The sequence below is a fragment of the Paenibacillus sp. ATY16 genome (assembly GCF_003399985.2).
Taxonomy (GTDB): Bacteria; Bacillota; Bacilli; order Paenibacillales; family Paenibacillaceae; genus Pristimantibacillus; species Pristimantibacillus glycanilyticus.
In genome coordinates this window covers 1-56000 of sequence record NZ_NMOK02000054.1, presented here as the reverse complement: position 1 = coordinate 56000, position 56000 = coordinate 1, and the positions used below count along the sequence as shown (strand labels likewise).

Below are 56000 nucleotides of genomic sequence, written 5' to 3'. Positions count from 1 at the left end.
TATTAAACAACGTTTCACGTTTTTACAGTTAGTTGAATCGGGTGTTGCATGCCAAGTTTGTGTCAGTCTTAGTCGGGGCTGTGGGATAGCCACTAAGAAAGCACAAGTTATATTCTACTATAAATAATGGCCTAAATCAAGAAGTTATTAATTGTTAATTCGCTTTTATTCCGGGTATTCAACCTTCATCAGCATCAGACCGTGAGGCATCGCTGTAGGGCCGGCAAGAGATCGCTTGCGGCCTTCCAATATGCGCGCCATATCTTCCGGATTCAGCTTGCCGTGGCCGACTTGAAGCAGCGTGCCCATCACGATTCTGATCATGTTATAGAGAAATCCGTTACCTGTCATATACATATGGAGCATTTGCCCTTCACGCTCAAGATAAGCCTCGTAGATAGTCCGAACATGATGCGGCTTAGTCGAGTGTATGGACGTAAATGAAGTAAAGTCATGTTCCCCCACAAGGAAGCTAAGTCCCTTCTGCATGGCTTCAACATTAAGCGGTGTAGGATGATGAAACGCATAACGGCGATAGAACACATCCGGAAACTTCCCCATGTCAATCGTGTAGCGATACGTCTTCCGCTTCGCGGAACGCCGGGAGTGAAAAGCTTCCGGCACTTCATGCGCTTCGAGAATGACGATATCCTTCGGCAGGCGCGTATTCAGGGCAATAGCCCAACGCTCCGCCGGAATCGTGGATTCCGTCAGAAAGTTGAACACTTGTCCCGTGGCATGCACGCCTGCGTCCGTTCTGCCCGATCCGAGAATAATAATATCCTCGCCGGTCAGCTTCTTGATTGCCAGTTCGATTTCCTGCTGGATGGTCCGACCGTACGGCTGAGACTGAAACCCGTTAAAGTCCGTCCCGTCGTAACTTACCGTCGCTGCTATATTCCTCATCCTTCATCACTTCCCCATCTGTTAACAACACACGTAATTAACATTCAATCCCCTTAATTCAAAAGGGTGGACCCTTTTCGACCTCATTTTTTATTGCCTAGCACGAAGTATGTGCTTCGCTGGCGGCGTGCGCGGAATAAAAGGTTTTGACCGAAGAAGCGGTAGCGTTCGCCTTTGTTCCCGGATTTCAACCGCTTAAGCGAGTTGTTAGAAGAAATCCGGGAACAACAGCGATCGAGGCAAAACCTTTTATGCAGCGCAGTCATTCGCCAGTGTAGCCTGCCTTCGATGCAGGCAATAAAAAAAGGTGGCCTCAAGGGTCCACCCTTTCTCACCGCGAAACGTAGCTCAACCGCTTAGAGCGGCGAGCTGATTACGCTTGTGTTACGCACGGTCAACCAGTTCCAGGTACACCATAGGCGCAGCGTCGCCACGGCGAGGTCCCAGTTTCAAAATCCGTGTGTATCCGCCCGCACGTTCCGAGTAACGGGTGGCCAGCTCGGAGAACAGCTTTTGGATTGCATCTTGCTCTCCATCAACAGTTTCACGACGAACGTATGCAGCTACTTGACGACGAGCGTGCAAGTCACCTTTTTTCGCTTTCGTGATCAGCTTTTCAGCGATAGAACGAACCTCTTTCGCTTTAGCTTCTGTTGTTTGAATGCGCTCATACAGGAACAGGTCAGTAACGAGGTCACGGAACAATGCTTTCCGCGCGCTAGCGTCACGGCCCAATTTTTGATATGCCATTTTGTTTTCCCCTCCCTTGCCTATAGTCTGTTCTAGATGTTCAAGCTTCTACTCTTCCATGCGCAGGCCAAGACCCAGCTCTTCCAGCTTCTCTTGAACTTCCTCGAGGGATTTACGGCCCAGGTTACGAACCTTCATCATGTCCTCTTCGGATTTCGTAATCAGCTCTTGAACAGTGTTAATGCCTGCACGTTTCAAGCAGTTGTAGGAACGAACAGACAGATCCAGTTCTTCGATTGTCATCTCCAGAACTTTTTCTTTCTTGTCCTCTTCCTTCTCGACCATGATTTCCGCGTCTTTGGCTTCATCGGTCAATCCGACGAACAGGTCCAAATGCTCTGTCAAAATTTTAGCGCCAAGGCTTACAGCCTCTTCCGGTCTAATACTGCCGTCAGTCCATACTTCAAGCGTAAGCTTGTCGTAGTTGGTTACTTGACCAACGCGGGTATTTTCAACGCTGTAATTGACACGGGTAATTGGCGTGTAAATCGAATCAACGGGAATAACCCCAATCGGTTGATCGTCCCGTTTGTTACGGTCCGCTTGGACGTAACCACGTCCGCGATTGGCAAAAATTCGCAAATGGAGCCGCGCGCCGGAGGCCAAGGTTGCGATGTGAAGATCAGGGTTCAAAATCTCGACATCGCTGTCAGCTCGAATGTCCCCTGCCGTAACGATTCCTTCGCCTTCAGCGTCGATTTCCAACACCTTTTCTTCATCGGAGTGGATTTTCAACGAGAGGCCTTTCAAGTTCAGAATGATCTCAGTTACGTCCTCGATCACCCCAGGAACCGTAGAGAACTCGTGAAGCACTCCGTCGATCTGAACAGATGTTACTGCCGCACCTGGCAGCGATGACAACAAAATTCGGCGAAGCGAATTTCCAAGCGTCGTGCCATATCCACGCTCGAGCGGTTCTACTACGAAACGCCCGTATGTTCCATCCTCATTCAAATCTACGGTCTCGATTTTCGGCTTTTCGATCTCAATCACTAATAGTACCCTCCTTCAAACGTCGCTCCGTTACCATTCGTATTGTTTAGTCAAACCTCGTAGTATGCCAAACCTTCACAACCATTATTCACAAGTTGTTGTTATTTGATACCACAGCGGATCCAACTATACGCGACGACGTTTCGGCGGACGGCATCCGTTGTGAGGAACTGGCGTTACGTCTTTAATCAGGTTAACTTCCAGACCAGCTGCTTGAAGCGAACGAATCGCTGCTTCGCGGCCTGCGCCAGGACCTTTAACCATAACCTCAACAGCTTTCATGCCATGCTCCATCGCTGCTTTAGCTGCTGCTTCAGCTGCCATTTGCGCTGCGAAAGGCGTGGATTTACGCGAACCCTTGAAGCCCAGGTTACCGGAGCTTGCCCAAGAGATTGCGTTGCCATGAGGGTCAGTGATCGTTACGATCGTGTTATTGAATGTCGAACGGATGTGTGCTACGCCCGACTCAATATTTTTCCGGTCACGACGTTTTGTACGAACGACTTTTTTAGGTTTAGCCATTGCCCTATTTCACCCCTTTATTATTTCTTCTTGTTAGCTACAGTCCGACGAGGACCTTTACGCGTACGCGCATTTGTTTTCGTACGTTGACCGCGAACAGGCAAGCCACGACGATGACGAACGCCACGGTAGCAGCCGATCTCAATCAGACGTTTAATGTTAAGCGAAATCTCACGACGAAGGTCGCCTTCCACTTTAACGGATTTGTCAATTGCTTCGCGCAATTTAGCAAGTTCGTCTTCTGTCAGATCGCGAACGCGAGTATCAGGGTTCACGCCAGTAGAAGCCAGAATCTTTTGCGAAGTTGTTTTGCCAATACCGAAAATGTACGTCAGGGCGATTTCAACGCGTTTATCACGCGGAATATCTACACCAGCAATACGTGCCATAAGCCATTGTCCCTCCTTTTATCCTTGTTTTTGTTTGTGTTTCGGATTTTCACAAATTACCATAACGTTGCCTTTACGACGAATGACTTTGCATTTTTCGCAAATCGGCTTTACCGAAGGTCTAACCTTCATTGTGAATTACCTCCCGAATCCTTCGAGAGCAAACCGCGAGGCGGCCTACTTCCGATAGGTGATGCGCCCTCTTGATAAATCATAAGGCGATAACTGTATAACCACTTTGTCCCCAGTCAGAATACGGATGAAGTGCATTCTGAGTTTACCGGAAACATGTGCGAGAATTTGATGACCGTTCTCCAGCTCCACCTTGAACATGGCATTCGGCAGCGGTTCGATTACCGTACCTTCGACCTCAATGACGTCTTCCTTAGCCACCGTCATTCTCCTTTCGCATGTGCGTACTTCTGAATCACATAACGTAACTTGGCATTGGTCACCCTGCCCGTTTCAAGCAAGCTGCTTGTAACTTCGCTGCTTATAGCGGGTTGTAACTCGAGATGCAGAACGTTCTTTTTCTTCGGTTGATCAAACCTGCGCTTATCGCCATCGACGATCAGCACGAAGCGTTCGTCAACAATTTCAATAATAACAGCATAGCTGTTCTCATCTTTGCCCCGAAGCACCTTAACGATTTGACCGATTTGCGGTTGCTTATCCATAACAGATTACACCGACTTCGGTAGTTTCGTCAAAATTTCGAATCCGTCCTCCGTTACGGCAACCGTGTGCTCGAAGTGAGCGCACCAAGAGCCGTCTTCCGTTACGACCGTCCAATTGTCTTCAAGCGTGCGAACGTAACGTTCGCCGATGTTGACCATAGGTTCGATGCAAAGCACCATTCCTGGCTTAAGACGCGGCCCGCGATCCGGAATGCCGTAATTCGGAATTTGCGGTTCCTCATGGAGGTCCTTGCCAATACCGTGTCCGACAAATTCCCGTACAATCGAAAAGCCCGCCGCTTCGGCAACCTGTTGAACCGCATGCGATATTGTAAATAAACGAACATCTGGGCGGACCAGATTAATCCCTGCGTACAGAGACTCTTCCGTCACCTCAAGCAACCGCTTGACTTCATCCGATACGTTGCCGACCGGATAAGTCCAGGCCGAGTCGCCGTGATAGCCTTTGTATTGCGCTCCAATGTCGATGCTTATAATATCGCCTTCGTTCAACTTACGAGGTCCGGGAAAACCGTGTACCAGCTCGTCATTTACAGAAGCGCAAATGCTGGCAGGAAAACCATTGTAACCTTTGAAGGATGGCTCAGCGCCTTGGCTGCGGATGTACGCCTCGGCCAGCTGATCGAGCTCCTGGGTCGTAACCCCGGGCTTTACCGCTTCAGCCATAATCCGGTGCGTTTCCGCTACAATGCGGCCGGCTTCCCTCATATATCGCAGCTCCGAATCGGATTTGCAAATGATCATTACAATGAACCTCGCAAGCAGGAAACAATCTCGGCCGTAACCGTATCGATTTCCTTCTCGCCGTCGACTTCGCGAAGTAGACCTTTACCGTTGTAGTAGTCAAGAAGCGGCGCGGTTTTCGAGATATACTCGTCAAGACGCGTTCCGACTTTCTCTTCCGTGTCATCCGACCGTTGGTACAATTCGCCGCCGCATTTGTCGCAGACGCCTTCTTGTTTCGGTGGGTTGAACATTACATGGTATGTCGAGCCGCAGGCTTTACAAATGCGTCTGCCAGTCAGACGGGCAAGCAGCAAGCCGCGGTCAACTTTCAAATTAACAACATGGTCAATGCTGAGGTTCAATTCGGCAAGCATAACATCAAGCGCTTCGGCTTGCTGCAGCGTACGCGGAAAACCGTCAAGCAAGAAACCTTTATTGCAATCGTCTTGAGCAAGACGTTCTTTGACAATACCGTTCGTGATCTCATCGGGAACGAGTTTGCCTTGATCGACATACTCTTTCGCTTTAAGACCGAGCGGAGTCCCCTGTTTCATCGCAAGACGGAATGCATCGCCTGTCGAGATGTGCGGAATACCGAACTCTCCAACGATACGTTCTGCCTGCGTACCTTTACCGGCCCCCGGAGGACCCATGAATAAAATGTTCATTCATTCTTCCTCGCTTTAAGCACAATAGGCTCGTGCGGGTTCCGTCCATCGCGCCTGCGACGTTACGGAATCCCGGTCGGAACCTATTGTTATTTATTGATAAACCCTTTGTAATGGCGTTTTATCAACTGGCTCTCGATTTGCTTCATCGTATCAAGCGCAACACCGATAACGATAAGAAGCGAGGTACCGCCAAGTCTTACCGAAGCAGGCAATCCGGCGATTTCGCCGAATACCACTGGCAACAAGGAGATAACGGCCAGGAAAATCGCACCCGTCAGCGTAATCCGCGACAATACGCGAGTCAAATAAGAGGATGTTGGTTTACCAGGACGAATGCCCGGGATGTAACCGCCATTCTTCTTCATCTGATCCGCCATTTGAACCGGATTGATCTGTACGAATGTATAGAAGAACGTGAACCCGATAATCAACAGAACATACAGTACCATGCCAAGCGGCTGCGTGTATGTCAGGTTATGCATGATCCAATCTGCCCAAGCGGCACCAGACCAGAACTGAGCGATTGTTGCCGGGAACATCAATAACGAGATTGCGAAAATGACCGGAATAACACCTGCGCCGTTCACTTTCATTGGTATGTGAGTCGATTGACCGCCATACATCTTCCGACCAACTACGCGTTTAGCGTATTGAACCGGAATCTTACGGATACCTTGTTGTACGAAGATTACCCCTACAATAATCAGTACAATCGCCACTGCGATCAGTACAACTTTGCCAATGCTCCAGAACAGATTGCCATCTTGCGATGCAAATTCTGTCGAGTAAATCGTACGAATATGTTGCGGAATGCTTGCTGCGATGGCGGCAAAAATCAGAATCGAGATACCGTTACCGATACCGCGCTCCGTAATTTGTTCGCCAAGCCACATCAGGAATGATACGCCCGCTGTCAGAACGAGAGCGATGAGCAAGTAGTCGACAAATGTCGCATTTGGAACCATCTTATAGCTGTATTGACGATTGAAGCCGATTGCTGTTGCAAAACCTTGCAATAAACCAAGGATTACCGTGCCGTAACGTGTAATCTGCGCGAGCTTTTTCTTCCCGTTCTCGCCTTCCTTTGCCCATTCCGCGAATTTAGGGATAACGTCCATCGATAACAGCTGTACGATGATCGAAGCCGTAATGTATGGCGCGATACCAATCGCGAAAATGGAGAAGTGGTACAACGCACCGCCGGAGAACGTGTTAAGCAAACCGAACAGATTTACACCGGATTGGTCAACCTGTTTGAATACATCTTTGTCAACGCCTGGCGCCGGAATAAAAGCTCCGATGCGATAAACAAGCAGTATGAAAAGGGTGAAAAGGATCCGCTTGCGCAAATCCGCCACTTTCCAAATGTTGGACACGGTGTTAAACAATTAGATCACCTCGGTTTTACCGCCGGCAGCCTGGATTTTCTCTACCGCAGATTGAGAGAACTTGTTTGCCTTTACAGTCAATTGAACCTTAACTTCGCCATTACCCAAGATCTTAATGCCCGCCAAAGGATTTTTGATGATCCCTTGCTCAAGAAGAACTTCTGGAGTAACTTCGGAACCTGCTGCAAATTTGTTCAGCTCTTCAATGTTAACGATAGCGTACTCAGTGCGGAAACGGTTATTGAAACCGCGTTTCGGCAAACGACGGTACAATGGGTTTTGGCCACCCTCGAAACCAGGGCGTACACCGCCGCCGGAACGAGCGTTTTGACCTTTATGACCCTTACCAGAAGTTTTACCGTTACCGGAGCCAATACCGCGACCTTTGCGCTTAGCCACTTGCGTGGAGCCTGGTGCTGGTGCGAGTTCATGCAATTTCATCGTTCTTGCACCTCCTTATTTATTTCTTATAGCAAGCAAGTTGCTTAAACTTCTTCTACTTTGATCAAGTGGCTTACAGCATTAATCATGCCGCGAACAGCCGGGCTGTCGTTCAAAACAACGGATTGGTGAATTTTCTTCAGACCGAAGGATTCAACAGTCGCGCGTTGTTTTTCGTTACGGCCGATCACACTGCGAACGAGGGTGATTTGCAATTTTGCCATCCTATTCCCCTCCTTAACCTAACAGCTCTTCGACAGTTTTTCCACGAAGCTTCGCAACATCTTCCGCGCGCTTCAGGCGGGAAAGACCTTCAAGCGTTGCGTTAACCATGTTCATGGAGTTCGAAGAACCAAGCGATTTCGTCAGGATATCGCCTACACCAGCCAGTTCGAGTACTGCACGAACAGGACCGCCGGCGATAACACCTGTACCTTTGGATGCCGGTTTCAGGAGAACTTCACCTGCACCGAAATGTCCAACTACAAGATGGGGAATTGTTGTTCCTACGAGTGGAACGTGGATCAGGTTTTTCTTAGCGTCTTCGATACCTTTGCGAATCGCATCAGGTACTTCGCCCGCTTTACCGATCCCTGCGCCTACGTAGCCTTTGCCGTCGCCGACAACTACGAGCGCACTAAAGCTGAAACGACGTCCGCCTTTAACAACTTTAGCAACGCGGTTGATGTGGACAACTTTTTCAGTCAGTTCTAACGTATTTGGATCTACACGCAAGTCGATTAACCTCCTTATAAGTAAATTCGACTAGAATTCCAGACCAGCTTCGCGTGCTGCTTCAGCAAGCGCCTGAATTCTGCCATGATACAAGTAACCACCACGGTCAAATACGATTTGGGATACCCCTTTCGCTTGAGCGCGTTTTGCGATCAATTCGCCAACTTTGCGAGCTGCTTCAACGCTGCCGCCATTGCCGATTGCTTCTGCCAGTTCTTTATCCACTGTGGATGCGGATGCAAGCGTTACGCCTTGTACGTCATCGATCAATTGAGCATAGATATGCTTCGCCGAACGGAATACCGAGAGACGTGGACGAGCTACCGTTCCGTTGATTTTTTTACGAACACGCAAGTGTCTTTTCAGACGAGCCTTGTTTTTATCGCCTTTCGTAATCATTCAAGGTTCACTCCTTTCCTTCTGCCTTATACCGCTATTTTAAGCAGCCCAATCAGACTGCTTATTTCTTCTTACCAGCTTTACCTTCTTTGCGGATGATGCGTTCGCCTTCGTACTTGATACCTTTACCTTTGTAAGGCTCTGGTTCGCGCACGGAACGGATTTGAGCAGCAACAGCGCCTACGCGCTCTTTGTCGATACCGCGAACAGTGATCTTCGTGTTCGCTGGAACTTCGAACTCAATACCGGCTTCAGGTGCAATCTCCACTGGGTGGGAATAACCAACGTTAAGAACGATCTTATCGCCAGTTTTGTTCGCACGGTAACCTACGCCTACCAGCTCCAAGTTTTTCGAGAAGCCTTCAGTAACGCCGCTCACCATGTTAGCGATGACGCTGCGAGTAGTTCCGTGCAAAGAACGATGCAATTTATTGTCGGAAGGACGTTCGATTACGATCTCGTTCTCCGCAACGTTCACTTTCATATCCTTGTGAATTTCACGGGAAAGGGATCCTTTCGGTCCTTTTACAGTAATAACCGAGTTGTCCAGGCTGATGCTTACGCCAGCTGGTACTGTGATCGGTTTGCGACCAATACGGGACATTGTTACACCTCCAATCTTGTGACTAGTTAATTACCAAACGTAGCAAACGACTTCGCCGCCTGCTTTGCCTTGGCGTGCTTCTTTATCGGTCATAACCCCTTTGGATGTGGAAATGATAGCAATTCCCAGACCACCCAAAACGCGTGGGATTTCAGTCGATTTAGTGTAAACGCGCAGACCTGGTTTAGAAATACGTTTCAGACCAGTGATAACGCGCTCTTGGTTAGGGCCGTATTTCAAGAAAATACGGATAATCCCTTGTTTGTTGTCTTCGATATATTCAGCATCGCGGATGAAGCCCTCGCGTTTCAGAATTTCTGCGATTTGCTTCTTAACTTTCGAAGCGGGCAATTCCACGGTTTCGTGACGAACAACATTCGCATTACGAATGCGTGTCAGCATATCTGCAATCGGATCAGACATAACCATTTGTGTTAACCTCCTTCCCGAACTAGGCTGATTACCAGCTTGCTTTTTTAACGCCAGGAATCTGGCCTTTGTATGCTAATTCGCGGAAACAAATCCGGCAAATTTTAAACTTTTGCAAAACAGAGTGCGGACGGCCGCAACGTTCACAGCGCGTATAGGCACGCACTTGAAATTTCGGTGTACGTTGTTGCTTCACTTTCATCGAAGTTTTTGCCACTTGGTATTACACCTCCTAGAAGTGGATTACTTCGCGAACGGCATGCCCATTTGGGTAAGCAGTTCACGAGATTCTTCGTCCGTTTTAGCCGTCGTGACGATGACGATGTCCATACCACGAACTTTATCAACTTTATCATACTCGATCTCTGGGAAGATGAGTTGCTCTTTCAAGCCAAGCGTATAGTTACCGCGACCGTCGAATGCTTTCGTCGATACACCGCGGAAGTCACGTACGCGTGGAAGCGAGATGTTGAACAGCTTGTCAAGGAAGTAGTACATGCGCTCGCCGCGCAGTGTTACTTTAACCCCGATTGGCATGTTCTCGCGAAGTTTAAAGCCCGCGATGGACTTCTTCGCACGAGTTACAACCGGCTTTTGACCGGAGATTTGACGAAGCTCGTCGACAGCGACATCAAGCACTTTGGAGTTAGCAACCGCTTCGCCAACACCCATGTTGATGACAACCTTCTCGATCTTCGGCACTTGCATTACAGTCGTATAGTTAAACTTCTGCATCAATGCAGGCGTAATTTCGTTAAGAAATTTATCTTTCAATCTTGCTGCCATTATTTATGGACCTCCTTTCCTACAGTAACGATTAGTCGATCACTTCGCCGGAACGTTTTGCGTACCGGACTTTTTTGCCGTTGTCCAGCACTTTGTATCCGATACGAGTAACTTTACCGCTCTTCGGATCAATGTGCATCACGTTGGAAACGTGAACTGGAGCTTCTTGCTCGATAATTCCGCCTTGTGGGTTCACTTGGGACGGACGAGTGTGCTTTTTAACAAAGTTCACGCCTTCTACGAGCACGCGGTTTTCACGCGGATACGCAGCGATTACACGGCCTTTTTTGCCTTTGTCCTTACCGGAAATGACGATAACCGTGTCGTCTTTTTTAACGTGAAGCTTGTTGTTGTGCGATTCAAGAATCTTTTTCAGTCTTGGCATTGATTACACCTCCTGCTCACTAAGCTTTCAGGCTATATCGCGATCCCTGTTATGCACAGGGCATTGGTCTTAGATAACCTCTGGTGCAAGCGATACGATTTTCATGAAATCTTTATCGCGAAGCTCACGGGCAACAGGTCCAAAAATACGAGTACCGCGCGGGCTCTTATCTTCTTTAACGATTACAGCTGCGTTCTCATCGAATGCGATGTAAGAACCGTCTTTACGACGAACTGCACGCTTCGTACGAACGATAACAGCTTTAACAACGTCACCTTTTTTGACAACGCCGCCTGGTGTTGCTTGTTTTACAGAGCACACGATCAGGTCACCGATAGCGCCTACGCGACGGCCAGTACCGCCAAGAACACGAATACACATCAGTTCTTTAGCTCCGGAGTTGTCAGCAACACGCAAACGAGTAAATGGTTGAATCATCTCAACGTCCTCCTTCCGGGAAAATGCTCATTCACTGATTATAACATCTTAAAGGACAACTGCCACTTCAACAACTTCTACCAATCTGAAGCGTTTGTCTTTCGAAAGTGGACGAGTCTCCATGATTTTCACGATATCGCCAATCTTCGCTTGATTGTTCTCATCATGCGCTTTGAACTTTTTCGTGTATTTGATGCGTTTATGGTACAAATCGTGTTTTTTGTATGTTTCAACAGCAACAACGATTGTTTTGTCCATTTTATCGCTAACGACTTTACCGATTTGAACTTTGCGGGCATTACGTTCGCTCATGTTCTTCCTCCTTCCTTAAACCGTGGTAACCCTAAGTCAAGGACAGCTATATTAGCTGCTGATACCGAGTTGTCTTTCATGCAAAATGGTTTTAGCGCGAGCGATATTCTTACGCACGTCACGAATACGTGTCGGGCTTTCCAGTTGGCCAGTAGCCAGTTGGAAACGAAGGTTGAAAAGCTCTTCTTTAAAACCAGCGATTTTTTGTTCAATCTCAGCAGAGGTTAGGTTGCGAAATTCACTAGCTTTCATTTGCTTCACCACCTACTTCTTCGCGTTTCACGAACTTCGTTTTGATCGGCAGTTTGTGGGACGCGAGGCGCATCGCTTCACGAGCGACTTCTTCGGAAACACCAGCGAGTTCGAACATGATCTTGCCTGGTTTCACGACTGCAACCCATTTTTCAACGTTACCTTTACCGCTACCCATCCGAACTTCGAGAGGCTTTTGAGTGATCGGTTTATGTGGGAAAATTTTAATCCACACTTTACCGCCACGTTTGATATAACGAGTCATTGCGATACGAGCCGCTTCGATTTGACGGTTCGTGATCCAAGTTGGTTCAAGAGCTTGCAAGCCGTATTCGCCGAAAGCTACTTCAGTGCCGCCTTTAGCGCGACCTCTCATATTTCCGCGTTGTTGCTTACGGTGTTTGACACGTTTAGGTACCAACATGATTAGTTGCCTCCTTCCTGGGGAGCTTTCTTCTTAGCTGGAAGGACTTCGCCGCGATAGATCCATACTTTTACGCCGATACGGCCGTAAGTAGTATGTGCTTCAGCTGTGCCGTAGTCGATGTCTGCGCGCAGTGTATGAAGCGGTACTGTACCTTCGCTGTAGCCTTCCGAACGAGCAATTTCAGCACCGCCGAGACGACCGCTGACAGCAGTCTTAATCCCTTTAGCGCCTGCACGCATCGAACGTTGGATCGCTTGTTTCAAAGCACGACGGAAAGAAACACGACGCTCCAGTTGTTGCGCGATGCTTTCAGCTACAAGAATAGCGTCCAGATCTGCTTGTTTGATTTCGGAAATGTTAATGTGAACTTTTTTGCCTTTAGTGATTTTGCCAAGCTCCGTACGAAGGCTTTCTACTTCAGAACCGCCTTTGCCGATAACCATGCCTGGCTTAGCAGTGTTAATCGTTACGTTAACGCGGTTAGCCGCGCGCTCGATCTCGATGTGGGATACTGCTGCATCCTTCAGTTTGTTCTTCAGGTATTCACGAATTTTCACGTCTTCCAACAGAAGATCGCCGAAGTCTTTGCCAGCGTACCATTTGGATTCCCAATCACGGATAATCCCGATACGAAGACCGACCGGATTTACCTTTTGACCCACACGTTATCCCTCCTTATTTTTCAGATACAACCAATGTGATGTGGCTGGTTCTTTTGTTGATCCGGCTTGCGCGTCCCATTGCACGAGGGCGGAAACGTTTCATTGTCGGACCTTGGTTCACGAATGCTTGCGTGATAACCAGTTTGTTCACGTCCAATTGGTAGTTATGCTCAGCGTTAGCAATAGCAGAGTTCAGCAACTTCTCCAGGATTGGGGAAGCAGATTTCGGTGTATGACGCAAAATTGCGATCGCTTCACCTACTTGCTTGCCACGGATCAAGTCCGCAACCAGCTGTGCTTTACGAGGAGCAATGCGTACGAAATTAGCGTGCGCTTTAGCTTCTGGCATGGATGAACCTCCTCTCATACATTAAAAAATAATTCAGGCAGATTATCTCTTACCTGTTTTCTTGTCATCGTCATGGCCTTTGTAGGTACGAGTCGGTGCAAACTCACCGAACTTGTGTCCAACCATATCTTCCGTTACATAAACCGGTACATGCTTGCGGCCATCATAGACTGCAATGGTGTGACCGATGAATTGTGGGAAAATTGTCGAGCGACGGGACCAAGTCTTGATAACGACTTTCTTGTTCGTTTCGTTCAATTCCTCGACCTTTTTGAGCAGGTGGCCGTCAATAAACGGACCTTTTTTCAAACTGCGACCCATTTGGAGTCCTCCCTTCGCGGAAACGTAGCGCAACCATCAGTCACGCTGCTTGCAAACAAGCGATTATTACTTCGTACGACGACGAATAATATATTGGCTCGATGCTTTTTTCTTCTTGCGTGTTTTGTAACCAAGAGTCGGTTTGCCCCAAGGAGACATAGGGGATTTACGACCGATTGGAGCACGGCCTTCACCACCACCGTGTGGGTGATCGTTCGGGTTCATTACTACGCCGCGAACTTCAGGACGTTTGCCCATCCAACGGGAACGGCCGGCTTTACCGATTTTCACGAGTTCGTGATCTTCGTTGCCAACGGAACCGATTGTTGCACGGCAAGTGCTCAGGATACGACGAACTTCGCCGGAGGACAGACGGATCGATACATAGTCGCCTTCTTTACCAAGAAGTTGAGCTTCTGTACCAGCCGCGCGAACCAATTGTCCGCCTTTGCCTGGTTTCAGTTCGATGTTGTGGATAACTGTACCCACTGGAATGTTGATAAGTGGCAAAGCGTTACCGATTTTGATGTCAGCATCAGGACCGGAAACAACTTGATCGCCGACTTTCAGACCTTTAGGTGCGATGATGTATGCTTTCTCACCATCAACGTAGTTGATCAGAGCAATGTTGGAAGTACGGTTCGGATCGTATTCGATCGAAGCAACTTTACCTACAACACCATCTTTTGTACGTTTAAAGTCGATGATACGGTATTTACGTTTATGTCCGCCGCCATGGTGACGAACTGTAATTTTACCTTGGTTATTACGACCAGCTTTTTTGAAAAGCGGAGCAAGCAAGGATTTCTCCGGTGTGCTTGTTGTGATCTCTTCAAAAGTCGAAACGGACATGTTACGACGAGCCGGGGACGTCGGTTTATACTTTTTGATTGGCACTGTGTTTCCCTCCTTTTCTATACAGACGTTTCAAAGAATTCAAGCTCTTTGCTGTCAGCGCTCAGCTGAACGAATGCTTTTTTCCAATCAGGACGGTAGCCGTTGTACTTGCCGTAACGCTTCGGCTTACCTGCAACACGCATTGTATTAACGCTCGTTACTTTTACTTTAAAGATTTGCTCGATAGCATCTTTAATTTCGGTTTTGTTCGCACGAAGGTCAACTTCGAACACGTAGCGTTTAACCGCCATGAAGTCGCTAGTGCGCTCCGTAATAACAGGGCGTTTGATAATATCGCGAGGATTTTTCATTATGCAAACACCTCCTGTACTTTCTCTACCGCTTCTTTCGTGATGATGAGCTTGTCATGCACCAATACGTCCAGAACATTAATGCCGTCAGCAGCGACGAATTTCACGCCTGGGATATTGCGAGCGGACAATGCTACATTGTCATCATAAGCCGGCAAAACAACAAGTGCTTTGCGATCAGCTTTCAGGTTGTTCAAGATTGCTGCGAATTCCTTCGTTTTAGGAGCCGCGAATGTCAATTGATCAAGAACGACGATCTCGTTAGCGATCACTTTCGAAGACAATGCGGATTTAATCGCCAGACGGCGAACCTTCTTAGGAAGTTTAAAGCCATAAGAGCGCGGAGTCGGTCCAAATACTGTACCGCCGCCAACCCATTGTGGCGAACGAATGCTACCTTGACGAGCACGGCCAGTACCTTTTTGTTTCCAAGGCTTACGACCGCCGCCGCGTACTTCGGAGCGTCCTTTTGTTTTGTGCGTACCTGCACGCTCAGCAGCTTGCTGAAGCAATACAGCGCTATGCAGTACATGAGAGTTAGGCTCGATACCGAATACGCTGTCCGCCAATTCGATTTCACCAACTTCAGAGCCACTCACGTTAAATACTGTAACTTTAGGCATTTCTTGTTCCTCCTTTCTTGTAAGCAATTAGTTCTTAACTGTTTGTTTTACTTTAACGAAACCGTTTTTAGGACCTGGAATGGAGCCTTTAACAAGGATCACATTACGCTCAGCGTCTACACGGATAATTTCGAGTTTTTGGATCGTAACTGTCTCATGACCCATGTGACCAGGAAGGTGTTTGCCTTTTGGTACGCGGTTCGCTTGAATCGAACCCATGGAACCAGGACCACGATGGTAACGGGAACCGTGAGCCATTGGGCCCGTGCTTTGTCCCCAACGTTTGATAACGCCGGCAAAGCCTTTACCTTTCGAAATACCTGTTACGTCAACAAACTCGCCCTCTGCGAACAAATCAGCCTTAACTTCTTGGCCAACTTCATATTCGCCCAAGTTGATACCGCGAATTTCACGAACGTAGCGCTTAGGAGCTGTGTTAGCTTTCTTTGCGTGGCCGATTTCCGGCTTGATCGCTCTAGCTTCTTTCTTATCGGAGAAACCGAATTGTACGGCTTCATAACCATCGTTCTCTTGATCTTTCTTCTGGAGAACTACACAAGGACCAGCTTCGATAACCGTTACAGGAACGACATTACCTTCAGCGGTAAACACTTGCGTCATACCAAGTTTTTTCCCTAAGATACCTTTCATGTTGACACCTCTTTTCCTTTCAATGATCAGCTATGCTTATTACAGTTTGATTTCGATATCTACACCGGATGGTAAATCCAGGCGCATCAACGCATCAACCGTTTGCGGCGTTGGGTTAACAATATCGATCAAGCGTTTATGTGTACGCATTTCGAATTGCTCCCGGGAATCCTTGTACTTGTGCACCGCACGGAGAATAGTGATGATTTGCTTTTCCGTAGGAAGCGGAATCGGCCCGGATACGCCTGCACCGGAACGTTTTGCTGTTTCCACGATTTTCTCAGCGGATTGATCAAGAATTCTGTGATCGTATGCTTTCAAGCGAATACGAATCTTTTGCTTTGCCATATAAGTCCCTCCTTCTATCGCCCAATTTCTTATCGGACATACTCCGTGAGAAAACCCGGCACATGCCCCATGGCAAAGGGGCCGGGTGTGTCGGCAACCTCTCACATCATCGCAACGTCACAGACCAACAGTCAATATTATACCGAAACAGCTGGGCAAATGCAAGGGAAAAGTTATGTCTTTTCCTATCTTTACTCAGCTTGGCGCAACAACGATTTATGTTCGACTTTCCCGCGTCCGCCGCCTGGACGAACCGTGTTTTCCACTTCGCCTATAATACACGATTATGTACAAACTCTCAAATCCATTTTTGACCTGAAAATATCTTCTATATAATAGAAGAAACGCAACAGCGAATTTCGCTATTGCGTTTCCTATTAGTGCGATTAGCCAAGAACGACACGGTCGTCGGCCATCTTTTTGCCGCTGATCTGTTCGAATTCGCCTAGCAGGCGTTCTACGGTCAGATCTTTCTTCCGGTCTTCATTGACTTCAAGAATGATTCTGCCTTTATCCATCATGATGAGCCGATTGCCGAGACGAATCGCCTGTTCCATGTTGTGAGTAACCATCAAGGTTGTCAGGTTCATTTCGCGCACAAGCGTCTCGGTCAGCGTTGTGATAAGCTCCGCGCGAGCCGGGTCAAGAGCTGCCGTATGCTCATCGAGCAGAAGAATCTGCGGTTTCGTAAAAGTAGCCATCAGAAGGCTCAGCGCCTGGCGTTCGCCGCCGGACAGAAGGCCAACCTTGGCACTTAAGCGATTCTCGAGTCCAATACCCAGACGGGAAAGCTGTTCCCGGAAAATAGCGCGGCGACCACGGTTGATACTAAGCGAGAAACCACGCTGCTTTCCGCGCGTATAGGCCATGGCCAGATTCTCTTCAATAGACATCCGCGGGGCAGTGCCTGCCATCGGATCCTGGAATACGCGGCCAATCCATTTGCTTCTGCGGAACTCCGGCAGATTGCTAATATTTTTGCCCTCGATCCGTACCTCGCCGGTATCCGGCTTCATGACTCCGGAGATGATGTTCATCAACGTCGACTTGCCGGCGCCGTTACTACCGATAACCGTAATAAAGTCTCCGGGCTTCATCGCCAGGTTCGTATTCACAAGGGCCGTCTTTTCATCTAATGTCCCCGGGTTAAAAAGCTTTGATACTTTGGATATTTCCAGCATCAGCGTCCGCCCCCTTTTTGTTCAACGCTATTCAAAAGAGCCGCTGTGCGTTTTTGGGCCATTCTCTTCTGTTTCCACGATTTCTGCAAAGACGGGAAGACAAGCGCGATAATAACGATAACGGCCGTAATCAATTTAAGATCGGATGCCTCGAAGAAATCGCTTTGATATGCAAGACCGATAATAATGCGATAGACGATTGAGCCCAGCACAACGGCGAGTGTCGCACGGAATACGGTTTTCGCGCCAAACAGCGCTTCGCCGATAATAACCGATGCGAGGCCGATAACGATCATACCGACACCCATCGTAATATCCGCAAATCCGCTTTGTTGAGCGACAAAAGAACCCGACAAAGCAACAAGACCGTTCGATAATGCAATACCCATAATCTTAGTTGTATCCGTATTAGTGCCAAAGCTGCGGATCATACGCTCGTTGTCACCCGTTGCGCGAAGACTCAAACCAAGATCCGTCTTGAAGAACAAATCGAGCAGAAGCTTAATAATAACGACGACAATCGGCATAAGCACAAGAACCTTAACTCCCGAGAACACAGTCGAGATGTCCGACCCCATAAGTCCGATGTTCGGCTTGCCCATAATCCGCATATTAACGGAATAGAGAGCGATCATCATTAAAATACCTGATAACAATCCATTGATTTTGCCTTTCGTGTGCAGCAAGCCCGTAATTGCACCTGCGGCAGCTCCGGCGCCAAATGCCGCAAGGCATGCGAGCCATGGCGAAGTGCCGTTCGTAATCAGAACTGCTGCTACCCCTGCTCCGGTTGTGAAGCTTGCGTCAACCGTGAGATCGGGAAAATCAAGGATGCGAAATGTAATATAGACGCCTAGAGCCATTAAGGAATAAAGCAAACCTAGCTCAAAAGCACCATTTAACCATACTGGCACCGGGGCACCTCCTCCACATAATAAGAGAACGGGATGAACGCGAAGGAGCGTTTACCCCGTTCTCAATTTGTTATTGAATGATGTTGTTATCCGGATCTTTTACTCCGGCTTTCATTGCATCAGTAACGGTAATGCCTTCATCAGCGGCTGCCTTCAGGTTAAGAATCAGGTCGAGCTTGTCCGGTTTCGTTACTTTCATCTCGCCCGGATTTTTACCCTTCAGAATCTCAGCGGCCATTTGGCCTACTTGGTAGCCATGGTCATAGTATTTGAAGCCTACAGTAGCAAAAGCGCCTTTCTCAACCGTATCACGGTCACTGGAGAAGAACGGAATATGGTTTTGTTTTGCCAATTGCAGAAGCGCGTCTACACCGGATACAACAACGTTATCAAGCGTGATGTACATAGCGTCTACTTTACCGATAAGCGACTCACCGGCTTGTTTTACTTCGGAAGTGTTTGTAACCGGTGCTTCGATCAGTTCGATGTTGTGCTTAGCAAGTGCTTCTTTAGCAGTAGCAGCCATAACAACCGCATTGCTCTCGCCTTTGTTAATGACCAATCCAACCTTCTTCACGTTAGGGAAGTTAGCCGCAATGAAATCCATCAGTTGTACGGCTGCATCCGGATTCGTATCGGAAGCGCCTGTTACGTTGCCTCCCGGAGCATCCAGATCCGATACAAGATCAGCGGACAGCGGATCCGTTACGGCTGCGAACAATACCGGGCCTTTGTTGCCGGCATTCGAATACGCTTGTACAAGCGCCTGCGCCGAAGGAGTTGCGATACCAAGAGCCAGATCGGCCTTAGCGCCTGCAATCTTTTGCGCAATCGACAAGTTATTCGTTTGATCGCCTTGTGCTGTATTAAAATCTATCGTTAAGTTTTCCCCTTCGACAAAACCTGCATCCTTCAAAGCTGCAAGAAAACCTTCTTTTGTTGCGTCAAGCGATGGATGCTCAACGATCTGAGAGATTGAGATCTTGTACGATTTCTTTGCGTCCGAGTCACCTGCGTTTGCAGCGTTGCCGGAGCTGCTGTTCTCGTTGTTTTTACCACTGTTCCCACATGCTGCTGTAACGAGCAAAAGTACTAAAGCAAGCGGTACCAACCATTTCTTTTTCATTTCTAGTTTGCCCCTCCCAGTTGGATATTTGTCTGAATACTTCGAATAGCGTCGATAGACGCTTATCCATTAATTCTAATGGCATGTAAAGTTATACGTCAATGGTGGGTTTTATCTGGAAATTAAAAAACCCTCTGCCGGAGGCAGAGGGCTTCATAAGAGCGGCTAATGCCGCACCTTATTATTTTTGGATAGTTGCAACAGCGCCAGCGCCTACAGTACGGCCGCCTTCACGGATGGAGAAACGAGTGCCTTCTTCAACCGCGATTGGAGCGATCAGTTCTACAGTAACTGTAATGTTGTCGCCAGGCATAACCATTTCAGTACCTTCTGGCAGGTTGATGATACCTGTTACGTCAGTTGTACGGAAATAGAATTGTGGACGGTAACCAGTGAAGAAAGGCTTATGACGGCCACCCTCTTCTTTAGTCAGAACGTAGATTTGAGCTGTGAAGTTAGTGTGTGGTTTAACCGAAGCCGGTTTAGCCAGTACTTGACCACGCTCGATGTCTTTACGGTCTACACCACGAAGCAGTGCGCCGATGTTGTCGCCCGCTTGAGCGGAATCCATCAGTTTACGGAACATTTCTACGCCCGTAACAACGGATTTGCGAGTTTCTTCAGCCAGACCAACGATTTCAACCTCGTCGCCGACTTTAACCACACCACGGTCGATACGGCCAGTAGCAACTGTACCGCGGCCAGTGATTGTGAATACGTCCTCGACAGGCATCAGGAAAGGCTTAGCTGTGTCGCGCTCAGGAGTTGGGATGTAAGTGTCAACTTGTTCGAACAGTTCAACGATTTTGTCAGCCCAAGGACCATCTGGGTTTTGCAGAGCTTCACGAGCTGCACCACGGATGATTGGAGTGTCGTCGCCTGGGAACTCATACTCGTTAAGAAGGTCGCGAACTTCCATCTCAACCAGTTCAAGAAGCTCTTCGTCTTCAACCATGTCGCATTTGTTCAGGAATACAACGATGTAAGGTACGCCTACTTGGCGGGACAGAAGGATGTGCTCGCGAGTTTGCGGCATAGGGCCGTCAGCTGCGGATACAACCAGGATAGCGCCGTCCATTTGAGCAGCACCAGTGATCATGTTTTTAACGTAGTCGGCGTGACCTGGGCAGTCAACGTGAGCATAGTGACGGTTAGGAGTCTCATACTCAACGTGAGCTGTCGAGATCGTGATACCGCGCTCGCGCTCTTCTGGAGCTTTGTCGATTTGGTCGAAAGCGATTGCCGCGCCACCGTATTTTTTGGAAAGTACAGTAGTGATAGCAGCTGTCAAAGTAGTTTTACCATGGTCGACGTGACCGATAGTACCGATATTTACGTGCGGTTTATTACGTTCAAATTTAGCCTTTGCCATTGAACTTAATCCTCCTTAATATAACTGAAGTTTTATGTGTGGGCCAAACACAAACGCCCTAAGGTATTTGTGCCCGACCTTGCATACCAATGGTATGAATTTAAGGGCTTAATAATTAAGCGCCTTTGTTTTTAGCGATGATCTCTTCGGAGATCGAACGTGGTACTTCTTCATAGTGCGAGAGCTCCATGGAGAATACGCCACGGCCTTGCGTACCGGAACGAAGAGTTGTGGAGTAACCGAACATCTCTGCAAGAGGTACCTTAGCACGGATGATTTGTGCGCCTGCACGAGTATCCATACCTTCGATACGACCGCGACGGGAGTTCAGCATACCCATAACGTCGCCCATGTACTCTTCTGGTACTGTAACTTCAACCTTCATGATTGGCTCAAGAAGAACTGGGTTACATTTTTCCTTAGCAGCTTTAAGCGCCATGGAACCAGCGATTTTGAACGCCATCTCCGAGGAGTCAACGTCATGGTACGAACCGTCGAATACAGTTGCTTTAACATCAACGAGCGGGAAGCCAGCGAGAACGCCGTTCTTCATCGACTCTTCGATACCTGCTTGGATAGGAGCGATAAATTCACGAGGAATCGATCCACCAACAACTTTATTCTCGAATACGAAGCCTTGACCTGGCTCTTGCGGAGTGAATTCAACCCAACAATGGCCATATTGACCTTTACCGCCGGACTGACGAACGAATTTACCTTCAACCTTAGCCGCGGTACGGAATGTTTCGCGGTAAGCTACTTGAGGTTTACCAACGTTAGTCTCAACTTTGAATTCGCGAAGCATACGGTCAACCAGGATTTCAAGGTGAAGCTCACCCATACCCGAGATGATCGTTTGGTTCGTTTCTTCGTCTGTATGAGCACGGAACGTTGGATCTTCTTCAGCCAGTTTGGAGATTGCGATACCAAGCTTGTCTTGGTCAGCTTTCGTTTTTGGTTCGATAGCTACCGAGATAACCGGCTCAGGGAAGTTCATCGATTCAAGGATGATCGGGTTCTTCTCGTCGCACAGCGTGTCGCCTGTGATGGTATCTTTCAGACCTACTGCGGCAGCGATATCGCCGGAGTAAACTTCCGAAATCTCTTGACGGCTGTTCGCATGCATCTGCAGGATACGACCGATCCGCTCACGTTTGTTCTTAGTTGCGTTAAGAACGTACGAACCGGATTTCAGGATACCCGAGTATACACGGAAGAATGTCAATTTACCAACGTAAGGGTCAGTCATGATTTTGAACGCGAGTGCCGCGAACGGCTCTTCGTCAGAAGAATGACGTACCGACTCTTCGCCGTCTTCGAGTGTACCTTTGATAGCCGGTACGTCGAGCGGGGATGGCAGGTAGTCAACTACTGCGTCCAACATCATTTGAACACCTTTGTTACGGTACGAGGAACCTGCGATAACCGGGAAGATTTTAACTTCACAAACGCCCTTGCGGAGCGCTGCTTTAATCTCTGGAATCGTAATTTCTTCGCCTTCCAGATATTTCATAGTCAATTCTTCATCCAGCTCAGCTACCTTTTCGATCAGCTCCGTGCGAAGCTCTTCTACTTGGTCAGCCAACTCAGCAGGAATCTCAACTTGCTCAGGATCTCTACCGAGATCGTCTTTATACTTGTAAGCTACGCGCTCGATAATGTCGACAACGCCGAGGAAATCACTCTCAGCGCCAATCGGCAATTGGATCGCAACAGCATTCGCTTGCAGACGCTCGCGCATGTCTTTAACAACATTCAGGAAGTCTGCACCGATGATGTCCATCTTGTTGATGTAGGCGATCCGTGGAACGCCATAACGGTCAGCTTGACGCCATACCGTTTCAGACTGTGGCTCAACGCCTTCTTTGGCACTGAATACGCCAACGGCCCCATCCAATACGCGCAGGGAACGTTCAACTTCTACTGTGAAGTCAACGTGCCCCGGGGTGTCGATAATATTGATGCGGTTGCCTTTCCATTGAGCAGTAGTCGCGGCAGACGTAATTGTAATACCGCGCTCTTGCTCTTGCTCCATCCAGTCCATCGTTGCAGCGCCTTCATGCACTTCACCGATTTTATGAGTACGGCCTGTATAGAACAAGATACGCTCAGTGGTAGTTGTTTTACCAGCATCGATATGCGCCATGATCCCGATGTTACGCGTATTATTCAAGGAGAACTCTCTAGACATGAATTTGTCTCCTCTCGTGTTTTGAGTTAAACTCAAACATTTTGGTTAGAATCCTACCAACGGTAGTGAGCAAACGCTTTGTTCGCTTCTGCCATTTTGTGTGTATCTTCGCGCTTCTTCACGGATGCACCAGTGTTGTTCGATGCGTCCATGATTTCAGCTGCCAGACGTTCTTCCATCGTTTTTTCACCGCGGTTACGCGAATAGTTCACGAGCCAACGGAGACCAAGCGATGTACGACGCTCTGGTTTAACTTCAATCGGTACTTGGTAGTTAGAACCGCCGACACGGCGAGCTTTAACCTCGAGTACAGGCATGATGTTTTTCAACGCTTCTTCGAACACTTCCATTGGATCTTTACCCGTGCGTTCTTGGATCAGCGTGAAAGCATCATACAACAGCGTTTGAGCAACGCCGCGTTTACCGTCGATCATGATGCGGTTGATAAGGCGGGTTACCAGTTTGCTATTGTAAACCGGATCCGGCAATACGTCGCGTTTTGTAACAGGACCTTTGCGTGGCATGAGAAAGTCCCCCTTTCTTAGTTAGTCGCAATATCCGAATATTTATCCGAACAAATTGCTAATATTATTTTTTAACTTTAGGACGTTTTGTACCGTATTTCGAACGGGATTGGTTACGGTTGTTTACACCCGCAGTATCCAATGCGCCGCGAACGATATGGTAACGTACACCTGGAAGGTCTTTTACCCGTCCACCACGGATCAATACAACGCTGTGCTCTTGCAGGTTATGACCGATACCAGGGATGTACGCTGTTACTTCTACGCGGTTAGTCAAACGTACACGCGCGTATTTACGAAGTGCGGAGTTTGGTTTTTTCGGAGTCATAGTACCTACACGAGTGCACACACCGCGTTTTTGCGGAGCGCTGATGTTCGTTGCTTCACGTTTCAAGGCGTTGAAACCTCTTTGCAAAGCAGGCGATTTCGATTTTACGACTTTAGCTTGGCGGCCTTTGCGGACCAGCTGGTTAATTGTTGGCATGTTGCCACCCCCTTCCCATGATTATGTCTTATTAATGGCAAGACATTTTACCCAATTAATTAAGCCCACAGATCCAGGCGGTTCATAAAAGAACAAATAAAAATTTCTGTCAGTCCATCATCTTTCAATTCTGCACTAACAAAAATGGAGTCTACTTTATTCTTCATCAAGTATGAGCGCTGCCATAGCGGCTCCGACATCAATCCCGCAGGTTTCCCCGAGTTCTTGCATCGTATCTATCCACTTGACCGGAACACTCAACCGCTCGCACAGATGAACAACCTTCTCTCTCATCCGCGGATCTGCATCACGAGCCACATAGACTTCGATAGCTTTACTCTGTTCGAGCATCTTAGTCGTCTGTTTCGCGCCAACCTTAAACTGCATGATATCACCTTTCCTTTTGCGGTAGAGCGATCACACAATTAGGCACACTTCGATATATTAACACCTACATCTAGAAGTGTCAAGCTGTATTACACCCTGTCCAATTGCAAAGTTTTGGTTATCTCATTTACACGGTTAAAGGTAAGGCCCCTCAACTATTATACATGTAAAAGAGCGGGCATCAACAGGGAAGACCAACCATCCCTGCCGAATGCCGCGCTCTCCTCATCTATTACAACAATATGCGAGTCCTATTCGATCGTTACAGCTTCGGATTCCAATTCGCCTTCTGCAGTTGCTTCCGGCTCATCTTCTAGGCCTACCAGCTTGATGCTGCGGTAACGGTTCATACCTGTACCAGCCGGGATCAGCTTACCGATAATAACGTTCTCTTTCAGACCAAGCAATTGGTCGACTTTACCTTTGATAGCAGCGTCGGTCAGGACGCGGGTCGTTTCTTGGAACGATGCCGCGGACAAGAACGAATCTGTCTCAAGGGACGCCTTCGTAATACCAAGCAATACCGGCTTCGCAACGGCAGGCTCAAGACCTGCAAAGATTGCTTCGCGGTTAGCTGCTTCGTATTCGTGGATGTCAACAAATGCGCCTGGAAGAAGCGTAGTGTCGCCTGCGTCAACGATACGGATTTTGCGAAGCATTTGCTTAACCATAACCTCAACGTGCTTGTCGTTGATTTCTACGCCTTGGTTACGGTATACGCGCTGTACTTCTTGCAAAATGTAGTTTTGAACGCCACGGATACCTTTAATACGCAGCATATCTTTAGGGTCGATCGAACCGTCTGTAAGCTCGTCGCCTGCTTCGATTTGCTGGCCTTCGGTTACGCGGATACGCGAGCCATACGTAATTGCATAGACTTTCGTTTCTGCTTCGCCTTGGACTTCGATTTCGCGGCGGTCTTTCGCCTCGCGAATTTCTTTCACGACACCATCGAGCTCTGTAATGATCGCTTGACCTTTCGGATTACGCGCCTCGAAAAGCTCTTGGATACGCGGCAAACCTTGCGTAATATCGTCGCCGGCAACGCCGCCGGTATGGAATGTACGCATCGTCAGCTGTGTTCCCGGTTCACCGATGGATTGCGCCGCGATAATGCCTACCGCTTCGCCAATCTCAACGTGCTTGCCAGTCGCCAAGTTACGGCCATAGCATACTTTACATACGCCATGACGTGCACGACAGCTAAGAACGGAACGGATTTGAAGTTTCTCGATACCTGCGTCGATAATCGCATCGGCTTTGCCGGAGTCGATCAGCTCGCTCTTCTTAACAATAACCTCACCCGTTTTTGGATGACGGATTGTTTCGAACGAGTAACGGCCTTCGATACGGTCGTACAGATCCTCGATAACCTCTTTGCCGTCTTGAATCTTGCTAACGGTAAAGCCTTTATCCGTACCGCAATCGTCTTCGCGGACGATTACGTCCTGCGCAACGTCTACGAGACGACGGGTCAAGTAACCCGAGTCCGCTGTACGAAGCGCCGTATCGGCCAGACCTTTACGGGCACCGTGCGTCGAGATGAAGTACTCGAGGACGGTAAGGCCTTCACGGAAGTTCGATTTGATTGGCAACTCGATGATCCGGCCGGATGGGTTGGCCATCAGACCACGCATACCGCCGAGCTGTGCGATCTGCGATTTGTTACCCCGTGCTTTGGAGTCCACCATGAGCATGATGGAATTGTAACGGTCCATCGATTTCATGAGGATATCGGTAATTTGGTCTTTCGATTTGCTCCAAATTTCGATAACACGGTCATAACGTTCTTCATTCGTAATCAGACCGCGACGGTACTGATTCATAACGACTGCTACTTTAGCATCCGATTCTTTCAGAATCTCGACTTTCTCCTCCGGAACGACAACGTCCGCTACCGCAACAGTAATACCTGCGCGCGTGGAGTACGTAAAGCCAAGCTGCTTGATCCGGTCAAGAATAATCGATGTCAAAGTTGTATGGTAGATACGGAAGCATTCGCCGATGATGTTGCCGAGATACTCTTTGCCGACGCCGCCGGCAATTGGCAACTCATTCATGATTTTGTTCAAGTCGCTGCCTTTTTCATAAACGAAATACTTATCCGGCGTACCTTGCAGCAAGTTCGCTTTGGTAGCTTCGTTGATGTAAGGGAAATCTTCCGGGAAGATTTCGTTGAAAATAACTTTACCGACAGTTGTACTAATCAGCGAGTTCTGCTGCTGCTCCGTAAAGATCGTTTTCTTCAACACTCTCGCAGGCACGAATACGCGCGCATGAAGCGATACAATACCACGTTGGTACGCGGAGATGGCTTCATTAACGGTAGCGAACACCGATCCGGAGCCTTTTGCTTCTTTGTTATCCATCGTCAAGTAGTACGATCCGAGAACCATATCCTGCGATGGCGTAACAACAGGCTTGCCGTCTTTCGGGTTCAAAATGTTACCCGATGCGAGCATCAGAAGACGTGCTTCAGCTTGCGCTTCTGCCGACAGCGGTACGTGAACGGCCATTTGGTCACCGTCGAAGTCCGCGTTATAAGCGGTACATACGAGCGGATGAAGCTTGATGGCGCGGCCTTCAACCAGAATCGGTTCGAACGCCTGGATACCGAGACGGTGAAGCGTAGGGGCACGGTTAAGAAGAACCGGATGCTCCTTGATAACTTCTTCAAGAACGTCCCAGACTTCCGGGCTTACGCGTTCAACTTTGCGTTTTGCGCTCTTTATATTGTGTGCCAGACCTTTGTTTACAAGTTCTTTCATTACGAAAGGCTTGAACAGCTCCAGCGCCATCTCTTTAGGAAGACCGCATTGGAACATTTTCAGGTTTGGACCTACGACGATAACGGAACGACCAGAGTAGTCAACCCGTTTACCGAGCAAGTTCTGACGGAAACGGCCTTGTTTACCTTTCAGCATGTGGCTGAGGGATTTCAAAGGACGGTTGCCCGGGCCTGTAACCGGACGGCCGCGGCGGCCGTTATCGATCAGAGCGTCAACGGCTTCTTGCAGCATGCGCTTCTCGTTCTGAACGATAATGTCCGGAGCGCCCAGGTCAAGCAGGCGTTTCAGACGGTTGTTACGGTTAATAACGCGGCGGTACAGGTCGTTCAGGTCAGACGTTGCAAAACGTCCGCCGTCCAGCTGTACCATCGGACGAAGCTCTGGCGGAATAACCGGAAGCACATCGAGAATCATCCATTCCGGCTCATTGCCGGAGTTGCGGAAGGCTTCGATGACTTCAAGACGCTTAATCGCACGATTGCGGCGTTGGCCTTGAGCCGTACGCAATTCTTCTTTAAGTGTCTCCAGTTCTTTCTCAACATCGATGTCTTGCAGCAATTTCTTAACTGCTTCGGCACCCATGCTCGCTTGGAAGCCATAACCGTATTTTTCACGGTAGCTGCGGTATTCTTTCTCCGACAGCAGTTGTTTTTTCTCAAGCGGCGTATCACCTGGATCGGTTACTACATAGGATGCAAAATAAATGATCTCCTCGAGGGAACGAGGCGACATGTCAAGCGCAAGGCCCATACGGCTTGGAATGCCCTTAAAGTACCAGATATGCGATACTGGAGCAGCAAGCTCGATATGGCCCATACGCTCGCGGCGTACTTTCGCGCGTGTAACTTCAACGCCACAGCGGTCGCAGACAACGCCTTTATAACGAACGCGTTTGTATTTACCGCAATGACATTCCCAGTCTTTTGTAGGCCCGAAGATCTTTTCGCAGAAAAGACCCTCTTTCTCCGGTTTTAACGTCCTATAGTTGATCGTCTCCGGTTTTTTGACTTCTCCGCGGGACCAAGAGCGAATTTTATCAGGCGATGCAAGCCCGATTTTCATATACTCGAAGTTGTTCACGTCCAACAAGGAGCAACCCTCCTTCGTCATGTATGGCTATGTCGTACAAATTGGCGGCTGCACGCCCTTCGATTAAGAAGGACGAGCAGCCTTTTATTCAAAGCTTATTCAGCGCCGGCTTCGGCGCCTTCTAAGTTGAGGTTAAGCTTATCGCTTGTTCCGTCATCTTCGTCATCGATTTCTTTCATTTCGATCTCTTCTTCATTCTCGGTGAGGATCTTAACGTCCATACCAAGGGACTGAAGCTCTTTGATCAATACCTTGAACGATTCTGGAACGCCTGGCTCCGGAACGTTCTCGCCTTTCACGATCGATTCGTAAGTCTTCACGCGGCCGACCACGTCGTCGGATTTGACCGTAAGAATCTCTTGAAGCGTGTAGGCTGCGCCGTAGGCCTCGAGTGCCCAAACCTCCATCTCACCGAAGCGCTGGCCGCCGAATTGAGCTTTACCGCCCAGTGGCTGCTGCGTAACGAGAGAGTAAGGACCCGTCGAGCGGGCATGGATTTTATCGTCGACCATGTGCGCCAGTTTGATCATGTACATGACGCCAACCGTAACTTCGCGTTCAAACGACTCGCCTGTACGTCCATCGTACAGTATCGTTTTACCGTTACGCTGCATGCCGGCTTCTTCCATCGTATCGAATACGTCATACTCGCGCGCGCCGTCGAATACCGGCGTTGCGGCATGAAGACCAAGACGCTTACAAGCCATACCCAGATGGACTTCGAGCACCTGACCGATGTTCATCCGCGATGGTACGCCCAGTGGGTTCAACACGACTTCAACTGGTGTGCCGTCTGGCAAGAACGGCATATCTTCCTCCGGCATAATGCGAGCGATAACCCCTTTATTACCGTGGCGTCCTGCCATTTTGTCGCCTTCGGAGATTTTACGTTTTTGAGCAATATATACACGAACCAGCTGATTCACGCCTGGTGGCAGCTCATCGCCGTTCTCGCGGGTAAATACTTTAACGTCTACGACGATACCGTCGGTACCATGCGGTACGCGAAGCGACGTATCGCGCACTTCACGAGCTTTCTCGCCAAAGATCGCGTGAAGAAGGCGCTCTTCCGCCGTCAGCTCCGTAACGCCTTTAGGAGTTACTTTACCAACGAGGATATCGCCGGCGCCGATCTCGGCACCAACGCGGATAATGCCGCGTTCGTCGAGGTTTTTCAGCGCTTCTTCGCCGACATTCGGAATGTCGCGCGTAATTTCTTCCGGCCCAAGCTTCGTATCGCGTGCCTCGGATTCGTATTCTTCAATGTGAATGGACGTGTAAACATCCTCTTTCACAAGCTTCTCGCTAAGAAGAATCGCATCCTCGTAGTTGTAACCTTCCCAAGTCATGAACGCAACGACAACGTTGCGGCCCAGCGCCAATTCGCCTTGCTCCGTGGAAGGACCGTCGGCGAGAATATCGCCTTTCTTGATCACTTCGCCTTTGCGCACAAGCGGACGTTGGTTAATACATGTTCCTTGGTTGGAACGCATAAACTTATGCAGTTTATGTTTCACGAGATCGCCAACCACTTGCTTGCCGTCCAGCATCTCTGTGCGGCGCAGCCAAATTTCGTTTGCCGAAACTCGTTCAATAACACCGTCATACTTGGATACAATACATACACCGGAGTCTTTAGCCGATTTGTGCTCCATACCCGTACCAACAAGTGGTGCTTTAGGAATAAGGAGTGGCACGGCCTGCCGCTGCATGTTGGATCCCATGAGCGCACGGTTGGAGTCGTCATTTTCCAAGAATGGAATGAGCGCTGTCGCAACCGACACAACCTGCTTAGGCGATACGTCCATGTAGTCAACGCGTTCGCTTGGCATGGTCAAGATGTTATCTGCTTGCTTATTGTAACGTACGATGACACTGTCATCGACAAATTTGCCTTCTTCGGTCAACTTCGCGTTCGCTTGCGCGACAACGTAGTTATCTTCTTCGTCAGCCGTCAAATACGAGATTTGCTCGGTAACGATGCCTGTCTTCGGATCTACCCAACGGTAAGGGGCTTCAATGAAGCCGTACTCGTTAATGCGGGCAAACGTCGACAAGGAGTTGATCAGACCGATGTTCGGACCCTCCGGCGTTTCGATTGGACACATACGCCCGTAGTGGGAGTGATGGACGTCCCGTACTTCGAAGCCTGCGCGCTCACGCGTCAAACCGCCCGGACCGAGAGCAGACAAACGACGTTTGTGCGTCAATTCTGCCAGCGGGTTCGTTTGGTCCATGAACTGCGACAGCTGCGAGGAACCGAAGAACTCTTTAATCGATGCGATTACAGGGCGAATGTTAATCAAGGCTTGCGGCGTAATTGCGTTAGCATCTTGAATCGACATTCTTTCGCGAACAACGCGTTCCATACGGGATAGACCGATACGGAATTGGTTCTGAAGCAATTCGCCTACGGAACGCAGACGACGGTTACCGAGATGGTCGATATCGTCCGTATTGCCTACTCCGTGAAGGAGGTTGATGAAATAGTTGATGGACGAAATGATGTCCGCCGGCGTAATATGCTTAACGGATTTATCAATGACGCCATTAGAGATGACTTTGATAACCTTCGCGTCATCAAGCGGCGAATACACGCTGATCGCTTGAAGCGGAATGCTATCCGCATCCAGCACACCATTAGCAACATGGTATGTTTTGAAGCCGACGTTTTTCTCCAGCTTGTCGAGGATCTCATCCAGCAGACGACGGTCAATCATTTGACCTGCTTCCGCAATGATCTCGCCCGTACCCGGATCAACCAGCGTCTCAGCAAGACGTTGATTAAACAGACGGTTCTTAATGTGAAGCTTTTTGTTTATTTTGTAACGGCCGACGTTAGCCAGGTCGTAACGTTTTGGATCAAAGAAACGAGCAACCAGCAAGCTCTTCGCATTGTCCAAAGTAGGCGGTTCGCCTGGACGAAGGCGTTCATAGATTTCAATCAGCGCTTTCTCCGTCGAATCTGTGTTGTCTTTATCCAGCGTGTTGCGAATATACTCGTCATGGCCGAGCAATTCTAAGATCTCAGCGTCGGTTCCGAAGCCAAGAGCGCGCAAAAGCACCGTCACCGGTATTTTCCGGGTCCGGTCAATACGAACGTAAATGATGTCCTTAGCATCCGTCTCAAGCTCGAGCCAAGCTCCGCGATTCGGAATTACCGTTGCCGTGTATGTTTTCTTCCCGTTCTTATCAACCTTCGTGCTGAAGTACACACTTGGGGATCGAACCAACTGGCTGACAATTACACGTTCCGCCCCGTTAATAATGAACGTACCGGTCTCTGTCATCAGCGGGAAGTCGCCCATGAACACTTCTTGTTCCTTCACTTCGCCGGTTTCTTTGTTGAAGAGCCGTACCTTAACGCGCAGTGGAGCAGCGTACGTCACATCGCGTTCCTTTGATTCATCGACCGAATATTTCGGTTCGCCCAAGCTATAGTCGATAAACTCAAGCGATAGATTGCCCGTAAAGTCCTGAATCGGCGAAATATCCTGGAACAACTCAAGCAAGTCGTTATCCAAGAATTTTTCGTACGATTTTTGTTGGATTTCAATCAGGTTCGGGACTTCCAGCACCTCGTTGATCCGGGCGTAACTTCTCCGCGTGCGCCGACCATACTGAACAAGTTGTCCTGCCAACTTAACCTCACCCCTCATGTCTGTCTCACAGCATCGATATCTACTGCGTCACTACTTTAAATAAAGAAAAGCCCTTATCGAATAGTTCGAAAAAAGAGCGTGTTCCGGCAGCCAACCAAACGCAGCGCGGCGCGATGGTTCCATATCAAGTAATTTTGCCCAAAATGTAAACATTATACGTCAAATGTGCAATAAATATGCATTCCGCGCCAAAATTCGCACTTGACATTTTAGTTAGCTAAAGAGATTGAGCCCAATTTAATGCTGACATTTTATAATACTACCATATCTGAAAAGTCAAGTCAAGAAAATCAAGTCATAGATTTTGTTGCTAAAAATATCCGGTAGCCTTTGTCCTTCGTGACCTCTTCCACATCGCCAAACAACGCTTCCAGCTTGGCCTCCGCAGATGGCGCGCCTTGCTTCTTCTGAATGACCACCCACATCTTGCCGCCGGGATTTAATAGATTGTACCCTTCTTCAAAAATACGATGGACAACCTGTTTCCCCGCCCTGATCGGAGGGTTGGTCAAAATCACGTCATAACGATTATCCTTCACCGATTCATAGATATCGCTTTGGATAACCGTAACATTTGAAATGCCATTTAGCTTTGCGTTCTCTTTAGACAGCTCAACCGCGCGTTCATTAATGTCGATCATGGTTACATGCCCCTCCGGCGCCAGCTTCGCCGCTGTTAATCCGATGGGCCCGTAACCGCACCCGACATCAAGCACTCTAGCAGTTGGCGAAAGAACGAGCGCATCCAGCAGCACGCGGCTGCCATAATCGACTCCGGATTTCGAGAATACGCCAGCATCCGTCACAAACCGCAGAGCGAATCCCCGAAGCTTTGTTTCATGTACTTGTCTATCATGCTTCACTCCCGGCGTTTGGGAGTAATAGTGGTCCGACATTCTTTTTGGCCTCCTGCCACTTGAGCTGCAAGTCTTGAACATGCAACGAACCCCTTGAAACGTGACGTTTCAAGGGGCCCGTTATTATAGCTTGAAGCGAAATTACTTCACTTCTACAGCAGCGCCAGCTTCTTCAAGCTTAGCTTTAACTGCTTCTGCTTCTTCTTTGCCAACTTTTTCTTTGATTGGTTTAGGAGCGCCGTCAACCAGGTCTTTAGCTTCTTTCAGGCCCAGACCAGTGATTTCGCGAACCACTTTGATTACGTTGATTTTGGAAGCGCCAGCGTTGTTAAGGATAACGTCGAATTCAGTTTGCTCAGCAACTTCTGCTGCGCCGCCTGCTACTACTGCTACTGGTGCAGCAGCTGTAACGCCGAATTCTTCTTCGATTGCTTTAACGAGATCGTTCAGTTCAAGAACAGTCATAACTTTGATTGCTTCCAAGATTTGCTCTTTAGACATGGTTATACCTCCGAAAGTGGTTGATTTTTTTTGGTTTTATGCCGCCTTCCGGGGAAGGTCGGCGGTTCGTTCGTACAAACGACGGTTTAACTTAAGCTTGTGCTTCTTTTTGCTCGCCGACTGCTTTAACCGCAAGCGCGAAGTTGCGCATTGGAGCTTGCAGGACGCTGAGGAGCATGGAGAGCAAGCCTTCGCGGGACGGAAGTTCCGCCAGTGCTTTAATCTCTTGCGCACCTACTACTTTACCTTCAACAACGCCGCCTTTAAGTTTCAGAGCGTCGTTCTTTTTAGCGAAATCGTTCAAGATTTTCGCTGGTGCCACAGCATCGTTCACGCTGAAAGCAATGGCTGTAGGACCAACCAGAATGCTGTTCAGATCGGACAATTCCGCAGCTTCAGTCGCACGGCGAACGAGCGAGTTTTTCAGAACTTGGAATTCAACACCTGCTTCGCGCAGTTGCTTACGAAGTTCAGTTACTTGCGCAACGTTCAATCCGCGGTAGTCAGCAACAACAGTGCTGGAGCTCTCACGAAGCTTCGCTGTGATTTCTTCAACCGCTTGTTGTTTCTCTTGGATGATTTTAACGTTAGCCAAACTGTACACCTCCTGTAATAGTTGTACATCCCGTTTATAAGACAAGCTTCCTCTGCCTAGGGTGCATGAGAAAGGCCTCCACAGCGACTGCGAAGGCCATGATATATCGCTGCCGTGAAGTTAATCACGCGCAAGCTGTATTTATCATAACACCTCGGTAGGAAATTAAGCCTTGCGGCACCTACTGTCTACGGTATGCGTATTCGAATTTAATTCCGTTCTCGTTGAACTTAGCGGTAAGCCGCTACGTTGACGCGAGCACCAGGGCCCATTGTCGAAGAAACGGAGATGTTTTTCAGGTAAACCCCTTTAGCTGCTGCCGGTTTAGCACGGTTCAGAGCGTCGATCAGAGACTTAAGGTTTTCGTTAAGTTTCTCTGCGTCGAAGGAAACCTTGCCGATTGGAGCATGGATTTGACCTGCTTTATCAAGACGGTATTCGATTTTACCAGCTTTGATTTCTTGAACAGCTTTAGTAACGTCGAATGTTACCGTACCCGCTTTAGGGTTAGGCATAAGGCCTTTACCGCCGAGGATACGACCCAGTTTACCAACTTCAGCCATCATGTCCGGCGTTGCTACGCAGACGTCGAATTCGAACCAGCCTTGTTGGATTTTGTTGATCATGTCGGAATCGCCAACGAAATCAGCGCCAGCAGCTTCTGCTTCTTTTGCTTTATCGCCTTTCGCGAATACCAGAACACGTTTTGTTTTACCAGTACCATGCGGAAGTACAACAACGCCACGAACCGCTTGGTCTTGTTTACGAGGGTCAACGCCCAGACGCACAGCTACTTCAACGGACTCGTCGAATTTTGCTGTAGCGGCTTTCTTCACAAGCTCGATTGCTTCCAAAGACTCGTAAGTAGCTTCGCTGTCAATCAGCTTAGCAGCTTCTACATACTTTTTGCCGTGTTTAGCCATTTGAGTTTTCCTCCTTTGTGGTTGTAGCGGAAAATTCCCCTTATGGGACTCCTCCCACTTAAACGAAGCAGTACACTTCGCCGGGCAAAGCCTGTTCGGCCGCCCACGTGTTAACCGACCGCAAGCGGCCAGTCACACAATTAGTCAACGATAGTAACACCCATGCTGCGTGCAGTACCTTCAATCATAAGCATCGCTGCCTCGACGGAAGCTGCATTCAGGTCAGGCATTTTTTGCTCAGCGATTTCACGAACTTTCGCACGTTTCACTGTAGCAACTTTCTTTTTGTTTGGTTCACCGGAACCTTTTTCGATACCCGCTGCAACGCGGAGCAATACTGCTGCCGGTGGAGTTTTAGTTTCGAAAGTGAAGGAACGGTCTTCAAACACTGTGATAACAACCGGGATAATCAATCCCGCTTGATCTGCAGTACGAGCATTGAATTCTTTACAGAACGCCATAATGTTAACGCCTGCTTGACCAAGTGCCGGACCAATCGGCGGAGCCGGATTAGCTTTACCTGCAGGAACTTGCAGTTTGACCATTTTGATAACCTTTTTTGCCATGACTTACACCTCCTTACACAAGTAATCCCAAACTACGGAAACCAGATCGTATTATATCTTCTCCACTTGAGTATAGTCCAGTTCAAGCGGGGTCTCCCTGCCAAACATGTTGACATGCACCTTAAGCTTGGATTTGTCGAGCAGAATTTCTTCCACTGTACCAACGAAATCCGCAAAAGGACCTACTTTTACGCGCACGGTTTCCTTCAGGTCGAATTCAATCTTCGGCTTAGGCTCTTCCATGCCCATGTGCTTCAGAATTTGTTCTACTTCGTCCGGCATAAGCGCGATTGGCTTGGAACCGGAACCCGTTGACCCTACAAATCCTGTGACGCCCGGCGTATTGCGAACAACATACCATGAATCGTCAGTTTGTACCATCTCCACGAGGACGTAGCCGGGGTAGACTTTGCGTTGAACGGTCTTTTTCTTACCGTCCTTTTCTACCACTTCTTCTTCCATCGGAACCAGAACGCGAAAGATTTTATCTTCCATGCCCATCGATTCGAGGCGACGCTCCAAATTGGCTTTCACTTTGTTCTCATAACCGGCGTAAGTGTGTACGACATACCATCTTTTTTCCATTCCAATCCACCTTTGGGCCCTTCTTAAACAATCAGATTAACTAGAGACGAGATCCCGATGTCAAGAAGCCAAAAGTAAATCGTCACAAACGCGATCGTTAGAAGTACGACGATCGAATAGCTTGTCAACTCTTTACGGTTTGGCCAGCGAACCTTTTTAAGTTCTGCCCAGCTGTCGGCAAAGAAACTAAACGTTGTTCCGAAGCTTTGCTTCAGTTTAGCCAAAAATGCCACGTCAACACCTCCAATGACTATCTCGTCTCGCGATGAGGAGTCTGCTCGTTACAAAACTTGCAAAACTTCTTCAACTCGATGCGGTCGGGGTGATTGCGTTTGTTCTTGCTGCTCGCATAGTTTCTCTGTTTGCAGTTTGTGCATGCCAACGTGATTATTACCCGCATTGAATTACACCTCCCGAACTGCTAAATAACGGTTCACAACGCCATATGTATATGACGTTGCAACTTCGGCCCCAATACAAAACAAAGCCTCACATCAAGGCCTACCTAAAACAATTTATCACACGGCCTATTCCAATGTCAATGGAAACATAGCCTGGGCCATAGCGAATATTATGGAAATATGGCGACATCAGGAATCTCGTCTCTACCATTATCGTCACAAATCCTGCTTTTAAAACTTAAAACGAGCCGCCCTCCGCCTCCGGCCTGATAACCGGACGAGAGAACAGCTCGCATCAAATTCAGCACGTATAAAGATTAATAAGATTAATAGCTTATCCGCTAAGATCCCGAACTTCCAAGTAACGCTCAAGTTTGCGCTTTACGCGCTGCAGGGCATTGTCAATCGATTTGACATGTCTGTCGAGGTCAACGGCAATTTCCTGATACGATCTGCCGTCCAGATAGAGCATAAGCACCTTACGCTCCAGATCGCTCAGAATCTCCGACATCTTGTCTTCAAGACCAACAAATTCTTCCTGATTAATGATAAGCTCCTCCGGATCGGATACCCTGGTGCCGCAAATCACATCGAGAAGAGTACGGTCAGAATCTTCGTCGTAAATAGGCTTGTCCAAGGAAACATAAGAGTTAAGCGGAATATGCTTCTGCCTGGTAGCCGTCTTTATCGCCGTAATAATCTGCCGTGTAATACATAATTCCGCAAAAGCTTTAAAGCTAGCAAGCTTGTCCCCTTTAAAGTCGCGGATAGATTTATAGAGTCCGATCATGCCTTCCTGCACGATATCTTCCCGGTCGGCTCCGATTAGGAAGTAAGAACGCGCCTTTGCACGGACAAAGTTCTTATATTTGTTGATCAAATATTCAAGAGCCAGACTGTCGCCGTTACGAACCGCTTCCACGATATCCTCGTCAGAACTGCAGTCATACTCAAGCGTACTCCATTTTTTGAGGTCGATGCTCACGAACTATCCCTCCGGCCTGCAAGGCGTACGCCGCTAGATTCATATGCAACCTATCTCCATGGCTTCCTGCCACAACGAGTTAAACAAGACAAAATAGCGATAAAACCGCCGTTCTCATCACTAAATATAGAGCCAGTATACATTATGTAATCTTACACCGTCAACCGATTTGCCGCTAGGGTAGAGTCGTTTTAATAGAAATTCTGTAATTTTATGGATAAAAAAGAGGACTATTTGCCGCCGCGCCGAAGACGCTCCAGCTTTGTGCGCACCTCGAGACTGAGATTGCCGTCGAGCGTGTTGCGCTTGACCGGTATGTCCTCGCGCAAAGTGAGCTCGATTTGCTTGCGATTCTGCTGAATGTTGATAAGCAGCTCGCGAGCCGACAGCCGGAGAGCTCCTTTGCCGAAAGCGACATGCTGTTCGACAAGATCGGAGGTGGCGACAAATACGTTTCGTCGTCTGGCCGTGAGTTCCGTAACCAACCGCTCAATGCATTCGTCCGCCGTTTCTTTCTCCTTCGTATAGACAATCGTAAGCTTATGATGCCGGTAAGTCGCGCCAAGTCCGGGCACTTGATGGGCATCGAAAATAACATACACCGTCATGCCCGAGAAGCCTTGGTAATCGGCCAGCATATCGAGCAGCTTGTCCCGCGCTTCCTCCAAATCGATCTCCTTCAGCTTCTCAAGCATGGGCCAGGCGCCGATCATATTATAGCCGTCCACCAGCAAAATATCATTGCGCCGGTTCATCGGCTATACACTCCGGCGCTGCCTGACCACTTCGTACATCAAAACGCCCGCTGCCACGGATGCGTTCAAAGAGTTAAGACGGCCGTGCATCGGCAGCTTGACCAGGAAATCGCATTTCTCCTTGATCAAACGGCCCATCCCTTTGCCTTCGTTTCCGATAACAATCGCAAGCGGCAGATCAAATTTCGTCTTATATACATCCTGCGGAGCGCTTACGTCCGTACCCGCTACCCACACGCCTTCTTCCTTAAGACGGTCGATCGTCTGGGCGAGGTTCGTCACACGCGCCACAGGCACATGCTCGGCCGCGCCAGCGGATGTCTTCAGCACCGTTGCCGTCAGACCAACCGAACGGCGTTTCGGAATAATAACGCCATGGACGCCGGTACATTCCGCCGTCCGCAAAATGGAACCCAGATTATGAGGGTCCTCAATCTCGTCGAGAATAAGCAGGAACGGCGTTTCGTTCAGCTCGCGGGCTCTTGCCAGCAAATCCTCAATCTCCGCGTAGGCAAAGGCCGCCGCCTGCGCAACAACGCCTTGATGCTGCACGCCCTCCACCATGGTATCCAGCTTGCGCTTGTCCACAAACTGCACGATGACCCCATGCTGCTTGGCTTCCGCCACGATCGGCTGGGTCAGGCTCTTCTGAGCGCCCTCGGCGATCCAAATCTTATTGATATCGCGTCCGGAACGAAGCGCCTCCATAACGGGATGCTTGCCGGCAATCATTTCTTCTTGGTTGTATCGTTCGCTCACGCTTGTCCCTCCTTCTCTTCCTGATAGTCTTCCGGCTGCGGCGCGACTGCTTCCTCAAACAATTCATGCAGACGTTCGATTCGTCCTTCATAGTACAAATAGCCGACCAGGCATTCCAGCGCGGTAGCCTGCCTGTAATCGGCCGGGTCCGCATTCTTAGGCGGTGCCCCCGATTTCGTATTGCGGCCGCGCCTAACGATATCCGCTTCCTCTTCCGTCAGCATCGGCTGCCATTTCTCCAGCAGCTTGCGCTGCGCCTTCGCCGATACAATCTTGGTCGCTTCCTTGTGAAGATGATGCGATTTATGATTAGGCAGCGACACCAGATACTGCCGGACCAACAGCTCGAATACGCTGTCTCCTACGTAAGCGAGCACAACCGGATTAATGAGCTGCGTCTTCTTGGCCGGACGGTGGAACAGAAGCCCCGCTCCCGCTCCCGCTCCCGCTCCATTCCCTTGTCCCGCTTCCTCTAAGCTTGCATGTTCCCGTTCATTGCTATTCAATATGACACGTCCTCCAATCGATTTGCGGCAGAGTTCTACAGGCGCCGCCAACGAATCCCTTGCGGAGTGTCCTCTAACGCAATGCCTTTTTCCGTAAGCAGGTTACGGATTTCATCCGCTCTTGCCCAATTCTTCGCCGCGCGCGCTTCCGTCCGCTCAACGATAAGCGCATCGATCTCGTCATCCAGAAGCTCGGCATCAGCACCCGCTTCAGGCAGCAGACCCAGCACCGTGTTCATTCCTTCAAGAGCTGCCAGCAGTGCGGCAATTCCCTCCGGCGAAGCGTCCGCGCGGTTCATGTACTGGTTCGCTTCCGTTACCAGCTCGAATACGGCGGTAATCGCATCCGGCGTATTGAAGTCGTCTCCCATTTTCGCTTCGAATTGTGCCTTAAGCTGAGCGATTCTGTCTTCAAGCTCCGTTGGAGCCGCACCCTCTGCCTGGCCGCCAAACGCGGAAAGCCGATGCTTCAGATTAGACGCGCAATTCGCAATCCGCTCCACGCTGTTCTCGGCTTGGGCGATGGTCTCGTCCGTGAAGTTAAGCGGGCTGCGGTAATGCGTCGACAAAATAAAGTAACGGATAGCGGCCGGCTTCACGCGCTTCACCAGCTCGTTAACCGTAATCCCGTTGCCAAGCGACTTGGACATCTTCTCGTTGTTGATATGAATGTAGCCATTATGCATCCAGTAGTTCGCAAGCTGCTTGCCGGTCAATGCCTCGGACTGGGCAACCTCGCACTCGTGATGCGGGAACTGCAGGTCATGGCCGCCGCCGTGAATATCAAGCGTATCGCCCAAATATTCGCGCGCCATCGCCGAGCACTCGATATGCCAGCCCGGACGTCCCGGTCCCCATGGGCTTTCCCAGTTGATTTCGCCAGGCTTTGCGCCTTTCCAGAGCACGAAGTCCTGAGGATTCTCCTTGCGCTCGCCAACCTCGATCCGGATACCGAACTGCAGCTCCTCCAGATTCTGGTGCGACAGCTTGCCGTATTCCTCGAATTTCGAGGTACGGTAATACACGTCTCCTTCACTTGCATAAGCATAGCCTGTGTCGACAAGGCCTTGAATAAACGCAACGATCGCCGGAATATGCTCGGTAACGCGCGGGTTCAACGTTGCCTTGTGCACACCCAGCGAAGCGATATCCTCGTTAAACGCGTTAATGAATTTATCGGCAACCTCCGGAACCGTCAGTCCCGATTGCTCCGCTTTTTTGATCAGCTTGTCGTCTACGTCCGTGAAATTCACGATGTAGTTCACGTCATAACCGACGTACTCCAGGTAACGGCGCACCACATCGAAGAAAATAACCGGGCGGGCGTTGCCGATATGAATATAGTCATAAACCGTTGGTCCGCAGACGTACATTTTTACTTTTCCCGGTTCCTGCGGGACGAATGCTTCCTTTGCTCGTGTCAGCGTATTATAAATTTGAACGTTCATGATCTCGTTTCTCCTCCAGCTACTGGCTCGCGAAGCCTCTCGACCTCGGCCTTTAAACTTTCGATTTCCTTTTGCATTTCGCGGAACATCTCAATGACGGGGTCCGGCAGCTGCTTATGATCAAGCCGGTCTCCGACCCGTTCGCCATTGCGTCTGACGACACGCCCCGGATTGCCTACGACGGTACAGTTGTCGGGCACCTCGCGCAGGACAACGGCATTCGATCCGATATTCGAATTATCGCCAACACGGAACGAGCCTAATACTTTCGCACCTGAACCGATAACGACATTGTTGCCGATGGTAGGATGGCGTTTGCCTTTTTCCTTGCCGGTTCCTCCAAGCGTTACGCCTTGATAAATAACGACATCATCGCCGATCTCGCATGTTTCTCCAATCACTATACCCATTCCGTGGTCGATGAACAACCGCTCGCCGATCGTTGCTCCCGGGTGGATCTCGATGCCCGTCATAAAACGGCTGAACTGCGAGATGATCCGCGCAATCGTAAACCATCCTCCGCGGAAAAATTTATTCGCAACCCGGTGAGCCCATATCGCATGCAGACCCGAATACGTAAAGACAACCTCAAACCGGCTTCGAGCTGCCGGGTCGTTCTCAAATACTGCCTTAATGTCTGATCTAATATGGCGAAACATGCGTGTCTCCTCTCCCCTGCGCTGCGGCCCCCCGCAACAAAAACAAAGCTAAGGCCAAGCTAATCAATGCCTGAAAATAAAAAAGCCTCCGCAGCATTTGAAATGCTGCAGAGGCGGGCGTGTAACGTCGCGGTTCCACTCTGCTTGAACGACCCGATTAAAGGACTGCGGCTCAATAACGAGCTTAAGCCCAGCCTAATCCGGCTGTCCGTCTTAAAGCCTGTAACGTTGGCTGATACGTTGCTGCCTACCCCGCGCCGCCGGCTCCGGTATACGAAGCGGTAGGATTACGGATCGGAACAAAGCTCCCAGGTGCAATTTTCCGCCCCCCGAACTAGACAACTCGCAGCCCGCATTCCTACATGCCAACTAGCTTGGCTATAGGCAAATGCTGATTGTCCTCTCTGCAAATCCGGCAAAACGTACTTTTCCTGTTCATGGCTTTTTAAGTCATCGAATTGTAATTAGTAACAGTATAGCGAATCCCCGTAAGGGTGACAAGGAATTTATGACACCGCTTGTCAACCTTGTCCGCCCCGGCAATGCTTAGCCCAGACGGTTCTTAAGGCGGTTAATCACTTTATCGCGGCCAAGCAAGGCGATCGATTGGTTCAGGTCAGAGCCATGCGTCTGGCCCGTAAGCGCAGCGCGAATAGGCATAAACAGCTGCTTGCCTTTGAAGCCCGTTTCCTTCTGAACCGCTTTGATCCAGTCTTTAATGCCGTCAACGGTAAAGGCCGAAGCTTCGCTAGCTTCGATCTTGGCAAGGAACGCCGTCAAGACAGCCGTGACCTGTTCCTCGGCAAGCACAGCCTTGGCTTCCTCTTCATCCTCAACCGTATCGCGGAAGAACAGCTCCGTAAGCTCAACGATGTCCGATGCTGCGCGGAGCTTCTCTTGATAGAGGGCGGCAAGCGCCGACACCCATTCACGGTCAACGGCATCCAACTGTTCGCCTACGCGGCCAGCCTTTTGCAGATGCGGCAAGCAAAGGTCGACAAGACGCTCGATGTCGATCTTTTTCATGTATTCGCCATTCATCCAGCTCAGCTTCTGCGTATCGAATACGGCAGGGCTCTTGCTCAGACGTTCGGCCGTAAATACGTTAACCAGCTCGTCATGCGTAAAAATCTCCTGCTCGCCTTCCGGCGACCAGCCAAGCAAAGCAATAAAGTTGAACAACGCTTCCGGCAGATAGCCGAGATCGTCGTATTGCTCGATGAACTGGATGATCGACTCGTCGCGTTTGCTGAGCTTCTTGCGGCTCTCGTTGACGATCAGCGTCATATGAGCGAACTTAGGAGCTTCCCAGCCCAGCGCTTCGTAAATCATCAGCTGGCGCGGTGTGTTCGAGATATGATCCTCGCCGCGCAGCACGTGGCTGATTTTCATCAGATAATCGTCGATGACAACGGCGAAATTGTAAGTCGGAATGCCGTCCTTTTTCACGATTACGAAGTCGCCCATCTCCGCCGTATCGAAGCTGATCGAGCCTTTAACCATATCGTCCCAAGCGAAGGTTTTGCCCTCCGGCACGCGGAAACGAACGCTGGCTACGCGGCCTTCCGCTTCAAACGCCTGGCGCTGCTCCTCCGTCAGATTGCGGTGGCGTCCGGAGTAACGAGGCGTCTCGCCGCGGCTCATCTGCTCTTCCCGCTCCTGCTCCAGCTCTTCTTCCGTGCAATAGCAGCGGTAAGCAAGGCCGCGGTCAATCAGGTCCTGCCAGTATTCCTTATAAATATCAAGACGCTCGGTTTGACGGTATGGGCCGTAGCCTCCACCGATGTCAATGCTCTCATCCCAGTCGATGCCAAGCCATTTCAAGTACTTCAGCTGGCTTTCTTCCCCGCCCGCCACGTTCCGTTTCACGTCGGTATCTTCAATGCGGATAATAAATTTGCCGCCTTGGCTGCGCGCGTACAAATAATTAAATAAGGCCGTTCTGGCATTACCGATATGTAAATGACCCGTCGGGGACGGTGCATAACGGACTCTCACTTCTTGTGTCATCGCTAATAACCCCTCTCGTATAACTAAACCATTACTTGATTATAACATCCTGGATCAAGCAGACAACCGATTGGGAGGCAATTCCTTCGCCTCTGCCGGTAAAACCAAGCTGCTCGGTCGTCGTCGCCTTCACGTTCACCTGCTCGATGTCCGCTTCCAGCGCGCGGGCGATAATCTCCGCCATCTGCGGGATGTAGGGCGCCATCTTCGGACGTTGGGCAATAATCGTCGAATCGCAGTTGCCAAGTTTGTAGCCCCGCTCCTTGGCCAGCGCCCACACCTGCTCAAGCAGCTTCAGGCTGTCGGCATCCTTGAATTCCTCGGAAGTGTCCGGGAAGTGCTTGCCGATATCGCCAAGTCCTAGCGCCCCCAGAATGGCATCGGAGATCGCATGAAGCAGCACATCCGCGTCGGAATGGCCCAGCAGCCCCTTCTCGTAAGGAATCGTTACGCCCCCGATAATGCAGGGACGGCCCTCCACCAGCTGATGTACGTCAAAGCCTTGTCCTACTCGAATCATTGTTTGTTCTCCTCTCTCCTCTGTTTCTCTAACAAAAATTCTGCCCAGGGCAGATCATCAGGCGTTGTAATCTTAATATTCGTGTAATCGCCTTCCGCAATAACGACGGGCGCGCCTGTCCGCTCCACCACCATGGCATCGTCCGTACCGAGAAAATGCTCCTCCGCCGCGCGCTCATGCGCTGCGGTCAGCAAATCACGACGAAAAGCTTGCGGCGTTTGTATCGCCCACAAGCTTCGGCGGTCCGGCGTTGAAACGATCAGACCCGTGTCGTCTACCTGTTTGATTGTGTCCTTGACCGGTACGGCCAAGACGGCTGCGCCGCTCTGCTCGGCTTTCTCGCAGCAGGCGCGTATCGCCTTCTGCGTAACAAGCGGCCGCACGCCGTCATGCACCATCACCCATTCGGCGGCCGGCGACAACGCCTTGATCCCCGCGAAGACCGAATGCTGGCGCTCGCTTCCCCCGGCTACCACGGCCGTTACCTTGCCAAGCTTGTACTCTTCTACAAGCCCGGTGCAGCGTTCCACGTCATCCGCGCCAACCACAAGCGCTATATCTGTAATCTCGTCCATCGCTTGGAACAATTCCAGCGTATGCACGAGAATCGGCTTTCCGTGCAGCGGCAAATACTGCTTGCTTTCTTTGCTTCCCATCCGCGAGCCGCGCCCGGCCGCAACGACAACCGCTCCCCAATGTGCATTCATCGCCTAATCTCCCTCGTACGTATAAACAACTACTCCCTACTATACAAGGTTACAGCGCTTTTTCCAACAGCTTCGGCTTCGCAAATATCATTCGGCCTGCCGATGTCTGCAGAACGCTCGTTACGAGAACTTCCATCGTGGTGCCGATATAATCGCGTCCGCCCTCCACAACGATCATCGTGCCGTCGTCCAGATAGGCGACGCCTTGTCCATGCTCTTTGCCGTCCTTGATAACTTGTACGATAATTTCTTCACCGGGCAGGACGACGGGCTTCACTGCATTAGCCAAGTCATTAATGTTCAGTACCGATACGCCTTGAAGCTCGCATACCTTGTTCAGGTTGAAGTCATTGGTAACGACCTTGCCTTTAAGGGCTTTCGCCAGCTTGACCAATTTGCTGTCTACCTCGCTTATTTCTTCAAAGTCTCCTTCGTAGATAAGCACCCGAACATCTAATTCCTTTTGGATTTTGTTCAAAATATCGAGTCCGCGGCGTCCCCGGTTACGCTTCAGCAGATCCGAAGAATCCGCGATATGCTGCAGCTCCTCCAGCACGAATTCCGGAATCACGAGAGTGCCTTCGATAAATCCGGTCTTGCAGATATCCGCAATCCGTCCGTCGATAATGACGCTGGTGTCCAAAATTTTATGTTCTTCAAAGCCGCCCACTTCGTCTGCCACCGGAACTGCCTTGCGCTGCTCGAGCATCGCCGATGCGGCTGCGGCAAGCTCGTCCTTCTTCCCAAGTCCGATTCGAAGCCCCAAGTAACCGAAGAAAAGAGACATCACTGCCGGAATCAACAGCCCCGGCCCACCAAGCTTAGCTACCGCCGGGTACAAAAGCGCGGACAAGAACAATCCCGCGATAAGCCCGCCGCCGCCGGCCAGCAGATCCTTCATCGGCATCTCGGCCGTTTGATCAATACCGCGCTGCATAAACTTAATGATTCGCCCCGCAGCCATGCTCGCAACAAGAAGTCCAAAAAGTGCCCCAATCGCGAAATAATACATGCTAGTTCCTTGCCAAATACCAAGCGACGATTGCGTCCAGCCTTCTATGCTATTCGTTCTGCCTTCTACTTCGAGCCCAGCCAATCCTCCAAATAATAGACCGGCCATTTGAATAATTCGTTTCATCATAAATACCACCTCCATTACAATTATGTTCCAATAATGGACGGGCTAAACGGCGGTTCGTGAATGATTTTTCATTTTGAAATGATGGCAAGGTATGCTTATAATGGAATTAGCAGTTATAGCAGATGAAGCTGATGAAAGAGGTGGAATCGATGAGTGCTCCTACACTGGAACAATTCCAGCAGCAAGTATCCGAACTATTGCTTAGACATCGAAGCCTGCTGGACGTCATGTCCAAGTTTGGTCAGTCCGGCGCATCCGTTAACCGAGCGGTAACGAAGGCCGTAACGGACTGTGGTTGTATTGAACTCAATGCGCGCAAGCAAGAGTATGCAGACGAACCGAATCTCGAGAGTGCCAAATCTACGCTTCAGAGCCATATCTCAGGCCATGTATGCGAATCCTGCCGCGACGTGCTCAAATCCGAGCTCGGACGGAATCTGTTCTACATGACCGCCATGTGCAATCTGCTTGATATTCAATTAGACGAAGTTGTCGCCAAGGAATACGATAAATGTTCTACTCTCGGATTGTTTAATTTAACGTAATAAGCAAAAAAAAAGGAGCTGCTCCTTGCCTCGTTCATGACGAGTGCAGGGAACAGCTCCTTCTTTTTATTCTCTAGGTTTATCCGGTTTTCACACCGGGGCCCCCGCAAAGTACTCGGAGTACGCTCCAGAGCATTTGCTTCACTTTGTGGGGCATTTTTATGCTGTCGTCTCGGACTGCACGTTCTCATCCTGTGCATCTTTGCCGCGGCGTTTGCGGACGCGTTTCTTCATGCGGCCGTCAACGTTTTTTTTTAGACCGTAAAGCGCATATAACAGCATAGGTACAAAGATAATTTTAGATAGCTGGTCAGGGAATTGGATTCCAAGAAAAACAGCCAACGCCACAACAAAAGGAATGGCCCAGATGGCTTTCTTTGAGATGCCTATTTTCTTGAAATTCGGATATTTAATCGTACTAACCATAAGCAAGGACAGTACCAAGGTGCTCGCTAACAAGACCGAAACTGCAATATCATCCTGGAACAGCGCAAGCGTGCACAACACGCCTCCCGCAGCAGGAATAGGAAGGCCGATAAAGTAACCCGGTTTCCCGGCTACCACGTTAAATCGCGCAAGTCTCAAAGCTCCGCAGATCGGGAACAGCGCGGTAATAATCCAGGCAATGGTCGGGTTAAGCTCTTGAAAGGCAACGACATACATAATAAAAGCCGGCGCCACGCCGAACGAGATCACATCGGATAACGAATCGAGCTCTTTGCCGAACTCGCTTTGCGCGTTCAGCGCACGTGCTACACGGCCGTCCACGCCATCAAGCAGCATTGCGATAATAACCATCATCGCGGCTGTTTCCGGCTTTTCATTAAACACGAGAATAATGGCGGCTATTCCTAAGAATAAGTTTCCGACCGTGAGAAGGCTCGGTATCGACTTAGTGATCATCTATTCCACCTCTTCTCTACTATGCCCTAAAACCGTTTACTAATGTATGTTTGGAATACGGTACACATTCCATCCATTGTATGAGATTTAAATTTGTCTGTCAATGAACATCTGCTCCTGGATCCGCTTCAAACCATCCTTGATGGCACGCGCGCGAACCTCTCCAATACCGTCCACTTCGTCAAGCTCATCAATGGTTGCCATCAAAATATGAGGCAGTCTGCCGAAGCGCTCAATTAAATTATTCATAATAATTAATGGAAGACGAGGAATTTTATTGAGCAGCCTGTAGCCTCGCGGCGACACCGCTTCCTCCACCATGGCAGCGGTATGCGTGTAGCCGAGAAGCCGTATGATCGGAGGTGCGTCCAGCAGGTCTTCCGCGCTTAGCTTTTTGAGCGCCGCACGGATTTCGCGGATTTTGTCGTCTGTATTATCCTTGGCATAATCCTTGAGCAGATACCAGGCGTCTTCGTCAACGCCGTTAACAAGCTCCTCCATCTGCATGGCGATAAGACGGCCCTCCGTACCCAGCTCGGTGACATAACGTTTGATTTCCATTTTGACGCGCAGCACCATTTCCACACGCTGCACGACATGCGCCACTTCCTGCAGCGTCACCAGCTCCTCGAATTCAAGCGCGGACAGGTTGGTGAGCGACTGGCTAAGTACGACCTTATATTTCTCAAGCGTTTGAATCGCCTGATTGGCCTTCGTTAATATAACGCCCATCTCTTTGAGCGAATAACGCAAATTGCCTTGGTACAGCGTAATGATATTCCGGCGCTGCGAGATCGATACGACAAGCTTGCCGGTCTGCTTCGCTACCCGCTCCGCCGTACGATGCCGGATACCGGTCTCGATCGAAGAAATCGAGTTGTTCGGGATAAGCTGCGTATTCGCATACAAGATCCTTTTCATATCCTCGCTCAGGATAATGGCTCCATCCATCTTGGCGAGTTCATACAAGTAGTTAGGCGAGAAATCGCAATTGATGGAAAAGCCGCCATCCACGACCTCCATTACTTCGGGACTGTACCCGACAACAAGCAGCGCACCCGTTTTGGCCCGAAGCACATTATCAAGCCCGTCACGGAACGGGGTACCTGGTGCGACTAATTGCAAAAGCTGGTTCATAATTTCTAGCTGACTTTGTTCCTTCATCATTTGCCCCCTATCCAAGTGCCGCGGACAGCGCTTCTGCTACCGTACTCACGCCGATAATCTCGATGCCTTCCGGCGGCTTCCAGCCCTTTAAGCTTTTCTCCGGCATAATAACCCGCTTAAAGCCAAGCTTCTCCGCTTCCTTCACCCGCTGCTCGGCACGGGATACGGCGCGAACCTCGCCCGTCAGGCCTACTTCGCCGAAGATAACGTCATAGGGGCGCGTAGGCGCATCGCGAAAGCTTGATGCGAGCGAGACGGCAGCGGCAAGGTCAACTGCCGGCTCATCCAGCTTCACGCCGCCCGCTACATTTAAATAGGCATCCTGCGTCTGCAAAAACATGCCGATCCGCTTCTCTAATACCGCAATAATTAATGCCATCCGGTGATGGTCGATCCCTGTGGACATCCGCCGCGGCGAAGGGAAATTCGTCGCTGCGACAAGCGCCTGAAGCTCAACCAGCACGGGGCGGGTTCCTTCCATGCTGGCTACAACCGTAGAGCCGGATACGCCAAGCGGGCGCTCCGACAGGAACAGCTCTGACGGATTGGCCACTTCGCGGAGACCCTCTTCGCCCATTTCGAATATGCCGATTTCATTGGTGGAACCAAACCGGTTCTTGACGGCCCGGAGCAGCCGGTAAGTATGATGCCGTTCTCCTTCGAAATAAAGTACGCAGTCGACCATATGTTCCAGCAGACGAGGACCCGCGATTGCGCCTTCTTTCGTGACATGCCCGACAAGCACGGTAGCGATACCTTTAATCTTCGCTACCCGCATGAAGTGAGCGGTACATTCCCTTACCTGGGCTACGCTGCCCGGAGCGGACTGAACATTTGGATCGTACACCGTCTGAATGGAGTCGATCACGAGAAAGTCCGGCTGGACCGACTCAATCGCATCGTTGATTTGCTCCATGTTTGTCTCGCAAAGGACAAAAAGGGATTCCGTTAGAGCGCCAAGCCGGTCAGCGCGAAGACGCGTCTGCCGGACGGATTCCTCTCCGGAAATATACAGCACCTTCAGCCCTTTGGAGGCCAATGCATGCGAGGTTTGCAGCAGCAGCGTGGATTTTCCGATTCCGGGATCTCCGCCAACCAGAATGAGCGAGCCTGGCACAACGCCTCCGCCCAGCACCCGGTTAAGCTCCTGCAACCGTGTTTCGATACGCGGTTCCTGCCCACTTTCTATATGTATGATGGATTGCGGCTTTTCTTTCGTCTGAGCCATGCGAAGACCGACACCTTGTGTTTTGATAACGGTCTCCTTTTCCTCCACCATCGTATTCCAAGACTGGCAGCCCGGACATTTCCCCAGCCATTTCGGCGATTCCGTCCCGCACTCAGTACATACAAACTTTAGCTTTATCTTTGCCATACAAGGCTCCTTTTAACAAGCGTTACCATTTTAAAGTTTACCATTTTATCCGTAGGGTATAAACCCCTTCTTACGAAACTATGTACGGACCAATACGTTCCAGTCAGCAAAAAAAGCCTCCTTAATCCCAACATCGGAATAAAGAAAGCTTTTGTTAAATGATGCAAAAGTATAAGCTGCAAAAGTTACGAGATTGCCGCAGCATCCTTGGATACGAGAATCCGGTGCGTCGTAAGCTGGGAGCCAAGCATAATACGCTCGCCTTCCCCATCCTTTTCTTTACCGCCATCCGCTTGTTTATTCCCCCTATGGGCATGCGCCTGACGGAAGGAATCGCTGTTCACCCATTCTTCGAAGGAAGCTTTGGTCTCCCAGGTCGTGCTTACCTTCAGTTCATCGTAGTCGGCTAATCCTTCGGTCAGCATAACCTCCATGCGAACAAAGCCAGCCGATTGCTCTATGCCCTTTGTCTTCTCGAACCGCTCCGCTACCTCTTCCCCGTGGCCTTTTTTTACTTTTATCGTATTCGTTACAACGATCATCGCAAGTCCCTCCATCTTCCGAAGCTTCTATGTTTAAAACCTTCATCGCTAAAACATCATTGCTTCAAGCATATACGATAATGATTCTCATTGTCAAATAGATCGGATAAAACAAAAGCTGCCCGGCGAGGAAGTCCTCGCTCAGGCAGCCTGGTTGATCCTTGCTTATTTTGCAGCCGGCTCTTCCGAGACAGCTTCGGATTTGTTTACGGTCAGCTCGCCGTCCTTCTCGTCGATCGTGAAGGAATCGCCTTTGCGGATCTTGCCAAGCAAGAGCTCCTCGGAGATCCGGTCTTCGATATGCTTCTGAATCGCACGGCGCAGCGGACGCGCACCGTATTGAGGATCAAAGCCCTCCTTCGCAAGGAATGCCTTTGCGGAATCGGTGAGAATAAAGTCCACCTCTTGCTCGCGCAGCCGTTTGCGAAGCTCCTCGGACATCAGCGTAACGATCTGAGCGATATGCTCTTGCTCCAGCGAGTGGAACACGATTGTTTCGTCGATCCGGTTCAGGAACTCCGGACGGAAGCTTTTCTTCAGCTCAGCCAACACTTTATCCTTCATTTGGTTGAACTCGCGGCCCGAATCCTGCACGGCTGTAAAGCCAAGCGAAGAATTACGTTTGATTTGATCCGCGCCTACGTTCGAGGTCATGATGATCAGCGTGTTGCGGAAGTCAACCACTCTGCCTTTGGAATCGGTCAGACGGCCGTCTTCCAGCACTTGCAGCAGGATGTTGAAAACTTCCGGATGCGCCTTCTCGATTTCGTCGAGCAAGACAACGGAATACGGCTTGCGGCGTACTTTCTCGGTTAACTGACCGCCTTCTTCGTAGCCGACATATCCCGGAGGCGCTCCGACGAGACGGGACGTGGAGTGTTTCTCCATGTACTCCGACATATCGATGCGGATAACCGCGTTCTCGTCGCCGAACATCGCTTCCGCGAGCGCGCGGGCCAGCTCGGTTTTACCTACCCCGGTAGGACCAAGGAAGATGAACGAGCCGATTGGGCGTTTCGGATCCTTGAGGCCTGCACGCGCTCTGCGGATGGCTCTCGATACCGCTTTAACCGCATCTTCTTGGCCGATTACGCGGTCATGCAGAATGTCTTCCATTTTGAGCAGACGCTCGGTTTCTTCCTCCGCCAGCTTGCTGACCGGAATACCCGTCCAGCTTGCCACAACCTGCGCGATATCTTCAGGCGTTACCTCGGAATCGGTGCGGCCTTGTTTTTCTTTCCATTGGTTCTTCGTTACGTCAAGCTCTTCGCGGATTTTTTGCTCCGTGTCGCGAAGGGCTGCCGCTTTCTCGAATTCCTGGCTTTGAACTGCCGCGTCTTTCTCCTTGCGGATATCTTCCAGACGGTTCTCCAGCTGTTTGAGATTAGGCGGTACCGTATACGAGTTAAGTCTCACTTTCGAGCTCGCCTCGTCGATCAGGTCGATCGCTTTGTCCGGCAGGAACCGGTCCGTAATGTAGCGATCGGACAGCTTCACGGCTTGCACGATTGCATCATCCGTAATTTTTACGCGGTGGTGAGCCTCATAACGGTCACGCAGGCCGTGAAGAATTTGGATGGCCTCTTCCGGCGACGGCTGGTCGACCGTAATCGGTTGGAAACGGCGCTCCAGCGCGGCATCCTTCTCGATGTATTTGCGGTACTCATCCAGCGTTGTTGCGCCGATGCACTGCAGCTCGCCGCGGGCAAGCGCAGGCTTCAGAATATTGGAGGCGTCAATCGCGCCTTCAGCGCCGCCTGCACCGATCAGCGTATGAAGCTCATCGATGAACAGAATGATGTTGCCGGCTTGGCGGATCTCATCCATGATTTTTTTCAAGCGGTCTTCGAATTCGCCGCGATACTTCGTACCGGCTACAACGGAGCCCATATCCAATGTCATAACGCGTTTGTCGCGCAGTGTCTCCGGAATTTCGTTGGCGATGATCTTTTGGGCAAGACCTTCGGCAATGGCGGTTTTACCTACGCCCGGCTCACCGATCAGAACGGGATTGTTCTTGGTACGGCGGCTGAGCACTTGAATAACGCGCTCGATTTCCTTGCTGCGGCCGATAACCGGATCCAGATTACCCTCGCGGGCATAAGCGGTCAGGTCACGGGCTAAGCCGTCCAGCGTTGGCGTGCTCACATTGGATGGAGAGCCATGGCTGCTGGATACCGCTTCGCTGCTGCCCAGAAGCTGCAGGACTTGCTGGCGAGCTTTGTTCAGGCTGATGCCAAGGTTGTTCAGAACCCGGGCTGCTACGCCTTCTCCTTCGCGAATCAGACCAAGCAGGATATGTTCCGTGCCAACGTACGTATGGCCAAGCTTTCTTGCTTCGTCCATCGACAGCTCGATAACTTTTTTCGCGCGAGGCGTATAAGCAATGTTAGTAGGCTGCTCTTGACCGCGACCGATCAAAGCCTCCACTTCGTCCTGGATTTTCTCAAGTCCAAGACCAAGCCCGATTAATGCCTTCGCTGCAATGCCTTCCCCTTCGCGAATAAGGCCGAGCAAAATATGCTCCGTACCAATATTATTGTGACCAAGACGAACCGCTTCCTCCTGCGCCAAGGCAAGAACCTTTTGCGCTCGCTCCGTAAATCGTCCAAACATCATGTTTCATGCACCCCCATGCTCGGTTTGACTCCGCAATTGATTGCGGATTAATTCGGCCCTGCGGTAATCCCGCTGATCGGCGCTCATCTTCTCGTTGAACGTCTGCTGCAGAAACCCGGGCTGCGTCATTACAATTAATTCATTCAAAGATTGGCTCGTGACGTGATCCAGAAGCCCCAGATCGACACCTAGCCTTACATCGGACAGCCGCTGCGCGGATTCCTTGGAATCCATCACCGCCGCATAAGACAAAATGCCGTAAGAGCGTCTTACCCGGTCCTCAATTCGAAGCCGTGACTCGGACATCAGCCTTTGGCGGGCTGCTCTCTCGTGCTCGATAATCTGCTTGGCTACCCCGTGCAAATTATCGATGATTTCGCCTTCCGTCTGTCCCAGCGTAATCTGATTCGATATCTGGAACAGATTCCCCAGCGCTTCGCTGCCTTCGCCATACATTCCCCGGACAGCGAGGCCGACCTGCGTGACAGCCGATAAAATTCGGTTAATCTGCTGCGTAAGCACAAGCGCCGGCAAATGCATCATAACCGATGCGCGTATTCCCGTTCCCACATTCGTCGGACAAGTGGTTAAATACCCTCTCTTCTCGTCGAACGCGTAATTGGTTTCTTCCTCGAAAATATCATCGATCTGATTCGCCAGCGTCCAAGCCTCCTTGACTTGAAAGCCCGGATACAGGCACTGAATACGAAGATGATCCTCTTCGTTGATCATGATGCTGACCGATTCGTTCTCGCTTAGAATGATCGCCCCTCCGCGTGACTCGTTAGCCAGATTAGGGCTAATCAGATGCTTCTCCACCAATACCCGTCTTTCCAGCTCGCTTAGCTCCGATAAAATAATCGTTTCGAAATGTCCTACCGGATCCAGCTTGCCGGATTGCCCTATTGCAGTAAGCTGATTCATGACCTCAAGCGACTGCTGATTGGTGGCAAGCATCGGGAATGGAAACTGCCTCAAGTTTCGCGCAATGCGTACTCGGCTGCTAATGACGATATCCGAGTCAGGTCCAACTCCCTTCATCCAATCGCTTAACGCTTGCTCAGAGAAACGATGACTCGCCAAGAGTAAACCTCCTTCGTGCGCCTTACAGTTCTACTATTTTACGCTCCAGCTCGCGGATTCGATCACGAATCTGAGCCGCGCTTTCAAATTCTTCTCGTTCGATGCGGCTTTGCAAATCCCGCCGCAATTGCTCAATCTCTCGCTTGTACTGAATTTGGCCGCCGGAACGCTTCGGTATTTTACCGACATGGACCGTATTGCCATGTACACGTTTCAGCAGAGGATCTAACTTCTCGGTAAATTGACGGTAGCAGTTGCTGCAGCCGAACCTGCCGATTTTGCTGAATTGCGTATACGTTAACCCGCAGTTGTCGCAGCGGATCATCTGCTGTTGCTTGGCGCTGTTCACGCCGTTAGTGCTGCTCGGATCAAAATCGAGAAGGCCCGACAGCAGACTGTGAATAGAGAACCCGTTTGGAGCGCCGGGGATGCCTTCTCCCCGTTCCCTCGCACAGGATTCACAGATGTGAAATTCGGTTTTTTCACCGTTCACGATTTTCGTAAAATGAAGCGTTGCCGGCTTCTTGCCGCATTCTTGGCAAATCAAGCCGAATCCCCTCCCTTCCGGTGTAACCTTCTCAGGCGCTTATTTGGCTAATAAAGATATCAGCATGGAGCGTAATAACCTGGCTCTGATCTCATCGCGAAGCGGCAGCTTGACAGCAATGGTCTCGCGGTCAACCGCGGCCCGAAGCAGGTTCGCTTCCCGTTTCGTAATTAGTCTTGCCTCCTCCATCTGATAAATCAGCCCCTCCGCCACGCTTTGCTCGACGCAATCGCCAATCGTTTGATGGATATGGAATTGAATCGTCTTAAGCGCCGGCAAATCTACCCGCTGAATGCGGATATAACCGCCGCCGCCGCGCTTGCTTTCAACCATGTATCCCTTCTCCAAAGTGAACCGGGTACTAATTACATAGTTGATCTGCGACGGAACGCAGGAAAACTTGTCTGCCAGTTCATTGCGTTGAATTTCAACGGCGCCTTCCGGGCTTTCCTGCAACATCTGCTTCAAGTACTGCTCGATGAGATCGGAAATGTTACGCAAATTTACCAACCTCCTGGCGACATGAGCTGTGGATGCATTTGTGGAAATGCTGCCCCAACTGACTTTGACTTTCTTTGACTTTAACTTTATTATACGCAAAAATCAGGAAAGGTCAATACATGGAATTTCAATTTTCAGATAATTTAACAATCACACTATCGCCATTATCTAGCATGGTGCGGTTGGATGCGATTTATACACAGTCCTCCGCATTAACGCGCAGCTGCAGCTGTCTTTTAAGCCGTTCATCCACGGACTACTCACATTTGTGCATAAACGGTGCGCTTAAAGTCGAGCAAGCTAAAGGCTCTATATTGTTATTAAACAAATGCAGGGGGTTTATAAACAGGATAAGGAGGGAAGTCGGCAACTATTTGGCAGGCGGAAGTTGTCTATCCACGGGGTTATTCAGTTATCCAGACCGAAATCATGCGTAAAATAGGGGATTTTCACGATTTATACACAACTTCATCAACAAAATAAAGAGAAGTTGTAATTGAGTGACTATTCACATGTGGATATCAAAACAAAAAAGCAGCTTGATCCCAATGTGGATCAGCTGTTCAGGTTGTGGATGAACCGTTGATAACTATGCAGAAACAAAAAGCCTGCCGCGTAATGCGACAGGCTCTTCATTGCTTGGCGACGTCCTACTCTCCCAGGACCCT

The 56000-nt window shown here is 49.8% G+C and carries 69 protein-coding genes and 1 other annotated feature; of the genes, 1 reads left to right on the top strand and 68 read right to left on the bottom strand.

Features of this window, described 5'->3' with window-relative positions; all coding sequences use genetic code 11:
- Window positions 1-165: 165 nt before the first annotated feature.
- The 60 genes from truA to CFI03_RS29010 form a co-directional block, all read right to left on the bottom strand.
- Window positions 166-906 (bottom strand): tRNA pseudouridine(38-40) synthase TruA, encoded by a 741-nt coding sequence (truA, locus tag CFI03_RS29305; RefSeq protein ID WP_248762606.1) that lies wholly within the window; start codon window positions 904-906, stop codon window positions 166-168.
- A 384-nt stretch (window positions 907-1290) separates the two neighbouring features.
- Window positions 1291-1656: a 50S ribosomal protein L17 gene (gene rplQ, locus CFI03_RS29300; protein WP_091190749.1), complete on the bottom strand. Its 366-nt coding sequence runs from the start codon at window positions 1654-1656 to the stop codon at window positions 1291-1293.
- Between the two features lie 48 nt (window positions 1657-1704).
- Complete coding sequence (locus CFI03_RS29295; RefSeq protein WP_015847197.1) at window positions 1705-2649, bottom strand: DNA-directed RNA polymerase subunit alpha; 945 nt, start codon at window positions 2647-2649, stop codon at window positions 1705-1707.
- A gap of 126 nt (window positions 2650-2775) precedes the next feature.
- The gene (rpsK, locus tag CFI03_RS29290; protein WP_015847198.1) at window positions 2776-3171 is read right to left on the bottom strand and encodes a 30S ribosomal protein S11; all 396 of its coding nucleotides are present in this window, start codon (window positions 3169-3171) and stop codon (window positions 2776-2778) included.
- A 20-nt stretch (window positions 3172-3191) separates the two neighbouring features.
- Entirely contained in the window at window positions 3192-3560 is a 369-nt protein-coding gene (gene rpsM / locus CFI03_RS29285) for a 30S ribosomal protein S13 (RefSeq protein WP_015847199.1), read from the bottom strand.
- An 18-nt stretch (window positions 3561-3578) separates the two neighbouring features.
- Complete coding sequence (gene rpmJ, locus CFI03_RS29280; protein WP_003333770.1) at window positions 3579-3692, bottom strand: 50S ribosomal protein L36; 114 nt, start codon at window positions 3690-3692, stop codon at window positions 3579-3581.
- A gap of 45 nt (window positions 3693-3737) precedes the next feature.
- Complete coding sequence (gene infA / locus CFI03_RS29275) at window positions 3738-3953, bottom strand: translation initiation factor IF-1 (RefSeq protein ID WP_015847200.1); 216 nt, start codon at window positions 3951-3953, stop codon at window positions 3738-3740.
- 2 nt (window positions 3954-3955) lie between these two features.
- Window positions 3956-4237, bottom strand: coding sequence for a KOW domain-containing RNA-binding protein (locus CFI03_RS29270; protein ID WP_015847201.1), 282 nt, complete (start codon window positions 4235-4237; stop codon window positions 3956-3958).
- A gap of 6 nt (window positions 4238-4243) precedes the next feature.
- Window positions 4244-5002, bottom strand: a complete 759-nt coding sequence (gene map, locus CFI03_RS29265; RefSeq protein WP_127497512.1) for a type I methionyl aminopeptidase — start codon at window positions 5000-5002, stop codon at window positions 4244-4246.
- Window positions 5002-5652: an adenylate kinase gene (locus CFI03_RS29260; RefSeq protein WP_127497509.1), complete on the bottom strand. Its 651-nt coding sequence runs from the start codon at window positions 5650-5652 to the stop codon at window positions 5002-5004. Before CFI03_RS29260 ends, map begins: the two co-directional genes overlap by 1 nt.
- Window positions 5653-5741: 89 nt before the next feature.
- Window positions 5742-7043 (bottom strand): preprotein translocase subunit SecY, encoded by a 1302-nt coding sequence (secY, locus tag CFI03_RS29255; protein WP_127497507.1) that lies wholly within the window; start codon window positions 7041-7043, stop codon window positions 5742-5744.
- Window positions 7044-7484: a 50S ribosomal protein L15 gene (gene rplO / locus CFI03_RS29250; protein ID WP_015847205.1), complete on the bottom strand. Its 441-nt coding sequence runs from the start codon at window positions 7482-7484 to the stop codon at window positions 7044-7046.
- Between the two features lie 44 nt (window positions 7485-7528).
- On the bottom strand, window positions 7529-7708 hold the full coding sequence (rpmD, locus tag CFI03_RS29245; protein WP_015847206.1) for a 50S ribosomal protein L30: 180 nt from the start codon (window positions 7706-7708) through the stop codon (window positions 7529-7531).
- 13 nt (window positions 7709-7721) lie between these two features.
- The gene (gene rpsE / locus CFI03_RS29240) at window positions 7722-8219 is read right to left on the bottom strand and encodes a 30S ribosomal protein S5 (RefSeq protein WP_015847207.1); all 498 of its coding nucleotides are present in this window, start codon (window positions 8217-8219) and stop codon (window positions 7722-7724) included.
- Between the two features lie 30 nt (window positions 8220-8249).
- Entirely contained in the window at window positions 8250-8618 is a 369-nt protein-coding gene (gene rplR / locus CFI03_RS29235; RefSeq protein ID WP_127497502.1) for a 50S ribosomal protein L18, read from the bottom strand.
- Between the two features lie 61 nt (window positions 8619-8679).
- A complete protein-coding gene (gene rplF, locus CFI03_RS29230) occupies window positions 8680-9222 on the bottom strand; it encodes a 50S ribosomal protein L6 (RefSeq protein ID WP_127497500.1) in 543 nt (180 codons plus the stop codon).
- 30 nt (window positions 9223-9252) lie between these two features.
- Entirely contained in the window at window positions 9253-9651 is a 399-nt protein-coding gene (rpsH, locus tag CFI03_RS29225) for a 30S ribosomal protein S8 (protein WP_015847210.1), read from the bottom strand.
- A 31-nt stretch (window positions 9652-9682) separates the two neighbouring features.
- On the bottom strand, window positions 9683-9868 hold the full coding sequence (locus CFI03_RS29220) for a type Z 30S ribosomal protein S14 (RefSeq protein WP_015847211.1): 186 nt from the start codon (window positions 9866-9868) through the stop codon (window positions 9683-9685).
- 26 nt (window positions 9869-9894) lie between these two features.
- Window positions 9895-10437 (bottom strand): 50S ribosomal protein L5, encoded by a 543-nt coding sequence (rplE, locus tag CFI03_RS29215; RefSeq protein ID WP_091190722.1) that lies wholly within the window; start codon window positions 10435-10437, stop codon window positions 9895-9897.
- 31 nt (window positions 10438-10468) lie between these two features.
- The gene (gene rplX / locus CFI03_RS29210) at window positions 10469-10822 is read right to left on the bottom strand and encodes a 50S ribosomal protein L24 (RefSeq protein WP_015847213.1); all 354 of its coding nucleotides are present in this window, start codon (window positions 10820-10822) and stop codon (window positions 10469-10471) included.
- Window positions 10823-10891: 69 nt separating this feature from the next.
- Entirely contained in the window at window positions 10892-11260 is a 369-nt protein-coding gene (rplN, locus tag CFI03_RS29205) for a 50S ribosomal protein L14 (protein WP_015847214.1), read from the bottom strand.
- Between the two features lie 48 nt (window positions 11261-11308).
- Window positions 11309-11572, bottom strand: coding sequence for a 30S ribosomal protein S17 (gene rpsQ / locus CFI03_RS29200; protein ID WP_015847215.1), 264 nt, complete (start codon window positions 11570-11572; stop codon window positions 11309-11311).
- Window positions 11573-11623: 51 nt separating this feature from the next.
- The gene (gene rpmC, locus CFI03_RS29195) at window positions 11624-11824 is read right to left on the bottom strand and encodes a 50S ribosomal protein L29 (protein ID WP_091190718.1); all 201 of its coding nucleotides are present in this window, start codon (window positions 11822-11824) and stop codon (window positions 11624-11626) included.
- Window positions 11814-12248: a 50S ribosomal protein L16 gene (gene rplP, locus CFI03_RS29190; RefSeq protein WP_015847217.1), complete on the bottom strand. Its 435-nt coding sequence runs from the start codon at window positions 12246-12248 to the stop codon at window positions 11814-11816. Before rplP ends, rpmC begins: the two co-directional genes overlap by 11 nt.
- 2 nt (window positions 12249-12250) lie before the next feature.
- Complete coding sequence (gene rpsC, locus CFI03_RS29185) at window positions 12251-12913, bottom strand: 30S ribosomal protein S3 (RefSeq protein WP_015847218.1); 663 nt, start codon at window positions 12911-12913, stop codon at window positions 12251-12253.
- Between the two features lie 13 nt (window positions 12914-12926).
- The gene (gene rplV, locus CFI03_RS29180) at window positions 12927-13262 is read right to left on the bottom strand and encodes a 50S ribosomal protein L22 (protein ID WP_015847219.1); all 336 of its coding nucleotides are present in this window, start codon (window positions 13260-13262) and stop codon (window positions 12927-12929) included.
- 42 nt (window positions 13263-13304) lie between these two features.
- Complete coding sequence (gene rpsS, locus CFI03_RS29175; protein ID WP_127497498.1) at window positions 13305-13583, bottom strand: 30S ribosomal protein S19; 279 nt, start codon at window positions 13581-13583, stop codon at window positions 13305-13307.
- Window positions 13584-13649: 66 nt separating this feature from the next.
- A complete protein-coding gene (gene rplB / locus CFI03_RS29170) occupies window positions 13650-14480 on the bottom strand; it encodes a 50S ribosomal protein L2 (RefSeq protein ID WP_127497496.1) in 831 nt (276 codons plus the stop codon).
- Window positions 14481-14497: 17 nt separating this feature from the next.
- On the bottom strand, window positions 14498-14791 hold the full coding sequence (gene rplW, locus CFI03_RS29165; protein WP_248762605.1) for a 50S ribosomal protein L23: 294 nt from the start codon (window positions 14789-14791) through the stop codon (window positions 14498-14500).
- The gene (gene rplD / locus CFI03_RS29160) at window positions 14791-15414 is read right to left on the bottom strand and encodes a 50S ribosomal protein L4 (protein ID WP_015847223.1); all 624 of its coding nucleotides are present in this window, start codon (window positions 15412-15414) and stop codon (window positions 14791-14793) included. The genes rplW and rplD overlap by 1 nt, the downstream gene beginning before the upstream one ends.
- Window positions 15415-15441: 27 nt before the next feature.
- Entirely contained in the window at window positions 15442-16065 is a 624-nt protein-coding gene (gene rplC / locus CFI03_RS29155) for a 50S ribosomal protein L3 (protein ID WP_015847224.1), read from the bottom strand.
- 39 nt (window positions 16066-16104) lie between these two features.
- Window positions 16105-16413, bottom strand: a complete 309-nt coding sequence (rpsJ, locus tag CFI03_RS29150) for a 30S ribosomal protein S10 (protein ID WP_005544556.1) — start codon at window positions 16411-16413, stop codon at window positions 16105-16107.
- Between the two features lie 386 nt (window positions 16414-16799).
- Entirely contained in the window at window positions 16800-17594 is a 795-nt protein-coding gene (locus CFI03_RS29145) for an ABC transporter ATP-binding protein (RefSeq protein ID WP_015847225.1), read from the bottom strand.
- Entirely contained in the window at window positions 17594-18508 is a 915-nt protein-coding gene (locus CFI03_RS29140) for an ABC transporter permease (RefSeq protein WP_127497490.1), read from the bottom strand. The genes CFI03_RS29145 and CFI03_RS29140 overlap by 1 nt, the downstream gene beginning before the upstream one ends.
- 70 nt (window positions 18509-18578) lie before the next feature.
- Window positions 18579-19634: an ABC transporter substrate-binding protein gene (locus tag CFI03_RS29135; protein ID WP_248762604.1), complete on the bottom strand. Its 1056-nt coding sequence runs from the start codon at window positions 19632-19634 to the stop codon at window positions 18579-18581.
- A gap of 181 nt (window positions 19635-19815) precedes the next feature.
- Window positions 19816-21006: an elongation factor Tu gene (tuf, locus tag CFI03_RS29130; RefSeq protein WP_127497486.1), complete on the bottom strand. Its 1191-nt coding sequence runs from the start codon at window positions 21004-21006 to the stop codon at window positions 19816-19818.
- 115 nt (window positions 21007-21121) lie between these two features.
- Window positions 21122-23197: an elongation factor G gene (gene fusA, locus CFI03_RS29125; RefSeq protein WP_127497483.1), complete on the bottom strand. Its 2076-nt coding sequence runs from the start codon at window positions 23195-23197 to the stop codon at window positions 21122-21124.
- A 53-nt stretch (window positions 23198-23250) separates the two neighbouring features.
- Complete coding sequence (rpsG, locus tag CFI03_RS29120; protein ID WP_015847230.1) at window positions 23251-23721, bottom strand: 30S ribosomal protein S7; 471 nt, start codon at window positions 23719-23721, stop codon at window positions 23251-23253.
- A 64-nt stretch (window positions 23722-23785) separates the two neighbouring features.
- Window positions 23786-24205, bottom strand: coding sequence for a 30S ribosomal protein S12 (rpsL, locus tag CFI03_RS29115; protein ID WP_015847231.1), 420 nt, complete (start codon window positions 24203-24205; stop codon window positions 23786-23788).
- Window positions 24206-24361: 156 nt separating this feature from the next.
- Window positions 24362-24592 (bottom strand): ribosomal L7Ae/L30e/S12e/Gadd45 family protein, encoded by a 231-nt coding sequence (locus CFI03_RS29110; RefSeq protein ID WP_127497481.1) that lies wholly within the window; start codon window positions 24590-24592, stop codon window positions 24362-24364.
- A gap of 251 nt (window positions 24593-24843) precedes the next feature.
- Complete coding sequence (gene rpoC, locus CFI03_RS29105; RefSeq protein ID WP_481857721.1) at window positions 24844-28443, bottom strand: DNA-directed RNA polymerase subunit beta'; 3600 nt, start codon at window positions 28441-28443, stop codon at window positions 24844-24846.
- 122 nt (window positions 28444-28565) lie between these two features.
- On the bottom strand, window positions 28566-32129 hold the full coding sequence (gene rpoB, locus CFI03_RS29100) for a DNA-directed RNA polymerase subunit beta (protein ID WP_127497477.1): 3564 nt from the start codon (window positions 32127-32129) through the stop codon (window positions 28566-28568).
- Window positions 32130-32422: 293 nt separating this feature from the next.
- A complete protein-coding gene (locus CFI03_RS29095; RefSeq protein WP_127497475.1) occupies window positions 32423-33028 on the bottom strand; it encodes a class I SAM-dependent methyltransferase in 606 nt (201 codons plus the stop codon).
- Window positions 33029-33130: 102 nt separating this feature from the next.
- Entirely contained in the window at window positions 33131-33490 is a 360-nt protein-coding gene (gene rplL / locus CFI03_RS29090) for a 50S ribosomal protein L7/L12 (protein ID WP_127497473.1), read from the bottom strand.
- A gap of 91 nt (window positions 33491-33581) precedes the next feature.
- On the bottom strand, window positions 33582-34085 hold the full coding sequence (gene rplJ, locus CFI03_RS29085; protein WP_015847237.1) for a 50S ribosomal protein L10: 504 nt from the start codon (window positions 34083-34085) through the stop codon (window positions 33582-33584).
- A 59-nt stretch (window positions 34086-34144) separates the two neighbouring features.
- Window positions 34145-34297, bottom strand: a sequence feature (ribosomal protein L10 leader region).
- An 18-nt stretch (window positions 34298-34315) separates the two neighbouring features.
- Window positions 34316-35008 carry a 50S ribosomal protein L1 gene (gene rplA, locus CFI03_RS29080; RefSeq protein ID WP_127497471.1) on the bottom strand — a complete coding sequence of 231 codons (693 nt, stop codon included), beginning with the start codon at window positions 35006-35008 and terminating at the stop codon, window positions 34316-34318.
- Between the two features lie 140 nt (window positions 35009-35148).
- A complete protein-coding gene (gene rplK / locus CFI03_RS29075; RefSeq protein ID WP_127497469.1) occupies window positions 35149-35574 on the bottom strand; it encodes a 50S ribosomal protein L11 in 426 nt (141 codons plus the stop codon).
- 51 nt (window positions 35575-35625) lie between these two features.
- Window positions 35626-36159 (bottom strand): transcription termination/antitermination protein NusG, encoded by a 534-nt coding sequence (nusG, locus tag CFI03_RS29070; RefSeq protein ID WP_015847240.1) that lies wholly within the window; start codon window positions 36157-36159, stop codon window positions 35626-35628.
- Window positions 36160-36182: 23 nt separating this feature from the next.
- Window positions 36183-36392: a preprotein translocase subunit SecE gene (gene secE, locus CFI03_RS29065; RefSeq protein ID WP_015847241.1), complete on the bottom strand. Its 210-nt coding sequence runs from the start codon at window positions 36390-36392 to the stop codon at window positions 36183-36185.
- A gap of 17 nt (window positions 36393-36409) precedes the next feature.
- Window positions 36410-36559 carry a 50S ribosomal protein L33 gene (gene rpmG / locus CFI03_RS29060; RefSeq protein WP_015847242.1) on the bottom strand — a complete coding sequence of 50 codons (150 nt, stop codon included), beginning with the start codon at window positions 36557-36559 and terminating at the stop codon, window positions 36410-36412.
- 335 nt (window positions 36560-36894) lie between these two features.
- Window positions 36895-37545, bottom strand: coding sequence for an RNA polymerase sporulation sigma factor SigH (gene sigH, locus CFI03_RS29055; RefSeq protein ID WP_015847243.1), 651 nt, complete (start codon window positions 37543-37545; stop codon window positions 36895-36897).
- A gap of 230 nt (window positions 37546-37775) precedes the next feature.
- Complete coding sequence (locus tag CFI03_RS29050) at window positions 37776-38300, bottom strand: NYN domain-containing protein (protein ID WP_127497466.1); 525 nt, start codon at window positions 38298-38300, stop codon at window positions 37776-37778.
- A gap of 3 nt (window positions 38301-38303) precedes the next feature.
- The gene (gene rlmB, locus CFI03_RS29045) at window positions 38304-39032 is read right to left on the bottom strand and encodes a 23S rRNA (guanosine(2251)-2'-O)-methyltransferase RlmB (protein WP_041614742.1); all 729 of its coding nucleotides are present in this window, start codon (window positions 39030-39032) and stop codon (window positions 38304-38306) included.
- A 23-nt stretch (window positions 39033-39055) separates the two neighbouring features.
- The gene (locus CFI03_RS29040; protein WP_248762603.1) at window positions 39056-39565 is read right to left on the bottom strand and encodes a Mini-ribonuclease 3; all 510 of its coding nucleotides are present in this window, start codon (window positions 39563-39565) and stop codon (window positions 39056-39058) included.
- A gap of 35 nt (window positions 39566-39600) precedes the next feature.
- Window positions 39601-41013 carry a cysteine--tRNA ligase gene (cysS, locus tag CFI03_RS29035; protein ID WP_201008874.1) on the bottom strand — a complete coding sequence of 471 codons (1413 nt, stop codon included), beginning with the start codon at window positions 41011-41013 and terminating at the stop codon, window positions 39601-39603.
- Window positions 41010-41672, bottom strand: a complete 663-nt coding sequence (cysE, locus tag CFI03_RS29030; RefSeq protein WP_248762602.1) for a serine O-acetyltransferase — start codon at window positions 41670-41672, stop codon at window positions 41010-41012. Before cysE ends, cysS begins: the two co-directional genes overlap by 4 nt.
- Window positions 41673-42218: 546 nt before the next feature.
- Complete coding sequence (gltX, locus tag CFI03_RS29025) at window positions 42219-43682, bottom strand: glutamate--tRNA ligase (protein WP_248762601.1); 1464 nt, start codon at window positions 43680-43682, stop codon at window positions 42219-42221.
- Window positions 43683-43713: 31 nt separating this feature from the next.
- On the bottom strand, window positions 43714-44202 hold the full coding sequence (ispF, locus tag CFI03_RS29020; RefSeq protein WP_127497456.1) for a 2-C-methyl-D-erythritol 2,4-cyclodiphosphate synthase: 489 nt from the start codon (window positions 44200-44202) through the stop codon (window positions 43714-43716).
- Complete coding sequence (gene ispD, locus CFI03_RS29015) at window positions 44199-44909, bottom strand: 2-C-methyl-D-erythritol 4-phosphate cytidylyltransferase (RefSeq protein ID WP_248762600.1); 711 nt, start codon at window positions 44907-44909, stop codon at window positions 44199-44201. Before ispD ends, ispF begins: the two co-directional genes overlap by 4 nt.
- Before the next feature lie 49 nt (window positions 44910-44958).
- Window positions 44959-46050: a PIN/TRAM domain-containing protein gene (locus tag CFI03_RS29010; protein ID WP_127497452.1), complete on the bottom strand. Its 1092-nt coding sequence runs from the start codon at window positions 46048-46050 to the stop codon at window positions 44959-44961.
- A 149-nt stretch (window positions 46051-46199) separates the two neighbouring features.
- Here CFI03_RS29010 and CFI03_RS29005 point away from each other — a divergent pair, with 149 nt between their 5' ends.
- On the top strand, window positions 46200-46595 hold the full coding sequence (locus CFI03_RS29005; protein ID WP_127497450.1) for a nucleoside triphosphate pyrophosphohydrolase family protein: 396 nt from the start codon (window positions 46200-46202) through the stop codon (window positions 46593-46595).
- A gap of 159 nt (window positions 46596-46754) precedes the next feature.
- On the opposite strand, the gene pssA is transcribed toward CFI03_RS29005, so the two are convergent.
- From pssA to CFI03_RS28965, 8 genes are all read right to left on the bottom strand, one after another.
- Complete coding sequence (pssA, locus tag CFI03_RS29000) at window positions 46755-47498, bottom strand: CDP-diacylglycerol--serine O-phosphatidyltransferase (protein WP_127497448.1); 744 nt, start codon at window positions 47496-47498, stop codon at window positions 46755-46757.
- 87 nt (window positions 47499-47585) lie between these two features.
- Complete coding sequence (disA, locus tag CFI03_RS28995) at window positions 47586-48662, bottom strand: DNA integrity scanning diadenylate cyclase DisA (protein WP_248762599.1); 1077 nt, start codon at window positions 48660-48662, stop codon at window positions 47586-47588.
- A 10-nt stretch (window positions 48663-48672) separates the two neighbouring features.
- Window positions 48673-50040, bottom strand: a complete 1368-nt coding sequence (gene radA / locus CFI03_RS28990; protein WP_127497445.1) for a DNA repair protein RadA — start codon at window positions 50038-50040, stop codon at window positions 48673-48675.
- Between the two features lie 185 nt (window positions 50041-50225).
- Window positions 50226-50582, bottom strand: coding sequence for an antibiotic biosynthesis monooxygenase (locus CFI03_RS28985; protein ID WP_248762597.1), 357 nt, complete (start codon window positions 50580-50582; stop codon window positions 50226-50228).
- A 165-nt stretch (window positions 50583-50747) separates the two neighbouring features.
- Window positions 50748-53201 carry an ATP-dependent protease ATP-binding subunit ClpC gene (clpC, locus tag CFI03_RS28980; RefSeq protein WP_248762596.1) on the bottom strand — a complete coding sequence of 818 codons (2454 nt, stop codon included), beginning with the start codon at window positions 53199-53201 and terminating at the stop codon, window positions 50748-50750.
- A 3-nt stretch (window positions 53202-53204) separates the two neighbouring features.
- Window positions 53205-54242, bottom strand: coding sequence for a protein arginine kinase (gene mcsB, locus CFI03_RS28975; protein WP_373312840.1), 1038 nt, complete (start codon window positions 54240-54242; stop codon window positions 53205-53207).
- A 64-nt stretch (window positions 54243-54306) separates the two neighbouring features.
- Window positions 54307-54831 (bottom strand): protein-arginine kinase activator protein McsA, encoded by a 525-nt coding sequence (gene mcsA / locus CFI03_RS28970; protein ID WP_127497437.1) that lies wholly within the window; start codon window positions 54829-54831, stop codon window positions 54307-54309.
- A 39-nt stretch (window positions 54832-54870) separates the two neighbouring features.
- Window positions 54871-55332, bottom strand: a complete 462-nt coding sequence (locus CFI03_RS28965; RefSeq protein WP_127497435.1) for a CtsR family transcriptional regulator — start codon at window positions 55330-55332, stop codon at window positions 54871-54873.
- Between the last annotated feature and the right edge of the window lie 668 nt (window positions 55333-56000).

Coding starts and splice junctions, on each gene's coding strand:
- rplL (WP_127497473.1), bottom strand. CDS start 33,490: ATGTCTAAAGAGCAAATCTTGGAAGCAATCAAAGTTATGACTGTTCTT.
- rpsH (WP_015847210.1), bottom strand. CDS start 9,651: ATGGTTATGTCTGATCCGATTGCAGATATGCTGACACGCATTCGTAAT.
- tuf (WP_127497486.1), bottom strand. CDS start 21,006: ATGGCAAAGGCTAAATTTGAACGTAATAAACCGCACGTAAATATCGGT.
- fusA (WP_127497483.1), bottom strand. CDS start 23,197: ATGTCTAGAGAGTTCTCCTTGAATAATACGCGTAACATCGGGATCATG.
- rpmJ (WP_003333770.1), bottom strand. CDS start 3,692: ATGAAGGTTAGACCTTCGGTAAAGCCGATTTGCGAAAAATGCAAAGTC.
- rpmD (WP_015847206.1), bottom strand. CDS start 7,708: ATGGCAAAATTGCAAATCACCCTCGTTCGCAGTGTGATCGGCCGTAAC.
- clpC (WP_248762596.1), bottom strand. CDS start 53,201: ATGATGTTTGGACGATTTACGGAGCGAGCGCAAAAGGTTCTTGCCTTG.
- rpoC (WP_481857721.1), bottom strand. CDS start 28,443: ATGAAAATCGGGCTTGCATCGCCTGATAAAATTCGCTCTTGGTCCCGC.
- CFI03_RS29010 (WP_127497452.1), bottom strand. CDS start 46,050: ATGATGAAACGAATTATTCAAATGGCCGGTCTATTATTTGGAGGATTG.
- rpsQ (WP_015847215.1), bottom strand. CDS start 11,572: ATGAGCGAACGTAATGCCCGCAAAGTTCAAATCGGTAAAGTCGTTAGC.
- rpsL (WP_015847231.1), bottom strand. CDS start 24,205: ATGCCAACAATTAACCAGCTGGTCCGCAAAGGCCGCCAAGCTAAAGTC.
- cysS (WP_201008874.1), bottom strand. CDS start 41,013: ATGAACGTTCAAATTTATAATACGCTGACACGAGCAAAGGAAGCATTC.
- rplA (WP_127497471.1), bottom strand. CDS start 35,008: ATGGCTAAACACGGCAAAAAGTATGTAGAAGCTGCTAAGCTGATTGAC.
- CFI03_RS29005 (WP_127497450.1), top strand. CDS start 46,200: ATGAGTGCTCCTACACTGGAACAATTCCAGCAGCAAGTATCCGAACTA.
- CFI03_RS29270 (WP_015847201.1), bottom strand. CDS start 4,237: ATGGATAAGCAACCGCAAATCGGTCAAATCGTTAAGGTGCTTCGGGGC.
- rplQ (WP_091190749.1), bottom strand. CDS start 1,656: ATGGCATATCAAAAATTGGGCCGTGACGCTAGCGCGCGGAAAGCATTG.
- rpsG (WP_015847230.1), bottom strand. CDS start 23,721: ATGCCACGCAAAGGTCCTGTTACAAAACGCGACGTATTGCCGGATCCG.
- pssA (WP_127497448.1), bottom strand. CDS start 47,498: ATGATCACTAAGTCGATACCGAGCCTTCTCACGGTCGGAAACTTATTC.
- rlmB (WP_041614742.1), bottom strand. CDS start 39,032: ATGATTGCCGGCAAGCATCCCGTTATGGAGGCGCTTCGTTCCGGACGC.
- map (WP_127497512.1), bottom strand. CDS start 5,002: ATGATCATTTGCAAATCCGATTCGGAGCTGCGATATATGAGGGAAGCC.
- rplX (WP_015847213.1), bottom strand. CDS start 10,822: ATGCCAAGACTGAAAAAGATTCTTGAATCGCACAACAACAAGCTTCAC.
- rpsS (WP_127497498.1), bottom strand. CDS start 13,583: ATGGGTCGCAGTTTGAAAAAAGGTCCGTTTATTGACGGCCACCTGCTC.
- CFI03_RS29135 (WP_248762604.1), bottom strand. CDS start 19,634: ATGAAAAAGAAATGGTTGGTACCGCTTGCTTTAGTACTTTTGCTCGTT.
- rplW (WP_248762605.1), bottom strand. CDS start 14,791: ATGAAAAATCCTCGCGATATTATCAAACGCCCTGTTATTACGGAGCGC.
- rplE (WP_091190722.1), bottom strand. CDS start 10,437: ATGGCAGCAAGATTGAAAGATAAATTTCTTAACGAAATTACGCCTGCA.
- ispD (WP_248762600.1), bottom strand. CDS start 44,909: ATGAATGCACATTGGGGAGCGGTTGTCGTTGCGGCCGGGCGCGGCTCG.
- cysE (WP_248762602.1), bottom strand. CDS start 41,672: ATGTTTCGCCATATTAGATCAGACATTAAGGCAGTATTTGAGAACGAC.
- gltX (WP_248762601.1), bottom strand. CDS start 43,682: ATGACACAAGAAGTGAGAGTCCGTTATGCACCGTCCCCGACGGGTCAT.
- disA (WP_248762599.1), bottom strand. CDS start 48,662: ATGAAGGAACAAAGTCAGCTAGAAATTATGAACCAGCTTTTGCAATTA.
- radA (WP_127497445.1), bottom strand. CDS start 50,040: ATGGCAAAGATAAAGCTAAAGTTTGTATGTACTGAGTGCGGGACGGAA.
- CFI03_RS29145 (WP_015847225.1), bottom strand. CDS start 17,594: ATGCTGGAAATATCCAAAGTATCAAAGCTTTTTAACCCGGGGACATTA.
- CFI03_RS28985 (WP_248762597.1), bottom strand. CDS start 50,582: ATGATCGTTGTAACGAATACGATAAAAGTAAAAAAAGGCCACGGGGAA.
- rplC (WP_015847224.1), bottom strand. CDS start 16,065: ATGAAAGGTATCTTAGGGAAAAAACTTGGTATGACGCAAGTGTTTACC.
- rpoB (WP_127497477.1), bottom strand. CDS start 32,129: ATGAGGGGTGAGGTTAAGTTGGCAGGACAACTTGTTCAGTATGGTCGG.
- CFI03_RS29095 (WP_127497475.1), bottom strand. CDS start 33,028: ATGTCGGACCACTATTACTCCCAAACGCCGGGAGTGAAGCATGATAGA.
- rplK (WP_127497469.1), bottom strand. CDS start 35,574: ATGGCAAAAAAGGTTATCAAAATGGTCAAACTGCAAGTTCCTGCAGGT.
- rplR (WP_127497502.1), bottom strand. CDS start 8,618: ATGATTACGAAAGGCGATAAAAACAAGGCTCGTCTGAAAAGACACTTG.
- rplO (WP_015847205.1), bottom strand. CDS start 7,484: ATGAAATTGCATGAACTCGCACCAGCACCAGGCTCCACGCAAGTGGCT.
- rplN (WP_015847214.1), bottom strand. CDS start 11,260: ATGATTCAACCATTTACTCGTTTGCGTGTTGCTGACAACTCCGGAGCT.
- truA (WP_248762606.1), bottom strand. CDS start 906: ATGAGGAATATAGCAGCGACGGTAAGTTACGACGGGACGGACTTTAAC.
- rpmC (WP_091190718.1), bottom strand. CDS start 11,824: ATGAAAGCTAGTGAATTTCGCAACCTAACCTCTGCTGAGATTGAACAA.
- rpsJ (WP_005544556.1), bottom strand. CDS start 16,413: ATGGCAAAGCAAAAGATTCGTATTCGCTTGAAAGCATACGATCACAGA.
- CFI03_RS29260 (WP_127497509.1), bottom strand. CDS start 5,652: ATGAACATTTTATTCATGGGTCCTCCGGGGGCCGGTAAAGGTACGCAG.
- mcsB (WP_373312840.1), bottom strand. CDS start 54,242: ATGAAGGGAGTTGGACCTGACTCGGATATCGTCATTAGCAGCCGAGTA.
- rpmG (WP_015847242.1), bottom strand. CDS start 36,559: ATGCGGGTAATAATCACGTTGGCATGCACAAACTGCAAACAGAGAAAC.
- rpsK (WP_015847198.1), bottom strand. CDS start 3,171: ATGGCTAAACCTAAAAAAGTCGTTCGTACAAAACGTCGTGACCGGAAA.
- rplF (WP_127497500.1), bottom strand. CDS start 9,222: ATGTCCCGTATTGGTCGCAAACCGATCACAGTACCAGCTGGCGTAAGC.
- CFI03_RS29050 (WP_127497466.1), bottom strand. CDS start 38,300: ATGAACCGGCGCAATGATATTTTGCTGGTGGACGGCTATAATATGATC.
- CFI03_RS29110 (WP_127497481.1), bottom strand. CDS start 24,592: ATGCAGTTTAAGGTTGGCGCGAAACAGACGACTAAGATGCTCGAACAG.
- rplD (WP_015847223.1), bottom strand. CDS start 15,414: ATGCCTAAAGTTACAGTATTTAACGTGAGTGGCTCTGAAGTTGGTGAA.
- rpsM (WP_015847199.1), bottom strand. CDS start 3,560: ATGGCACGTATTGCTGGTGTAGATATTCCGCGTGATAAACGCGTTGAA.
- nusG (WP_015847240.1), bottom strand. CDS start 36,159: ATGGAAAAAAGATGGTATGTCGTACACACTTACGCCGGTTATGAGAAC.
- ispF (WP_127497456.1), bottom strand. CDS start 44,202: ATGATTCGAGTAGGACAAGGCTTTGACGTACATCAGCTGGTGGAGGGC.
- rplP (WP_015847217.1), bottom strand. CDS start 12,248: ATGTTGGTACCTAAACGTGTCAAACACCGTAAGCAACAACGCGGAAAT.
- rplV (WP_015847219.1), bottom strand. CDS start 13,262: ATGCCAGAAGCTAAAGCGCACGCTAATTTCGTACGCATTGCTCCTCGT.